Genomic DNA, 43266 nt, shown 5'->3' with positions numbered 1-43266 from the left:
CCGGGCCCCTCCGGGCGCTTCCCTTCGTTTTCTTTTTGTTCTTGCGTTTCCGACTCTATCAGACTCTTTCGTGTCCGATTCCCGGTCGAAGCGGGATGCTTTCGAGGTTCTTCGCTTTCGCGTTTTCCCTTTCCGGCGGTTCCAACTTTACCAGACTCTTTTTCGTTCCGTTTCCGGTCCGAATTCGATTTCCGGTGGCCTGTGGAGCGGCCTTTGCCTTTCGGCGGATCCGACTTTATCAGAGATTCTGAGTCGGAATTCCCGCCCCGTCGGGGTGTCCCCGGCGCACGAGTGCGCGCGGTGCTTCCCGGTCAGGCGGAGCCGTAAACGTACTGGAGCGGGGCGCCCCGATGCAAATCGAGGGGCCCCGCTCCCGTACGGGCTGGTCAGGCGGGTCAGACCTCGACGACGACCGGGAGGATCATCGGACGCCGACGGTAGGTGTCGGAGACCCACTTGCCGACGACCCGGCGGACCATCTGCTGGAGTTGGTGGGGCTCCATCACGCCGTCCTGGGCCGACTTGTCCAGGGCTTCCTGGATCTTCGGGGTGACGCCGGTGAACGCGTTGTCGTCGATGCCGGAGCCCCGGGCCTGGATGTGGGGGCCGCCCACGATCTTGCCGGAGGAGCTGTCGACCACGATGAAGACCGAGATGATGCCCTCGTCGCCGAGGATGCGGCGGTCCTTGAGGGAGGTCTCGGTGACATCGCCGACGGAGAGGCCGTCGACGTACACGTAACCGGCCTGGACCTTGCCGACGATCTTGGCCTTGCCGTCGATCAGGTCGACGACCACGCCGTCCTCGGCGATGACGATGTGGTCCTTGGGCACGCCCGTGAGGGCTCCCAGCTCGGCGTTGGCCCGCAGGTGGCGCCATTCGCCGTGGACCGGCATCAGGTTCTTCGGCTTGCAGATGTTGTAGAAGTACAGCAGCTCGCCGGCCGAGGCGTGGCCCGAGACGTGGACCTTGGCGTTGCCCTTGTGGACGACGTTGGCGCCCCAGCGGGTCAGGCCGTTGATCACGCGGTAGACCGCGTTCTCGTTGCCGGGGATGAGGGACGACGCCAGGATCACCGTGTCGCCGGGAACGATCCGGATCTGGTGGTCGCGGTTGGCCATCCGGGAGAGGGCCGCCATCGGCTCGCCCTGCGAGCCCGTGCAGACGAGCACGACCTCGTCGTCCGGGAGGTCGTCGAGGGTCTTGACGTCCACCACCAGGCCCGCGGGGACCTTGAGGTAGCCGAGGTCACGGGCGATGCCCATGTTGCGGACCATCGAGCGGCCGACGAAGGCGACCCTGCGGCCGTACTCGTGGGCGGCGTCCAGGATCTGCTGGATGCGGTGCACATGGCTGGCAAAGCTCGCCACGATGATGCGCTTCTGGGCGTTGGCGAAGACCGTGCGCAGAACGTTGGAGATGTCCCGCTCGGGCGGTACGAAGCCGGGGACCTCGGCGTTCGTGGAGTCCGAGAGGAGGAGGTCGATGCCCTCCTCGCTGAGCCGCGCGAACGCGTGCAGGTCGGTGAGGCGGCCGTCCAGCGGGAGCTGGTCCATCTTGAAGTCACCGGTGGCCACGGCCATGCCCGCGGGGGTGCGGATGGCGACCGCGAGGGCGTCCGGGATCGAGTGGTTGACCGCGATGAACTCGCAGTCGAAGACGCCGATGCGCTCGCGCTGCCCTTCCTGCACCTCAAGGGTGTAGGGGCGGATGCGGTGCTCCTGGAGCTTCGCCTCGATGAGGGCGAGCGTCAGCTTGGAGCCGATGAGGGGGATGTCCGGCTTCAGGCGCAGCAGGTAGGGGACGCCGCCGATGTGGTCCTCGTGGCCGTGCGTGAGGACGATGCCCTCGATGTCGTCCAGGCGGTCCCGGATCGTGGTGAAGTCCGGCAGGATCAGGTCGATGCCGGGCTGCTCCTCCTCGGGGAAGAGGACGCCGCAGTCGACGATGAGCAGGCGGCCGCCGTACTCGAAGACCGTCATGTTGCGGCCGATCTCGCCCAGGCCGCCGAGCGGGGTGACCCGCAGGGCGCCCTTCGGGAGCTTCGGGGGGGTACCGAGTTCAGGGTGCGGATGGCTCAAAAGACTCTCCTTAACCACACGCGCCACGTACCGCTGAGGCACGTGGCGCGCATGTCATTCGTGCACTTGCTGTTGTCTTGGGGTCGTGCTCTTCGCGAGGTGCCTCGCTCGTTCTCTTCATTCAGTTGTGAAGTCCGTGGTTACAGCTGTACCCCGCCGGCGGCCAGGTCGATCTTGAGCTGGGCCGTCTCCTGGGCGGTGAGTTCCACCAGGGGCAGGCGCAGCGGGCCCGCCGGGAGGCCCTGGAGGGTCAGCGCCGCCTTGGTGGTGATCACGCCCTGGGTGCGGAACATGCCGGTGAAGACCGGGAGCAGCTTCTGGTGGATCTCGGTGGCCTTCTGGACGTCGCCGCCCAGGTGCGCCTCGACCAGGGCCCGCAGCTCCGGGGTGACCACGTGGCCGACGACGGAGACGAAGCCGACCGCGCCGACCGAGAGGAGCGGGAGGTTGAGCATGTCGTCGCCGGAGTACCAGGCGAGGCCGGACTGGGCGATGGCCCAGCTGGCACGGCCCAGGTCTCCCTTGGCGTCCTTGTTGGCGACGATCCGCGGGTGGTCGGCCAGCCGTACGAGGGTCTCGGTGTCGATCGGTACCCCGCTGCGGCCGGGGATGTCGTACAGCATCACGGGCAGGCCCGTGGAGTCGGCGATGGCCGTGAAGTGGCGCAGGAGGCCTTCCTGCGGCGGCTTGTTGTAGTACGGCGTGACGGCGAGGAGCCCGTGGGCGCCGGTGCGCTCGGCGGTGCGGGCGAGGTCGACGCTGTGCCGGGTGTCGTTGGTGCCGATGCCGGCGACGACGTGCGCCCGGTCTCCTACCGCTTCGAGCACCGCCCGTACGAGCTGGTCCTTCTCCGCGTCACTGGTGGTCGGGGACTCACCGGTGGTGCCGTTGACGATCAGTCCGTCATTGCCTGCGTCCACCAGATGGGCGGCGAGCCGCTGTGCGCCGTCGAGGTCGAGAGCGCCGTCCGCCGTGAAGGGCGTGACCATAGCGGTGAGGACCCGCCCGAAGGGGGTCTGCGGAGTGGAGATCGGAGCCATGGGTAACACGCTACTCGCTGCTCAGCGCGTGGTCCCCCCTCGGGGGGACGGGGAAGAGGAGCCCGGCACTGCCTGCTCGGGGGTTCAAGCAGTGCCGGGTCCGTTTGATCAGCCTAGATGAACTTCTCGAAACGCCGCAATACGGACACCGCCTACGGGGCGACCCGTCCATTTTTGTTGAAGGCCGCATGAGTGAGCGGCATGAGCCGCGCCCAGTGGGCTTCCATCTGCTCGCCGACCATCTCGATCTCGCGCTGCGGGAAGGACGGGACCTTCGCCAGCTCGTGCTGGGTGCGCAGGCCGAGGAAGTGCATCAGGGAGCGCGCGTTGCACGTGGCGTACATCGTCGAGAAGAGGCCGACCGGGAGGACCGCGCGGGCCACCTCGCGGGCCACTCCTGCGGCCAGCATCTCCTGGTAGGCCGCGTAGGAGGCCCGGTAGGACTCCTCCATGGCTCGGGTCGTCAGGTCGTACTGCTCCTCGGTGCCCGCGACGAACTCGTACTTGCCGGGGCGGCCCTGCTGGACCAGCTTGCGGGAGGTGTCGGGGACGTAGAAGACCGGCTCCAGCTCCCGGTAGCGGCCCGATTCCTCGTTGTAGGACCAGCCCACGCGGTGCCGCATGAACTCGCGGAAGACGAAGATCGGGGCGCTGATGAAGAAGGTCATCGAGTTGTGCTCGAACGGACTTCCGTGCCGGTCCCGCATGAGGTAGTTGATCAGCCCCTTGGACCGCTCCGGGTCCTTGGTGACCTCTTCCAGCGACTGCTCTCCGGCGGTGGAGACCCGGGCGGCGAACAGCACGTCCGCGTCGCCCGCGGCGCTTTTCACCAGGTCAACGGTGACGTCGCTGCGGAAGTGGGGCTTTGCGGGTTCGGGGGTGTCGGTCACCGGCGGGGGTCCTTCCAGGGGCGGTGCTCGGGCGGCGACCACTTTACGGGCCGCTCGCTCGCCTCCACGCACCCGCTGCACGCATGCGAGCGACTCCGTCGGGCAGCCGTTCGTGGAGTCCTTGAAACGTTACGGCGATTCGGGGCACCGATCGGCCCTGTCGTACGTCTGACTCGTCAGCAGCACCCGCCACTGAGATCAAGGAGAGTTTCCTCATGTTCCGCCGGCGTGAATCCGTCCCGTTCTCGTTCGTCGCCGAGTCCGACCGATTCCGCAGTAACGTCACTCCCCCTCCCGCCCCCCGTGCCAGCGTTCCCGAGCTGCTCGGGCGTTCCCTCGTCGGGCTGACCGTGGTCGCCGGGCTCGTGGGCTCGCTGCTGCTGGGTCTTCCGGCGCTCGACTCCGGGCAGTCCGCTTCGCAGGGCAAGCAGTCCGAGGCCTCTCAGGGCCGCTGAGTACGTCCCGGGGCCGCCGGACTACTCGTACGGACCCCCTGGGGTGGTCTGTTCGGGGGCACCCTCGGTAGCCTCACCGGGCACAGCAATCGAGCGTGCTTGTGAGTGAGGATGAGTCGTGCCCCTGCCCTTTCTGACGGCCGACCGCGCATTCGATGCGAGCGCGGAGGACGTTGCGCTGCCGTTCGACGACCACGACAGCTGGCGGCGGCCCTACCGCCCCGGCCCGTGGCGGGTCGCGGCGGCGGCCGGTGTGTTGTTGCTGGCCTCGTTCGTTCTGCTCGCGGCCATGATCATCGGTGTGACCGGAGCGCCTTCCGGGGCCACCGCGTGTCTGCTGCTGGCCGGTGCGCTGATCGCCGCCGCGCTGCGGCTGCTGAGGGTCGGTGCGTGGGTCAGCCGGCACGGTGTGCGGCGTGTGGGGTTCTTCTGGACCACCACGGTGCCGTGGAGCGCCACCGCCTCCGTCCGTACGGTCCAGCAGCCGGTGAAGTGGCTGGGGCTGCCCCGTACGGTGCAGGGGCAGGCGCTGATCGTGGCCCGGCGGAGCGGTGAGACGCTGGCACCGCTGGTCTCCGACCACAACGCGGACTTCCTCGGGCGCGAAGAGGCGTTCGATCGGGCCACGGATGCGGTGGAGGCCTGGGCGGACGAGTATCGGCACGGGTGAGCCGTGCCGCGTGTACGTGGATGAGCCCGGGGCCGTTGGTCGGTCCCGGGCTCATCTGCGTACAGGCGGAAAAGACGTCCTCAAACGCCGGACGGGCGGGAAGCCCGCAGCGCGATCGCTCTCTGCATGGCCTTGCGGGCTCTCGGGGTGTCCCTCGCGTCCTGGTAGGCCACCGCAAGGCGGAACCAGGTGCGCCAGTCGTCCGGGGCGTCCTCCGTCTCCTCGCGGCGCTTGGTGAAGGCCGCGTCGGCGGAATCCCGGTCGATGCGGCCGGACGGGGTGCGCAGCAGGTCGTCGACCGGCAGGCCGCCCTCCGCGTCCAGCTCGGCGGCGAGCGCGTTGGCGCGCCGGACGAACTGGGTGTTCTTCCAGAGGAACCAGACGCCGATCACCGGCAGGATCAGCACGGCAACACCGAACGTGACCGTGAGCAGCGTGCCGTGGCGGATGAGCATCAGACCGCGGCTGCCGACCAGGACGAAGTAGAAGACCAGGACGGCGGCCGTGACGAAGTAGGTGATCTTTGCGCGCATGGTGGGCTCAGTCAGTTCAGGTCGAGGAAGTGTTCCAGGCCGAAGGTGAGGCCGGGAGTGGTCACCACGCGGCGGGCGCCGAGCAGGATGCCCGGCATGAAGCTGCTGTGGTGGAGGGAGTCGTGGCGGATGGTGAGGGTCTCGCCCTCGCCGCCGAGCAGCACTTCCTGGTGGGCCAGCAGTCCGCGCAGCCGGATCGCGTGGACCGGGACGCCGTCGACGTCCGCGCCGCGCGCGCCGTCCAGGGCGGTGGTGGTGGCGTCCGGCTGGGGGGCGCTGCCCGCCTTGGCGCGGGCCGCCGCGATGAGCTGGGCGGTGCGGGTGGCGGTGCCGGAGGGGGCGTCGACCTTGTTGGGGTGGTGGAGCTCGACGACCTCGACGGACTCGAAGTAGCGGGCGGCCTGCTCCGCGAACTTCATGGTCAGGACCGCGCCGATGGAGAAGTTCGGGGCGATGAGGACGCCGGTGGCCGGGGAGTTCTCCAGCCAGCCGGTCAGCTGCGCAAGCCGTTCGTCGGTCCAGCCCGTGGTGCCGACGACGGCGTGGATGCCGTGCCCGACACAGAAGTCGAGGTTGTCCATCACCGATGCGGGGGTGGTCAGCTCGACGGCGACCTGGGCGCCCGCGTCGGTGAGGGTCTCCAGCTTGTCGCCCCGGCCCAGGGCCGCCACCAGCTCCAGGTCGTCGGCGGCCTCGACCGCTCGTACGGCCTCGGAGCCGATCCGGCCCTGAGCACCGAGAACGGCTACGCGCAGCTTGCTCATCTTTGCTTCCTTAAGGGGTGCGAGCGCTTAGGGGTTAGGAGACCGCTTCGTGGAGGCGGTCCGCCTGCTTGTCCTTGAGCGGGCCGATGACCGAGAGCGAGGGGCGGTGGGTGAGGAGTTCGCCCGCCACCTCCCGTACGTCGTCGGGGGTGACCTCCGCGATACGGGCGAGCATGTCGTCGACCGACATCTGCTCGCCCCAGCACAGCTCGCTCTTGCCGATACGGTTCATCAGCGCGCCGGTGTCCTCCAGGCCGAGGACGGTGGAGCCGGAGAGCTGGCCGATGGCGCGGGTGATCTCGTCGTCGTCCAGGCCGTGGGTGGCGACCCGGTCCAGCTCGTCGCGGCAGAGCTTGAGGACGTCGTGGACCTGGCTGGGGCGGCAGCCCGCGTAGACGCCGAAGAGGCCGCAGTCGGCGAAGCCCGAGGTGTACGAGTACACGCTGTAGGCCAGGCCGCGCTTCTCCCGGACCTCCTGGAAGAGGCGCGAGCTCATACCGCCGCCGAGGGCCGTGTTCAGGACCCCGAGGGCCCAGCGACGCTCGTCGGTGCGGGCGAGGCCGGGCATGCCGAGGACCACATGGGCCTGCTCGGTCCTGCGGTTCAGCAGCTCGACCTTGCCCGCGGTGCGCAGGGTTCGGGAGCCCTGGCGGGGCGCCATGGGCACCGCGTCCGTACGGGAGAGGGCTCCGGCCCTTTCGAAGGCGCGGCGGACCTGGCGTACGACCGTGGCGTGGTCGACGTTGCCCGCGGCGGCGACGACCAGGTGCGTGGGGTCGTAGTGCTTCTTGTAGAAGCGGGCGATCTGGCCCCGGTTCAGCGCGTTGATCGTGTCGACGGTGCCGAGGACCGGGCGGCCGAGGGGGGTGTCGCCGAGCATGGTGTGCGCGAACAGGTCGTGCACACAGTCGCCCGGGTCGTCCTCGGTCATCGCGATCTCTTCGAGGATGACGCCGCGCTCGGCGTCGACGTCCTCGGGGGCGATCAGCGAGCCGGTCAGCATGTCGCAGACCACGTCGATGGCGAGCGGCAGGTCGGTGTCCAGGACCCGCGCGTAGTAGCAGGTGTACTCCTTCGCCGTGAAGGCGTTCATCTCGCCGCCGACCGCGTCGATCGCGGAGGAGATGTCGAGGGCGGTGCGCTTGGCGGTGCCCTTGAAGAGGAGGTGTTCGAGGTAGTGGGTCGCGCCGTTCAGGGTGGGCGTCTCGTCGCGGGAACCGACGTTGGCCCAGATGCCGAAGGTGGCGGACCGGACGGAGGGCAGGGTCTCGGTGACGATCCGCAGACCGCCGGGGAGGACGGTGCGGCGGACGGTGCCGATGCCGTTGGTGCCCTGGAGAAGCGTTTGGGTACGGGCGACGGCCCGCCCCTCCGAAGAGGGGCGGGCCGTCGTCGCGGAACTACGGGACGTCACTTGTCGGTGTCGTCCTTCTTCTCGTCGGCCTCTTCGCCCTCGATGACCGGGATCAGGGAGAGCTTGCCGCGGGAGTCGATCTCGGCGATCTCGACCTGGACCTTGGCGCCGACGGCGAGCACGTCCTCGACGTTCTCCACGCGCTTGCCACCGGCGAGCTTGCGGATCTGCGAGATGTGCAGCAGGCCGTCCTTGCCCGGCATGAGCGAGACGAACGCGCCGAAGGTGGTCGTCTTGACGACCGTACCCAGGTAGCGCTCGCCGACCTCCGGCATGGTCGGGTTGGCGATCGCGTTGATCGTGGCGCGGGCGGCCTCGGCCTGCGAACCCTGCTGGGCACCGATGTAGATGGTGCCGTCGTCCTCGATCGTGATGTCGGCGCCGGTGTCCTCCTGGATCTGGTTGATCATCTTGCCCTTGGGGCCGATGACCTCACCGATCTTGTCCACGGGGATCTTGACGGTGATGATCCGCGGGGCGTTCGGGGACATCTCGTCCGGGACGTCGATGGCCTCGTTCATGACGTCCAGGATGTGCAGACGCGCGTCACGGGCCTGCTTCAGCGCGGCGGCCAGGACCGAGGCGGGGATGCCGTCGAGCTTGGTGTCGAGCTGGAGCGCGGTCACGAACTGCTTCGTACCGGCGACCTTGAAGTCCATGTCGCCGAAGGCGTCCTCCGCACCGAGGATGTCGGTGAGGGCGACGTAGTGGGTCTTGCCGTCGATCTCCTGCGAGATCAGGCCCATGGCGATACCGGCGACGGCGGCCTTGAGGGGCACACCGGCGTTCAGCAGGGACATGGTGGAGGCGCAGACCGAGCCCATGGACGTCGAGCCGTTGGAGCCCAGCGCCTCGGAGACCTGGCGGATCGCGTAGGGGAACTCCTCGCGCGAGGGGAGCACCGGCACGATGGCGCGCTCGGCGAGCGCTCCGTGGCCGATCTCGCGGCGCTTGGGCGAGCCCACGCGGCCGGTCTCGCCGACGGAGTACGGCGGGAAGTTGTAGTTGTGCATGTAGCGCTTGCGGGTCACCGGGGAGAGGGTGTCCAGCTGCTGCTCCATCCGGAGCATGTTGAGGGTGGTGACGCCCAGGATCTGGGTCTCACCGCGCTCGAACAGCGCCGAGCCGTGCACGCGCGGGATGGCCTCGACCTCGGCGGCCAGCGTACGGATGTCCGTGACGCCGCGGCCGTCGATGCGGACCTTGTCCTTGATGACGCGCTCGCGGACCAGGTGCTTGGTCAGCGAGCGGTACGCGGCGGAGATCTCCTTCTCGCGGCCCTCGAAGGCCGGGAGGAGCTTCTCGGCGGCGATCTCCTTGACACGGTCGAGCTCGGCCTCGCGGTCCTGCTTGCCGGCGATGGTGAGCGCCTGCGTCAGCTCGGGGGTGACGGCCTTGGCGAGCGCCTCGAAGACGTCGTCCTGGTAGTCCAGGAAGACCGGGAACTCGCCGACCGGCTTGGCGGCCTTGGAGGCGAGGTCGGACTGGGCCTTGCAGAGCGCCTTGATGAAGGGCTTCGCGGCGTCCAGACCGGCGGCGACGATCTCCTCGGTGGGCGCCTCGGCGCCGTCCGCGACGAGCTGGATGGTCTTCTCGGTGGCCTCGGCCTCGACCATCATGATCGCGACGTCGCCGTCCTCCAGGACGCGACCGGCGACGACCATGTCGAAGACGGCGTCCTCAAGCTCGGTGTGCGTCGGGAATGCGACCCACTGGCCCTTGATCAGGGCGACGCGGGTGGCGCCGATCGGGCCGGAGAAGGGCAGGCCCGCCAGGATGGTGGAGCAGGAGGCGGCGTTGATCGCGACCACGTCGTACAGGTGGTCGGGGTTGAGCGCCATGATCGTCTCGACGATCTGGATCTCGTTGCGCAGGCCCTTCTTGAAGGAGGGGCGCAGCGGGCGGTCGATCAGGCGGCAGGTGAGGATCGCGTCCTCGGAGGGCCGGCCCTCACGGCGGAAGAAGGAGCCGGGGATCTTGCCGGCCGCGTACTGCCGCTCCTCGACGTCCACCGTGAGGGGGAAGAAGTCCAGGTTTTCCTTGGGCCGCTTGGAAGCGGTGGTGGCCGACAGCACCATGGTGTCGTCGTCCAGGTACGCGACGGCGGAGCCGGCGGCCTGCTTGGCCAGGCGGCCCGTCTCGAAGCGGATGGTGCGGGTGCCGAAGGTTCCGTTGTCGATAACGGCCTCGGCGTAGTGGGTCTCGTTCTCCACTAGTGATTTCTCCATACTCGTCGTCTTTCGTCCTGCCGCCCGTATGGCGGAGGACGGTGCGGGAGAAGCGCACCGTGTGTGCGGGCCGGTCTTCGATCGAAGCTCCCGGGCATGTTCCCGGGGGCCACTACCGAGGACCGGCGGCGGCGTCGCTGCGCCTCTCCCTCGTAACGGTGTCCAGATTACTGAGCTTGACACCGGTCGTGCACGTACAGCAAAGGGAACACCGGTCGTACGCCTACGGCAAAGGGAGCGGTCCCCTCAGACTCGGGAACCGCTCCCTCTCCACGGCGTGCTTACTTGGCGCCGCCGGCCGCACCGCGGCGGATGCCGAGGCGGTCGACCAGCGCACGGAAGCGCTGGATGTCCTTCTTGGCCAGGTACTGCAGGAGGCGGCGACGCTGGCCGACCAGGATCAGCAGACCACGACGGGAGTGGTGGTCGTGCTTGTGCGTCTTGAGGTGCTCCGTCAGGTCCGAGATCCGGCGGGAGAGCATGGCGACCTGGACCTCGGGGGATCCGGTGTCACCCTCCTTCTGGGCGAACTCGGACATGATCTGCTTCTTCGTAGCGGCGTCGAGCGGCACGCGTACTCCTCTTGATGTTCGAAGCGCCCACGAGTGCCCCTGGTCTTGATCTCAGGGGAGCTTCCGTGACTCGGAGGCGAAGGTCCGATGAGCGCAGTCCCCAGGATGATCCGGAGAGGCGTACACAAACGGCCACTGGTCAGAGTACCAGCCATTCGGGTCACACCCGACGGGCCTCTCCGGGGGGCGACTGGTGACGGCGCTCGCCGGGGGTCAGCTGGTGAGGGCCCGGATCGAGCGGTAGACGTCGAAGACCGCGAGGCAGAGCGGCAGCAGGGTGAGCAGGACCATCGTCTCGGCGATCTCCAGGAAGCGGCCCCAGAACGGGGTGACGCCCTTGCGCGGCACGATCAGGCCGATGGCGGTGATCAGGGCGGCGACGCCCGCGACGGCGGCGGCGAGCCATACCGTACGGACATCGAGGTCGGCCCCGTTGCCCCGCAGCGCGTCGCGCACCAGGGTGAGCGGCGGGTTGAGCGAGAGACCGAGGCCCAGGAGTACGAGGGAGCCGAGGCCGGCCGCGAGGGTGCAGCCGACCTGGGCGGTGTAGCGGAAGAGGTGGGCGCGCATCAGCAGGGCGACCCCGGTGGCCAGGGCGAGCAGCTGGCCCCAGACGTCGTCCGAGAAGCCCAGCACCGCGGCGGCGGCCACGGCCACCAGTGCGCAGCCGCCGACCAGGCCGAGGAGCAGCTCGTGGCCGCGCCGCGCCTGGGCGGCGATCCGTACGGCGTCGACCGGGCCCTGGGGGGCCTGCTCGGAGGTGCCGTAGTCGCCGACCGTGGAGCGGGGCGGTTCGAAGCCGATGGGGAGGCGGGCGAAGCGGGTGGAGAGGCCGGGCAGGAAGGCCAGGGCGCCCACGGCGAACGGGGCGGAGACGGCGGCGGCCTCGGTGGGCTTCAGATCCGCGCTGATCGCGATGAAGGTGACCACGAGGCCGGTGGCGCTCGCGAAGACGAACGCGACGAACGGTCCGTCGCCGCCGGGTGCGGTGATCATGAGGATGACCGACACGACCAGTACGGCGGCGCAGGCGAGCAGGAACTGCAGCCGTCCCACGCCCTGGCCCGCGCTGAGCGAGAGGAGCCCGGAACCGGCCACGGCGGCGTTCACCATGGCTCCGGTTCCCAGCGCGATGGCCGAGCCCCGGTCGTCGTAGACGCGGGCGCGGACACAGGCGACGGCGAGCAGGAGTACGGCGGTGACGGCGGCCAGGATGCCCGGCAGCCCGTGCATGTCGTGGCGGGGGTCGGCGGTCCACAGCACGAAGCCGAGCAGGATCAGCAGGACGGAGCCGCCGAAGAGGCCGGCGCCGCGCATGAGGGAGTCGCCCCAGAGGGTGCGGTCCTTGGCCACGGCGGTGGCGACGGCGTCGGAGACGTCGTCGAAGACGGCGGGCGGCAGGGACTCGGCGAAGGGCCGAAGGGAGAGCAGCTCGCCGTCGAGGATGCGGTGCCCGGCGAGCGTACGGGCGCTGTCCAGGACGGTGCCGTCGCGGCGTACGAGGTGGTAGCCGACGGGGGCGCCGGGGGCGGGGCTCTGGCCGGAGAGCCGGAGGATCTCGGGGTACAGGTCGGCGACGGGCACGTCCTCGGGCAGCGCCACGTCGACCCGGCTGTCGGGGGCGACGACCGTGACCCGGCAGAAGCCCGTGCCGTTGCCGGATGCAACTCCGTGACTCGGCCGGCCGCTCGCGCCGGCCGCCGTCTGGGCCGTCATTGTCACCTGCTGCTCCCCCTGTGTTTGTTCTGGCTGCTCTGGTTGTTCCGGCTGCTCTGGTTGTTCCGGAGTCCGGCGTTGCCCCGAGGGGGTGGCCTGTTCGTTCTGACTCCGGCGTTGTCCTGAAGGGCCTGCCGCCGTTCCGGAGGCGGTGTGTGCCGTTCTGGAACGTCTGCCGGAAACACCCCTCAGGACCGCGAATTTCGCCCCGCGTCCCGAATGACCTTCTTCTTGCGGCAGTTAGCGGATGCGTATACGCATCGCGACACCCTACCGCCATGCGGCCCCCGCCCCGCCAGTAGGATCCATCCCGCGGATGGAGCCCGTCGCCACGGGGGCGCCGATAGGAACACTTCCGTCCGGCAAGGGAATTGGTGAGCTGTGAGCCAGATCGTCGTCAAGCGCCCACCGCGGGCCCTGCCCTCCGAAGTGCCGGTCGAACAGGTGCAGTTGCAACCTCCGCCGGAGCTGCCCCGGGGCCAGCAGGAGGGCGCGCTGATGCAGCTCCTGCCGATGCTGGGCATGGGCGGTTCGGTCGTCTTCTTCTTCATGACGCCGAACCCGATCATGCGGATCATGGGCGTGATCATGATCGCCTCGACGGTCGCCATGGCCATCGCGATGCTGGTGCGCTTCCGGCGGGGCACGCAGGGCCAGCTCGCGGACATGCGGCGGGACTATCTGAAGTACCTGACGCAGACCCGGCGCACGGTGGTGAAGACGGCCCGCAAGCAGCGCGACGCCCAGTTCTATCTGCACCCCTCGCCCGAGCAGCTGTGGGCGCTCGTCGCCGAGGGCAGCCGGGTGTGGGAGCGGCGGGCCGGTGACGCCGACTTCGCGCAGGTGCGGATCGGTCTGGGCAGCCAGGAGCTCGCCACGCCGCTCGTCGCGCCCGAGACGGCTCCGATCGACGAGCTGGAGCCGCTGACCGCCGGGGCCATGCAGCAGTTCCTGACGACGCACTCCACGCTGGACGGCCTGCCCATGGCCGTGTCGCTGCGGGCGTTCTACCACCTGACGATCAGCGGCCACGAGGAGTCCGCGCGCGCCTCGGCGCGGGCGGTCGTCGGCTCGCTGGCCTCGCTGCACTCCCCCGAGGACCTGGTGATCGGGATCGCGGCGGGGCGGGAGGCGGCCCCGCAGTGGGAGTGGGCGAAGTGGCTCCCCCACGTACAGGACACGGGTTCGGTCGACGGGGCCGGCAGCCGGCGGCTGATCACCACCGGCGTCCTGGAGCTCGAACAGCAGCTGGCGGCCCGGCTCGACGGCCGCCCCCGTTTCCAGCCGGGCGGCCAGCCGCTGCTGGAGCAGCCGCACATCGTCGTCGTCCTGGACGGGGATTCCGTACCGCCGATGTCGGTGCTCGCCTCGGCCGAGGGGCTGCAGGGCGTGACGGTCATCGAGGTCGTACCGGGCGAGGTGCAGGGGGCGCGTGGCGGGCTCTCCATCGTGGTGGAGCCGCAGTCGCTGCAGCTGGAGTCGGGGCAGGGGCTCGTCTACGACGGGGTGCCCGACCTGCTGAGTCCCGAGGCCGCCGAGGCGCTGGCCCGTCAGCTGGCCCCGCTGCACATGGCGACGGGCGGGGACGACGACGAGCCGCTGCTGGCCAACCTGGAGTTCACCGATCTGCTGAACCTGGGGGACGCGGCCTCCATCGAGGTCAGCCGGACCTGGCGCCCCCGCTCCCAGGCGGAGCGGCTGCGGGTGCCGATCGGGGTCGGTGAGGGCGGGGCGCCCGTGATGCTGGACCTCAAGGAGGCGGCGCAGGAGGGGATGGGCCCGCACGGTCTGTGTGTGGGGGCGACCGGTTCCGGGAAGTCGGAGCTGCTGCGCACGCTGGTGCTCGGTCTCGCGGTCACGCACACCTCGGAGACCCTGAACTTCGTCCTCGCGGACTTCAAGGGCGGTGCGACCTTCGCCGGTATGGCGCAGATGCCGCATGTGGCCGCGGTGATCACCAACCTCGCGGACGATCTGACGCTGGTCGACCGCATGGGCGACTCCATCAGCGGTGAGCTCAACCGCCGTCAGGAGATGCTGCGCGACGCGGGCAACTACGCCAACATCCACGACTACGAGAAGGCGCGCGCGGCGGGTGCGCCGCTGCAGCCGATCCCTTCACTCGTCCTGGTGATCGACGAGTTCAGCGAGCTGCTGACGGCGAAGCCGGACTTCATCGACATGTTCGTGCAGATCGGGCGGATCGGCCGTTCGCTGGGCGTGCATCTGCTGCTGGCCTCGCAGCGCCTGGAGGAGGGGCGGCTGCGCGGTCTGGAGACGTACCTCTCGTACCGCATCGGTCTGCGGACCTTCTCGGCGGCCGAGTCCCGGGCGGCGCTGGGAGTGCCGGACGCGTACCACCTGCCGAACGTGCCCGGTTCGGGGCTGCTCAAGTTCGGTACGGAGGAGATGGTGCGGTTCAAGGCCGCGTACGTCTCCGGGGTGTACCGGGAGGGGGGCCGGCAGGCGGCCTCGGCCGGGGGCCCGCTGCCGGTGGACCGGCGGCCTGTTCCGTTCACCGCGGCTCCGGTGCCGGTGCGGTATGTGCAGCCGAGCCCGCAGGCCGGGGCCGGGGTGCCGGAGCCGCGTGCGGCGGAGGACGACGCGCTGGCGGACACGGTGCTGGATGTGATCGTGCGCCGGCTGGAGGGGCGCGGGGCCTCCGCGCACCAGGTGTGGCTGCCGCCGCTGGACAACCCGCCGTCGCTGGACGAGATCCTGCCGGGGCTCTCGCCCGTACCGGGGCGGGGGCTGACGCAGCCCGGGTTCGAGGGTGCGGGGCGTCTGGTCGTCCCCCTCGGCGTGATCGACAAGCCGTTCGAGCAGCGCCGTGACACCCTCTACCGGGACTTCTCCGGGGCGGCGGGCCATATGCAGATCACGGGTGGCCCGCAGTCCGGCAAGTCGACCCTGCTGCGCACGCTGATCGCGGGCTTCGCGCTCACCCACACTCCGCAGGAAGTCCAGATCTACGGGCTCGACTTCGGCGGCGGCGGCATGTCGGCCGTCGCGGGCCTCCCGCACGTCGGCGGGATCGCCTCACGGCTCGACCCGGAGAAGGTACGGCGTACGGTCGCCGAGGTGCACGGCATCATGTCCCGGCGCGAGGAGTACTTCCGCAGCGCCGGCATCGACTCGATCGCCACCTACCGGCGGATGCGGGCGCGCGGCGAGATCTCGGTGACGGACCAGCCGTGGGGCGACGTCTTCCTGATCATCGACGGCTGGGGCAACTTCCGTACGGATTACGAGGCGTTGGAGGCCGCCGCGATGGACATCGCGGCACGGGGCCTCGGCTACGGCATCCACCTGATCGTCACCGCTTCCCGGTCCATGGAGGTCAGGGCCAACCTGAAGGACAACCTCATGAACCGCCTGGAGCTGCGGCTCGGCGACGTCATGGACTCCGAGCTGGACCGCAAGGTCGCGGCCAACGTGCCCGCCGGGGTACCGGGGCGCGGGCTGACGCCGGAGAAGCTGCACTTCATGGCGGCGGTGCCACGGATCGACGGCATCAACTCCGACAGCGACCTGTCCGAGGCGACGGCCGCCATGAACCAGGAGGTCTCCCGGCACTGGACGGCGGCGCCCGCCCCCGCCGTACGCCTGCTGCCGCGCTCCCTGCCCGCGACCGAACTTCCGCCGGGCTACGCCGTTCCGGAGCGCGGGGTCGCCTTCGCCATCGACGAGAACAACCTCGCGCCGGTCTTCGTGGACTTCGAGCAGGACCCGTTCTTCCTGATCTTCGGCGAGGGCGAGTCCGGCAAGTCCAACCTGCTGCGGCTGCTCATCAAGCAGCTCACCGAGCGGTACGACGGTGACTCCTGCAAGCTCTTCGTGGTCGACAACCGGCGCTCGCTGCTGGACGTGACCCCGGCGTCGCACCTGGCGGAGTACATCCCCATGTCGAACAACATGGAACACCACATGGTCGCGCTGCACGACCTGATGAAGCGCCGCACCCCGTCCGCCGACGTCACGGCCCAGGAGCTGCGGGACCGCAGCTGGTGGAGCGGCCCGACGGTCTACGTGATCATCGACGACTTCGACCTGGTCTCCACGTCGAGCGGCAACCCGCTGTCGTCCCTCACGGAGCTGCTCCCGTTCGCCCGTGACGTGGGCGTCCGCTTCATCATCGCCCGCAACACGGCGGGGGCCAGCCGGGCCCTGTACGAGTCGTTCCTCCAGCGCATGACCGAGCTGGGCGCCCAGGGCGTGCTGCTGTCGGGCGACCCGATGGAGGGCGACATCCTCGGCGGCGTACGCCCGCGCCCGATGCCGCCGGGGCGCGGCATCTTCGTCACGCGGCGGCGGGGGAACCCGCTGGTGCAGACGGGGGTGGTGGACGGGGGGCGGTAGGGAGGCGTGGGGGGACGCCGGAAGCGGGAATCGTAGGGCGGACAGCGGGCAGGGGTCGAACGGCCCCTGCCCGCTTGACCAGAGGGGGGCAGGCCCATGGCATGGGACGAGTGGGAACAACTGAAGGCAGCCGCGGCGGAGAAGCACAGCACCCGATTACAGCTGAACGGGATCCCACCCGAGGACACTCCCGGGACCGGGGACCTGAAGGTCAACCAGACCGATCTGGCGGCGGTCGGCAACAGCGCCTTCAAGCTGTACGAAAGGCTCTGGGACAAGGGACGTGTCGCCCTGCCCGGCAGCGACCGGGCGGCAACCGACCTCAGAGGTCAGGGATTCGAGCTCGGATCGGCGCTTCGGCATGTCTCGAAGCGCTGGAGCAAGCAGCTCAGGAGCCTGACGGACGCTTGTGCGCACATCTCGAACCATCTTGATTTCACCAAGAACGCGCACCAGGGCGACGAGTACGACATCAAGCACCAGTTGAGCAGCATCACCATGCTCGACAAGGGGTTCGACGACGACTACGCCCCCAAGGGCAAGCGGAACGAGGCGGACAACTGATGAACTTCGAAACGCTGCGCTTCGCCCGGTTCGGTCTGCTCGACCAGGCCATCACCGACTGGTCGACGTTGGTGTCCCACCTCGGGGAGTTGAAGAGGGACGCCAATGACGGGTTACGGAAGCAGGCGAACAAGGCGGACTGGGCAGGCGTCAACGCCACGGTCACCAAGGGATTCATCGGCAAGACCGCCCACGAGTTCTCCGACGCCCACAAGCAGGCCACGTCCTTACGCAACATCCTCAAGGACACACGGGACGAACTGCGCACCTTCCACACCAAGCTCGACGACATACTCGAACGGGCCCGCAAGCAGGACCTCACAGTCACCGCCACCGGAGGCGGTGGCTTCATGGTTTCCGCGGCCGTACGCCCTCCCTACGTCGCCACGGAAGACCATTTCGTCCAGAACAACCGCCACCAGGACGTCACGGCGATCCGCGACGAGATCCAGGCGGTTCTGGAGAAGGCCACCGATGTCGATCACACCGCCTCGGTGGCGCTCAAGGCCCTCGTGGACCAGGCGGACATCGGCTTCACCGGAGCGATGTACAAGGACCGGGACTCGGCAGCCAGGGCCATCGCGAAGGGGGACCGGCTGGCCGCGCTGGCGAAGAAGGACCCGGACGACATCTCGGTCAAGGAGTTCGATGAGCTGAACGCGGGGCTCAAGGAGTTCTCGGGTGACGAACTCTTCGCCGCCCGCTTCGCGGAGAAGCTCGGGGCCCGGGGAACGCTGGAGTTCTGGGCCGGCCTGAACGCCCCCCTCAGCTCCGACCTCCTCCGGGCGCGCGCCACCGATCTGGACGACCTCCAGGAGAACCTGAGCCTGACCCTGGCCACAGCCAGCCAGAGCGACACCCGGGGCATGAAGGACTGGAAGAGCGAGATGGTGGACCTGGGAAGCCGTCCCGTCTCGGGTTCCTCCGGGCCGCTGGGCTTCCAGGTGATGAGCAACCTCATGCGCTGGGGGAACTACGACGACAAGTTCCTCCAGGACTACGGCAGCGCACTGATCAGGACCGAAAAGGAACTCACGGACAACGGGCGCGACAAGGCGTGGCGGCAGGAGGGGATGGACGGCCTCCTGAACCGCACCGGTACGGACGCGGGGCGTGACCCGTTCACCGGCTTCATGAAGGCCTTGGCCAACAGCCCTGACGCGGCAACCGCGTTCTTCGGCGAGACCTTCGTGACGAAGGACGAGGACCACGAATTCGTGGAGGACGCGGACGGAAACGGCCGTAACGAGCGGCGTGAACTCAGCAACTTCGAGTACCTCTTCGAAGAGCGGGACTGGCCGAAGGAGCTGAACAGCAAGGGCGACGACAGCGTCACCGGCCCGAACGCCATGGCGTTGGCCCTGGAAGCGGCCACGACCGGCCACCCGGCGGGCGAAGCCCCCACCATCGACACACCGCCCCACAGCGCACAGCAGGCCAAGCTCATGGAGGCCCTTGTCGCCTCGATCTCGGACGACCCCGAGCGCCTGACCAAGCGTGGCTACATGTCCGACAGCATCGGGCAGATCACCTCCGAGTACCTGCCGGACATCAACAGGGCCACGGCCGATGCCGACGAAGGGAGCAAGAGCATCCCGAAGCTCTTCCCGATCGCAGGCACACCCGCCGACCTCTCACATACGGACGTGACGCGCCTGCTGATCTCCCTGGGACAGAACCCGGAGGGCTACAGCGCGGTGGAAGTGGCCCAGAAGTGGTACCTGGGCAAGCTCATGGAGTACCACCTGGACCCAACTCTCCCTGACGACCAGAAGTACCCGCACCCGGCGGAGGACACCGTCAAGGAGATCGCACGCCGCTCCGGCGAGGTCGGCGGGAGCCTGGCCATCGGGCGCCAGGAAGGGGTGCTGGGGGAGGCGAACGAGGCCGACGGCGACTTCGAGCACGCCGTGAACCAGAAGAAGGGCCTGATCTCGGGAACCGTCGGGACAGCCGTCGGCGTCGGCACCAGCTTCATTGCCAGCCCTGCCGTCGGCGCCGGGGTGGGGGGAGCTGTGGGGGTGGCGAGCAATGCGGTGCTGGAACAGCTTTTCAAGGATTCCGAGCCGGAGAAGCTGTCAGCGGCGGGGAAGTCCGTTGGAGATCTCTGGGAAGACAGCACGAGAAAGAACATACAACTGGCCAGGATCGCAGCAGAAGAAGCAGCGAAAGAATACAACTCACCGCATCCCGAAAGATTCGAGGAGTGGGCACGCGAAGGAACCAGAGACGGATTCAACGACGCATCTACATCAGCCCGTCAAATGGCGGACGATCTGGAGACAGAGATTCCCGGAAAGTAGAAAAGACCAGAGGAGGGAACAGGAGTGCGCACCCTGAATCTCAAAATTCCCGACAGAGAAAAAGGAGAGACGGATCCCTTCATGCGAGTGCCGAGCAAAGGATATCTCGCCGAGCAAAGGTTAATCCGTCACACCATCCTTCCGCTATGCGGAGTTATGATTCTGGGGTTTTTCGGGTCTGCTTGCTCAAGCACCGAAAAATCGTTCACGACGCCAAAATCGCTCTGCGGAACACCCATTTCACCTAAGCTCCTGACCCCCTTGCTCGGGCCAGGGAAGAAGCTCTCCATGACCTCAACCAACGATACAAAGGGGTTCAAGACCTGCCGCATAAACGTCGACGGAAAGGCGGCCTTGTCGATCAGCTCCCAGTGGGAGAACAAAGAGAAGTCCCTGCGCGATGTAGCCGCATACGCCTACAACAACGTGGACCCGGGCGATCAAGTTTCGGGCGACGGGATGTACATATACTCGGACACCGGGGCCATCGGTCACGTCGTCTGCACCGAACCCCCGACAGCCAGCGAACGGGTTTTCGCTTTCATCAGGGTCTCGGATGCGGGAAAGCCCGACGAATCGGCTCTGGCCAAACTGATCCGAACCTACTCAGAATCGATCAAGGATTCCGAGCACTGCAAGAACGAAAAGGACTGGGTTCCCGAGCCAGACAGAACATGGCAGTGATCACCCCTCCCCGATTTCTGTCAGCATGGCGGAAGTTCACCGAAGACGGTATGACGCATTCGAGCCTGAGGAAAATGTTTCGGACCCCAGGCACTGGAGTGGGAGGGTATCAATCCGATGGTCGTGTTCACCTTCGTACTGGCTGGCCTGGTGGTTGCCATGGGATGCATCAAGGCGGACCGGGTTCGCTCCTGGCGCCGCGCCCTGAATCCGTCAGCGCCCGAACTTCCTGACGCCGCGTTCACCGTCGGCCGCATCGTCCTCTTCGGGATGGCAGGGCTCTGCCTCTACTCGGCGTTCCAGTTCATGGCCGTTACCGCCAATGCGGAATGGAGCGATGAGGAGCTGGCCAGCGCGGTCAGCCAGTCCGTGGCGGAGATGAACGGCATGTCCGGTTTCGGAAATCTCGACGGCAGCGAAGATGACTTCGACGACGAGAATTCCAGAATGATCAAGGACGAGCTCATCGAGAACGGAGGCGGTGGTGCTCCGCAGTCCGGTGTGGCAGCCACGCCCTCAGAGGCGAACAAGCCTTCCAGGGCCAGCTACACGGTGACTGCCTACGGGGCCTCAGCGGCCTTCTGCGTGCAGGTTGAACGCGTCAGGGACAAGGATGACGCCCAGGTCATACCTGGTGGACTCGGCCGCGAGGGGTCAGGGGGCCTTCCCAGGCACACGTACACGGTGAAGCATCATAAGGGTGAGTGCTGAGCCCCACTTCCGTCGGCACGGTTCCGTCCCACGGCGCTCTGCCCAGGCCCCACCACTCTCTTGGGGCGTCGGGACGCACTCAGGGTGGACACCTCCCGCGCGTGTCCACCCTGATGTGCTGTTGCTTGCAGCCTGCTTCCTCGGCTGTCGGCTTCCGACAGGACCGGCCAGACCGGCCAGACCGGCCGCCGGATCAGCCGGGTCGGCTAGAGGAAGTTCGCAGCGGCCCGCTTGTCGCCGCTGCGGTAGGCGACACCCGCTTCGCGCACGGCGCTGGAGATCTGGAAGAGGTTCTGCTTGATGGCCGTCGCGTCCGCGTCCCACCTCTTCTGTGCCGCGCGGTAGGCCGACTTGGCTTCGCCCTCCCACAGTTCCGAGACCGATTCGATCATGCCCTTGATCTCGGTGAGGTCCTGGTCGAGCCGCTTCGCCTGAGCTTCGATCGCAGAAGCAGCCAGTTCGAGGCTGGAATAAGTGACGACCGTCGTACCGTCGTTGGCAGGCATGTGGTCCTCCTTCTCTGTCGAGTTACGGAATGCCGGTCAGAATTTGTTCAGGTTCGACACGCGGGCCGTGGCCTCGGCGTCGCCCGAGTAGCCCTCGACGACGTCGACGCCCATGAGGGCCGCCTTGATCTCGTCCTCGGTGTTGCCCGAGATGGTCCGGGCGGCCTTGATGGCCTCCTGGAAGCGCAGCAGCTCCTTGCCGATGCTGACAATGCGCCGGTTGATCTCTGCCTGCTTGACGTTGTACTGCCCGGCCCCGATGCCCTGCCAGGCGCCTTCCAGGCTGTCGATCGTGGCGTTGAGCTGACTGAGCTGGCCCTTCACGGAGTCGAACCTCTCGGTGAGGGCGTTCTCCAGGCCGATTAGGGCTGATTCTGAGACCTTCTGGTCTGCTGCCATGGCTTTCCTTTCCGTTCAGTTGATTCTGCGGAACCGACGTGGCTCGCCGGCTGGTCTGGGTGAGGAACGTGCGGTCAGGCCGCGCCGCGTCTGCGGACGACGGCGAAGACCACTCCTCCGAGGACGGCCACGGCTGCGATACCGCCGAGGATCAGGCCCGTCGGTGCACCGTCGCCCGACGCCTTGGCGACATCGCCCGTAGCGACGGTTTCATCGGTCTCGTCGCCCTTTTGGTCCTCGCTGCGGGCGGGCTGCGGGGAGGCGGGGGCGGAGGGAGTTGAGGGGGAGGGCGGGGGCGAAGTCGGGGCCGCGTCCGTCCGCTTCTTGGTGAGCGGGCTGATGTCGGGGTCTCCCGGGTCGCCCTTGCCCTTCAGAAGATTCATCGAGGGGCGGATCAAGCCGTGGCCGAGGAAGGCGCTGCGGTCGCCCTTCTTCCAGTCCCGCCCAGCCGTGTCGAAGAGCACGTTGAGTACCTGGTTCGCGGTCCAGTCAGGGTTGGCAGACCAGACGAGAGCTGCGGAGGCGGAGGCGATGGCGGTGGCGGAGCTAGTTCCGCCAGCTCCGTTGCAGTACTTCCGGAAAGAATTATCACACCACAGCGGAATTTCTTGTCCGGGAGCAGCAATATCCACCGTCCCTGAGCTCTGCGAGTATTCCGCAACCTGGCCATTCTCATCCGCAGACGCGACACCCACCACCTGGTCGTATGCCGCCGGATACTCCCTCTTGTTACTCCCGTCTCCATCATTTCCAGCCGCAGCGAAGAACAACTTTCCCTTACTTTCAGCATACTTGACCGCCGCACGCTGACCGCTTGAAGAATACGGGCTCGAGAAGGACATACTGATGATCTTTGCGTCACTGTCGGCGGCAGCTCTAATGGCGTCTTCGGCATCCCTGGCATTAACGGAATGCTTGTTCTGGAACTCCGTATTACTGATACGCATAGGGATGATCTTCACACCTGGAGCGAGCCCCTTGAGGCCTCCACCGGCTCCCGTGCCAGCAATGAGCTCCGCCATATTCGTGCCGTGCCCGTTGTAGTCGTCGTTCTCATCGCCGGCGACACCAGTGGCGTCGAATCCCTTGAGGACCTGCCCTTTCAAGGAAGGAGTATTCGGGTTGACGCCCGTGTCGATGACAGCAACTTTGATGCCTTCGCCCTTTGCGACTTTCCACATTTCCTCAGCCTGCATCGCGCTGAGGTACCACTGCTCTGACTGCACGTCCGCCGCTGCGGCAGGCTGCGCCCCAGCCGCAAAGAGCACGCTCCACGAAGCAGCCACTGTCAGTGCGCCGAGCGCACGCCAGCGCACACGCTTCTGGGGCCGACCCATTCCTGCTGTCATCCCGACTTCCGAACCTTCCCTGGGGCTTCTACTCGACCACCGGCGGCACAGGTCCGCGCCGTCGGACCGCCCACGTCTCTTCGTCTTCCGTCAGGTAGTCCGGACGAGTCGACCCGGTGCTCTCCTCGTCCTTCCGGTCAGATTTCCGTCGACCGGCAGGACCACGGACGAGGCCTGCACCACCAGAAGTGAAGCCCTTGGAACCGGCTCCCGATGCTCCTCGGGGGGCACCGAGCACTCCGTTGGCGGCCGAAGCGACAGCACCGCGCTGCGCCGGGCGCCCAGCAGATGCCCCTGTCTGCGACGCCCCCGGGCCACCGATCACTGTTCCTGGGGAACCCCCTCGAGCCCCACCAACCCCGGACGACGGTCCGGAAACAGCCCGCTGCGGCGTTCCGCCCACAATTCCGTTGCCCTGACCCGTACGAGAGCTGCCCGGTGCGGCTGTGCCGCCCTGGGCAGCCACGGGGCGGCCGCCCGTTACTCCGGACTGGCCTGCCACGGGCGGCTGCGTACCGCCGATGGAACGCCCGGTTGCCGAGGGGCCGCCACCACTCATCGGGCTCGGCCGCCCGACAGGCGCGCCGACGGCACCCCTGGCGGTGGCACTTCCACCCGGCGAGGACGTCCTGCCCAGACCTCCACCACCGTTGCCCACAGGCCTGGGTGCACCCGATGTTCCCGGGAACCGCGGCGAACCGGCCGGGACCGGGCTTCCGAAGCTGGGAGCCATGGACGGTTGGGGGCCTCCGACCGTTCCCGGCCCACTCGTATTCGGCTGGGTGGGGGTGATACCGGTGAGCGCAGTGGGAGCGGTAGGAGTCGCGACACTATTGATCTCCGTCGCGATGCTCCTGTCCAGCACAGGTGCCGGGCCTAGAACCTCGGATGAGGGGCGTCCGCCGGAGGCGCCCACAGTGTCAGGCCCTCCCGTGGCCGCACGCACCGACTGGCCTGGAGCCGCAACGCCTCCCAGGCCAACTGCAGCCGTGGATGAGCTTTCGGGACGGGGCCCCACCTTTTCCCCCGTCGGCAAGGGCATGTCGATGCCAAGCCCTTTGTCGAACCTCGGCGGCTCCTGCGCCGCCAGCCTCTCCTCCGAGACCGCGTAGAACGACGCCAGCCGGTTGATCTGGTTGATGGCCTCTTGGCGGTTCTTCTCCACCTTGACCGCGGCGTCGTACTCCGGGTTGCCCTCAACTCTGTTCAGGAGGTCGACCTCGTCCGGCTTCTTGCGTACCGGACGAGAGTCACGCGGCGGCATGGCGGAGCGTACCGACGCCAGACCGGTGCCTGCGACCGTGATCTGCGTGCCGGCTGCGTCCGCGAAGTCTCCGAGCTTCATGGCGTGGGTGACCAGTCCCTCGCCCCACTTGCGGAACGCGTCGCCGGACTCACCCTGCCAGTCGACCTCGGCGAGGTGCTCCTTCAGCTCCCCCGCCGCCTTCCGGATGGCGTTCCTGGCATCCCAGAGCGACTCGCCCGCGCTTTCCAGATCCGCGGGGTTGGAGTTCTCCACCAGGTCGATCATGGTGTTGAGCTGGTGTCCCTCGAAGGAGGTACGGCCTCCGGGAGAAAGCTTACCCAGCGCTCCGAAAATTCCGAAGTCTCCGGGAAAGGTGATCTTTCTGGCCCCATGAGCCACGTCGCTGAGGTGCACCTGGGCATTGACGCGCTGCTCGTCCTGCTCCCGCTGTTCCGCAGGAGTCAGTTCAGGCTGCTTCTCGTCGCTCATTCCGCTCCCCACCCGCGGTCGACCCGGCCTTCGCGGTTGTCTGCCTCGGGCTTGCCGCCCTTCTCGCGTTCCCGGTCCATCCGCGTCTGGATCTCGTGAAAGCGTCGCCGGGTGTCGTCATCCACGTTGTCGAAGCCCACCGCCGCCGCATGCACGCCCAGGCTCAGGTACTCGATCTGCTCGCCCAGCGACCTGGAGAGCGAGACCAGGGCCTTGTGGACGCGGTTGTACTGCGTATAGAGGCCGTCCGCCTCGGCGAAGCAGGCGTTCGAGCCGCTCAGGGACGTGCGCGACACCGTCTGGGCCGCCACCTTCGTCCTGCTGGCCGGTGAACCCTCGAAGTCCGCGAGCAGCTTGTCCACGCTCTTCTTGAAGGTCTCCAGCGCTCCTACGCCACGCCTGAGGTCTTCCGTCACGGCCACCACCGCCTGGGATCGGTCCCCATGCCGTCCTCCCCGTTCTGCATCCCCGTTTGCTCGGATCGTTCTGCGTTGCTATCGCACTGACGCGATCCGAGCCCATCTCATCGCTGCAACTCTAGTCACTGTGTGGCGCCGGGCCAATTGGCTTCCCGGCCACGTGACTTGTCTCATGCGTCAGCCGCCGCCCGCCAGCCGCCTGGTGCGACGCCTCATGTCCCGTACGGCTACTGACGCCCCGGCGATCGCGGCCACCAGGACACCGCCGCCCACGACGACGTACGTCGCCAGGCGGGCGTTGCGTTCGTCGGCCGTTTCGCCCAGGTGGAGTTGGGCCGGGGTCGGGGCTTCGCCTTTGCTCATGCCCTCGTTCGCGACCGGGCGCTCGATGGGCTTCTCGTCCTCGGTCAGCGCGCGGACCGGGTCGATGACGCCCCAGCCCACATGGCGGTCGTGGCCTGCCACGGAGCGCTCCGCCGTCTGCTGGATCTGGGCGACGATCTGCTGCCGCGTCCAGTCGGGGTGCTTGGCCCTGATGAGCGCGGCGACCCCGGCGACGTACGGGGCGGAGAAGCTGGTGCCGTTGTCGGCGCAGTGGCCGCCGTCGGGGACGGTGGAGATCATGTCCACGCCGGGGGCGGCGATGCCGACGAAGTCGCCGGTCTGGGAGAAGTACGCGCGTTCGTTGTTCCGGTCGGAGGAGGCGACGGCGAGGACCCCCTCGTACGAGGCGGGGTAGGTCTTCTTCACGTTGCCGTCCCCGCCGTCGTTGCCCGCCGAGGCGACGACCACGACGTCGTTGGCCAGGGCGTGGTCGACCGCCCGTCGCAGCTTCTCGGACGGCGCGACCGCGTCGGCGGTGTCCTGGGAGATGTTGATGACGCGGGCCTTCGCCTTGTCGACCGCGTGGTGGATCGCGGTGGCCAGGGACTCCGCCGTGCCGTTGCCGTCGGCGTCGTTCTGCTGGATCGGGATGATCGTCGCGTCCGGGGCGAGGCCGGTGAAGCCCGTGCCCTTCGCCGGGCGCGCGGCGATGATCCCGGCGACCTTGGTGCCGTGGCCCACCTCGTCCGTGGTGCCGTTCTCCTTGCCGCGCTTCACCTTCCGGCCGTCCTCGGTCTTGAGGTCCTTCGGCAGCAGGTTGATGCCCGCCTTGGCGTCCACGGCGGGGGTCAGCTGGGGGTTCTTCACGTCGACGCCGGTGTCGATGACGGCCACCCGTACCCCCTTCCCGGTGGACTGCTTCCACAGCTCGTCCATCAGGACGCGCTGCAACGACCAGGGGCGGCCGGGGTACTTCTTCGAGGGGAACGTGCACTGGGTGGAGTCGGCCGCGGCGGCCGTGGGGGCCGGGAGGGTGACGAGGAGGACCCCGGCCGCCGCCGCGGCCGTCAGGAGGCGGCGGGTCGATGTCATCCTCACGAGGCGGCGGGTCGATGTCATCCTCACGAGGCGGCGGGTCGGCGAAGTCGTGTTCGAGAGGCGCCGGGTCGGCGAAGTCGTGGCCGCAGGCATGGTCGTCGTGGGGGGCGTCATGCTCCCTCGGCTCCTCACGAGCCCTGCGGCTGGCGCGCCGCGCCCGTGGAGAGGCGCGGTCCCGTCGGCAGGAAGGAGGACCAGACGGCCGGGACCGGGATCGGGTCGATGTCCTTGTAGCCGAGGCGGGTCTGGGCCTGCTGGGCCTCCTGCTGCCGGTCCTGGCGCTCCTTCTCCGAGCCGGACTCGCCGATGCCCGAGTCGTCCTGCCCGCTGTCGCTGTTGGACTGCATCGCGTAGCGCAGTCCGGTGTCGGTGACCAGGAAGAGGAAGCCGGCGTCGGTCTTGGATGCCTGGAACTGGCGGAAGAACAGACCCGATCCGGGGGTGACGTAGGCGCTGGAGGAGCCGGTGGGGAGCGTCGCCGGGAAGCCCGTACCGGCCCAGGTGGAGAGGGTGGTGGAGCCGTTGTCGGCGTCGACGTCGCGCAGGACGTTGCACACGGTGTTCCGGCTTTCCTTCTTGACGTCCGGGGAGTTGACGGGCTTCGGCTCGTGGACGGGCCAGTCCAGTTCCGCGCCGAACGCCCGGCCCGGCGAGAACGAGGCGGCGCTCACGGGCTTCACCCGGCCGGCCTGGCCGAGCGTCTGGAGGTCCCGGCTGCTGAGCAGGAGCTTGGCGATGAAGTCCGATACGGGGGCGACCCTGTCGGGCAGGACGACGTAACTCTGGGTCCTGGTTCCGGCTGTGGCGGCCAGGACCATGCCGACCCGGCTCGCGTCGGTGTCCAGGGTGCCCGGTACGTTCGCGGGGTCGCCCGGCTTTCCTTCCAGGGACGGGAAGTTGATCCGGTCCCCCTGGTGCAGCGTCTTCAGCCAGTCGGCGGAGACCCGCTGGGGCGTGCGGTTCTGGTCGACCAGGGTGCGCAGCAGCAGTTCGTCCTCGGGGACCGGGTAGGCCTTGCCCGTGGCGCCCACGAGGTAGCGGGTCCGGTCGGGCCCCTGGACGTACATCATCTCGCCGCCGCGCAGCTTCCCCTTGCCCTCGGTCTTCCCCTGCTCGCGCTCGGCGAAGAGGAAGGCCGCCTTCTGGATGGCCCGGCGGCCCTCACCGGGCTGTTCGCAGACGGCCCAGCGCTTGGCGGATCCGGCGTCCTTGGGGTCGGGCAGCCGGTCGGGGGCGTACGGGATGCCGAGGGTGGCGCCGTGCGGGATCTTGCCGTTGTCCAGGACCGATTCGTCGACGTTGACGACCTTGCCCTTGCCCTGGGCGAGCAGGAGCTTGGCCGAGGACATGTTCAGGACGGGGTGGAGCTGCTTCTTGCCGTCGGTCGTCAGCACCACATAACGGGTGGTGGACTCACTGGCGATGATGACGTTCTCGTGGGGCTTGTCCCACTCCTGGGGGGCCACCGGTTTGAACATGCCCCAGGCGCCGAATCCGGCGAGGATGACGACACCGATGATCGCTCCCGGCAAAACCGCGCGCAGGGGGCGCGGTGCGCCTTCCTCGGAGCCGCTCGGGTGGGGTTGCAGGAACTGTGCGATCAACCTCCGCTTCGCAAAGGTGTAGGCGTTGAGTTCATCCCGCCGTGATGCCATGTGTCCCCTGCCCCCTTCTCCCCAGTGCGTCGACCAGGGTGCCACACGCACCGTCAGCCCCTGGTGTCGCACCGGGCCCCTACTATGCCCCCAGGGGCTCGGCCCCCACTGCTCAGGTAGGGTGACCACCCGGTCAACACCCGTGCGGAAAACGGTGAATACGGGACACGAGGGGGCAACGCGGCTATGGGTGCAGCTACGCGCGAGCGTACCGGGCGGTCCGGCCGCCGAACCCCCGGGCCTTCCCGTCGGCAACGCAGCAACGAGCCGGCCGCGACCGCCCCCGCCACCACGTCGAACGCCCCCTCGCCGGGCGCCCCCGCGGCCACCACCCTGCGCGCGCTCGCGGGGACGGGCCGGGGCCGGCCCCTGCTGCGGCAGCTCGTGATCGTCGAGGCCGCGCTCGCGGTGGCCGTGGTGGGTGCTGCGCTCGGCGGTGCGTGGCTGGTGCCCGCCGGGGTGCTGGTGGTCCTGCTGGTGCTGCTCGCGGTCGTACGCCGTCGGGGCCGGGCGCTCCAGGACTGGCTGGCCACGGCCCTCACGCTCAAGGCCCGGCGCCGCACCGCCGCCGCACCGGCCGCCGACGTGGAGCCGATGCTGGCCCCGGTCGCGGAGAACGTGCCGGGCTTCGGCCCCCATATCCATGTGGACCGCGACCACCGCACGGTGGGCATGCTCGGGGACGGCACCTTCCTCACCGCCGCGGTACGGGTGGAGGCGAGCGGCGAGGCCCTGCGGCCCGCGTCCGGCGCCCGTTCGCTCCCGCTGTCGCTGCTCGGCGATGCCCTCCAGGTCGACGACATCGTCCTGGAATCGGCGCAGTTGGTGCAGCAGGTACGGGCCGCCCCCGCTCCGCATCTGCCGCAGCAGTCGGTGGCCCGCCTCAGTTACGCGCCCCTCCAGGATCAGACCGGGGCCCCCGCGCTCCGGATGACCTGGGTGGCGGTGAAGCTGGACCCCGAGCTGTGCCGGGAGGCCATCGAGGCGCGCGGCGGCGGGATCGAGGGGGCCCAGCGCTGCCTGGTGCGGGTCGCGGACCATGTGGCGAGCCGGATCACGGGGGCCGGGTTCCGGGCCGTGGTGCTGGACCAGGAGGAGCTGAACTCGGCCGTCGCCACCTCCGCCTGCGCCAACCCCCTGCTGTCGGGCCGCGCGGGACGCCCGGACGCCGCACCGCAGCGGCGCACGATGGAGACCTCGCGGGTCTGGCGGTGCGACGACCGGTGGCACACCACGTACGCGGTGGACCGCTGGCCCGAGTTGGGCCGGGGGGCGACGCCGCTCCCGCAGCTGGTCGCGCTGCTGACGTCGGTCCCCGCGTACGCGACGACGTTCAGCCTGACCGTGCGGCGCGGTTCGCGGCAGGGGGCGACGAGTGTGACCGGCCATGTCCGGGTGACCGGCGGGTCCGACACCGAACTGGTCGGCGTACGAAGGACGTTGGAGCAGGCCGCCCGGCACGCCAAGGTGGGGCTGGCGCGGCTGGACCGCGAACAGCTGCCGGGTGTGCTGGCGACGCTCCCGCTGGGAGGGGCCCAGTGACGATCGCATCGAGGAGGAACCGGGCCGTGGGGCGAGGCGTGACGGAGCGCACCGGGGCCAGGCGCGGGCTGCTCGGCCCCCGCCACGCGGGCCACTCGGTCGCCACCGACGACCTGGGCGCCCTGTCGCTCCCGGTCGGCGACGACGGCGTGATCATCGGCAACGACGCGGAGGGGCGCCCGCAGTTGATCGGGTTCCACCGCCCGGTCCCGTACGACGTCACACTGATCGGCGGGCTGTGGACCGCGCAGGTCCTGGCGCTGCGCGCCGCGGGCACGGGCGCTCGGGTGGCGGTCGAGACCGGCCGCGTCCAGGCCTGGACCACGCTGGCGCAGGCGGCGGGCGCCGGGCTGGAGTGCGTCTCCCTGTACGACGTGGGACGCGTCCCGCCGACGGGTGCGACGGTCGGCAGCCCCGTGGTGGTCGTGCGGGACTGCGGTATGCGGCCGCCGCGCGGCCGGGTGATCTCCTCCCCCTGGCAGTCCGTGCTGACCCTGCTCCCCTATCTGAGCCCCGTGGCACCCCGGCTGATGCGCTCCTCCGCGCTCGTGGGCATCCAGCGGGTCTCGCCCGACGAGGCGGAGCAGATCGGCCGGATCCTGGGGCTCGCCCGGGCCGAGACCGAGGCGCTGCCGACCCTGGCGGACGGCGTGACGCTCTGGGTGGCGGGCCGTGAGCACCACTGGGTGATGACGAGCGCGACGGACGCGGAGACCGGTCTGCTGGGGACAGCTCGCCGGATGGACTGATCCTCTCCCGTTCGTACGACATGGCCCCCTCTCATTGGGGACCATGGACCAGGCAACGACACAGTTCGATCGAAAGGGACGCCGGCATGGGCACCCAGCAGGAAAAGGACGAGCTCTACGCTCTCGACATCTCCGATGTGAAGTGGCTGAGCGCGCCCGGGACCGAGGACGTCGAGGAGCGCGTCGAGATCGCGCATCTGCCGGGGGGCGCGGTGGCCATGCGCTCCTCCCTGGACCCGGACACCGTCCTGCGGTACACGGAGGCGGAGTGGCGGGCGTTCGTCCTCGGCGCCCGCGATGGTGAGTTCGACCTCAAGTAGGCGCCGTACGCGGTACGAGGGTGGCTGCCCGGTCGGGCCGCCACCCTTCTCCGTGTCCGTGGATGACCCGAATTGACCGCATCGCCCTTCCGCTTCTGCCGTACTCGGTTCGCCGAGGAGCGGTACGTGACCCGGGGGTGTCCTTTGCCGTGCGATACGGCCTGCCTGAGTTCGCCCCATGGCGATTAGGGTGGGTGGGGGCGCGGCAGAAGAACCTGCGAGCGGGTTGTGCGCGTCGCAAGGGGGAGAGCCGGGCGGACCGGGCCCATAAGAACGACCGGGCCCATGGGAACGACCGCCCCCACCCACCACGGCACAAGGGTGCTCGACCACACCAGGAGGCATAGTGAACAGCGATCGGGACGAGATCCGCGGCGGATGGGACACGCCCGTCGACGAGTCGTCCGACGCGGATCCCGCCGAGATGACGGGTGAGTTCACCATCGACTACACCCCTCCCGCCTGGTACACGCAGAACGCGGCGGGCGACTCGTCGGGGGGAGCGGGCTCCCAGCTGGCGCCGCCTCCGCCGCCGCACGGGGCCCCCGTCTCCGTACCGGGGCAGCCGTCCGCGGGCGGCTTCGACCCGAACTGGGCCCCGACGCCGTCGTCTGCGACGCCCGCCGAGCCCGAGGCGCCGGTCGGGCCGGTCGTTCCCGGTGCTCCGGCTGCCCCCGCCCCCGTTCCCGCCTCCGCCTCCGCCGAGGGGGACTCGGGGACGTTCGGGGGTGGCGATGTGGAGAGCGGCGCCACGATGCGCTTCTCCCCTGCCGCCCTCAAGCGGGAGATCGCCGAGCGCGAGGCGGAGGCTTCGGGTGCGGAGCCGGGCTCGGACGCTTCCGGTGCGGACTCGGGTTCCGGCCGGTCCGGTACGGAGTCGGGTTCGGGCGTCTCCCGTACGGAGTCGGGGGCCACGGCCGCCGACGACGGTACGGGCACAGGTTCCGCCACCGCCGCCGAGGAGAGCGCAGAGAACGGCTCGGGCGCGGACGCGGGTGACGCGGCGGACTCCGGGAAGCCGGGTGACGCGGACACCTCCGAGAAGGTGCCCGCCGCCGACGGCGACACGGACAGCGAACCGGCCACCGGCACCGGGGCGGGCACCGAGACCCCCGCCGTCCCGCAGAACGCCGCTTCCCACGATGCTCCGGCAGCCCCTGCCGCACCGCCCGCCGCGCCCGGCCCGCAGACCTCAGCGGCACCGGTGCCGTGGTCCGCGCCCGCCGAGGGCAGCGCGCTTCCGCCGTTGCCGCCCGCCTTCCAGCCGGCCGCTCCGCAGCCCACCGCACCGCAGCCCGCAGGCCAGTGGCCCGCCCCGGTGCCGCCCAACGAGGCCCCCGGCGGCTACGGCTTCCCGCAGACGGCCCAGCAGCCACAGGGGCCCCAGCCGCCCCACGCACCGCAACAGCAGCACCAGCAGTTCCCCGGCCAAGGCGCACAGGGCGTACAAGGCACGCCGGGCGCACCCCTGCCGCCGCAGGCCCACCCCCAAGCCCCCCAGGGCGCGGGCGGTTATGGCTTCCCGCCGCAGCAACTGCCCCCGCAGGGCGCGCAAGGGGGGTACGGCTTCCCGCAGGCGCACCCGCCGTACGACCCGAACGCACCCCACCAGCAGCCCACCCCCAACCTCCCCGCCCCGGCCGCTCCCCAGCCCCCGGAGCCGTACCAGCAGCCAGGTCAGCACCAGGGGCAGCCCCAGCCGCCCCACCTCCCCGCCCAGCAGCAGCCGGGCCGGCCGGGCGCACCCGTACAGCAGGGCCAGCCGAACCCCCAGGCCCACCCCGGCCAGCAGCACCAGGGCCACCCCGTCGACCCCCGCACCGGCGGCGCCTGGCCCACCCCGGTCACCCACGACCAGCGCGAGCGTTCCGTGCCGGGCGCGCCCCTCGGGTACACGGCGGCCGTCGAGCTCTCCTCCGACCGGCTCGTCCGGGGCAAGCAGAAGGCGAAGAGCAGCCGCAACCCCTCCGCCGCCTCCCGGTTCAAGCTGGGCGGGAAGAAGGAGGAGGCCGAGCGCCAGCGCAAGCTGGACCTGATCCGTACGCCGGTCCTCTCCTGCTACCGGATCGCCGTCATCAGCCTCAAGGGCGGCGTCGGCAAGACCACGACCACGACCGCGCTGGGCTCGACCCTGGCCACCGAGCGGCAGGACAAGATCCTCGCCATCGACGCCAACCCGGACGCGGGCACGCTCGGGCGCCGGGTGCGGCGCGAGACCGGGGCCACGATCCGCGATCTGGTCCAGGCGATCCCGTACCTCAACTCGTACATGGACATCCGCCGGTTCACCTCGCAGGCCCCCTCCGGTCTGGAGATCATCGCCAACGATGTGGACCCGGCGGTCTCCACCGCGTTCAACGACGAGGACTACCGGCGCGCGATCGACGTGCTCGGCAAGCAGTACCCGATCATCCTCACCGACTCGGGCACCGGCCTCCTCTACAGCGCGATGCGCGGGGTGCTGGACCTCGCCGACCAGCTGATCATCATCTCCACGCCCTCGGTCGACGGTGCCTCCAGCGCCTCCACCACGCTGGACTGGCTCTCGGCGCACGGGTACGCGGACCTGGTGCAGCGTTCGCTCACCGTCATCTCGGGGGTCCGTGAGACCGGCAAGATGATCAAGGTCGACGACATCGTGCAGCACTTCGAGACGCGCTGCCGGGGTGTCGTGGTCGTCCCGTTCGACGAGCACCTGGCGGCGGGCGCCGAGGTCGACCTCGACATGATGAGGCCCAAGACCCGGGAGGCGTACTTCAACCTCTCGGCCCTCGTCGCGGAGGACTTCGCGCGCGCCCAGCAGCAGCAGGGGCTGTGGACGGCGGACGGCCAGAACCCGCCCCCGCAGTACGCCCCGCCGATGCCGGGCCAGCAGGGCTACCCGACCCAGGGCCAGCCGATGCCGGGCCGGCCCGGCCAGCAAGGCCAGCCGGGTCAGCAGCCCCACGCCCCGCAACAGCCCCACGCCCCCCAGCAACAACAGCCCTACCCGCCCCAGCAACCGGGCCCCGGCGGGCAGCAGCCGTACGCGCCGCAGCAGCCCGCCCCCGGCCAGCCCTACCAGCCGCCGCAGCAGCAGTCGGCCCCTCATCAGCCGGGTCAGCAGCCCTACCCCGGACAGCAGGGGCAGCCGCCGTACGGGGGATATCAAGCGGCCGGACAGCCGGGCGTTCCGCAGCAGCCCTATCCCCCGCAGCCGGCACCGGGCGGTCAGCAGAACGGGTGGCAGCAGTCGCTCCCCCCGCAGGCCCAGCCGGGCGGACCACACGCCCATTCGGGTGAACCGCAGGCCCAGCCGGTCGGCCCGCAGGCCCAGCCGGTCGGCCCGCAGACCCAGCCCGGCGGACCGCAGACCCAGCCCGGCGGACCGGCTCCGGCCGCGCCGCCGCAGGGCCTGCCCGGCGGTCCGGACAGCCCGGCGGCCCAGCCCGAGCTCCAGGGCCCGGTGCCGCCCGCGGGCTGGCAGCAGACACCTCCGCAGCCGCCGCAGGCTCCTCACCAGTAAGGCGTTAGAGGTGTAGACCAATGAGGGCCCGTACCGCTCGCGCGGTACGGGCCCTTCCGGCTGATTCCGCAGCCCACACGCTGTTTGACGGACCGTTGACGAGCCCCGCGACCGCTGATAGACCTTCGCTTCACCAGCTGGCGAACCAGAGATCAACCCGCCTTCTCAAGCGAGTGATGACGCGAGGTCCCCGTCCATGGTCACAAGAGTTCCCTCCCGCACCCCCCGGCCCGGCAGGCGTCTGCGTACCCTGCTCGCCTCGGGCGCGGCCGCCCTGGCGCTCACCGCCGGCTCCGTCGTCCCGGGAAACCCGCTCGCGCCCGCGCCCTCCGAGGCCCGCGCCGACGACGGGAGGACGACGCTCACGGTCGCCGTCGCGCAGAGCGTCGACTCGCTGAGCCCGTTCCTCGCACAGCGGCTGCTGAGCACGAGCATCCACCGGCTCATGTACGACTACCTGACCAACTACGACCCCGAGGACAACAAGGCGATCCCGGGGCTCGCCACCAAGTGGGAGCCGTCCGAGGACAAGCTGACGTGGACGTACACGATCCGGCCGGACTCGAAGTGGTCGGACGGGCAGCAGGCCACCGCCGAGGACGCGGCGTGGACGTTCAACAAGATGATGACCGACGAGGGGGCCGCCACCTCCAACGGCAGCTTCGTCGGCAACTTCGAGGAGGTGACGGCTCCGAGCAAGGACAAGCTGGTCGTCAAGCTCAAGGAGCCACAGGCCACGATGGCCGCGCTGGACGTGCCGATCGTGCCCAGGCACATCTGGGAGAAGGTCGGTGACTTCACCAAGTTCAACAACGACAAGGACTTCCCCATCGTGGGGAACGGTCCGTTCATCCTGACGGACTACAAGGTCGACAGCTATGTGAAGCTCAGGGCCAACAAGGACTTCTGGCGCGGTTCGCCCAAGTTCGACGAGCTGGTCTTCCGCTACTACAAGGACCAGGACGCGGCCGTCGCCGCCCTGCGCAAGGGCGAGGTCTCCTTCGTCGCGGGCAGCCCCAGCCTGACCCCGGCCCAGTCCGCCTCGCTGAAGACCGCCCCGGACATCAAGGTCAACGACGCCCCGGGCCGGCGCTTCTTCGCGCTCGCCGTCAACCCCGGGGCCCGTACCAAGGACGGGACGAAGTTCGGCGACGGCCACCCCTCACTGCTGGACCAGCGGGTGCGGCACGCGCTGTTCAAGGCCGTCGACCGCAAGACGATCATCGACAAGGTGTTCCAGGGCCACGCCGTCGAGGGCGAGGGGTACATCCCGCCGCGCTTCTCCGACTACTTCTGGAAGCCGTCGGCCGAGCAGAAGCTCTCCTACGACCCGGCGGCGGCCGCCGCCCTGCTGGACGAGGCCGGGTACAAGAAGAACAGCGCGGGCAAGCGCGTCGGCGAGGACGGCAAGCCGCTCGACTACCGCATCCTCTGCCACGCCACCGACCCCAACGACAAGGCGATCGGCAAGTACCTCCAGGAGTGGTGGGGCGATCTGGGCATCGGGCTGAAGGTCGACTGCCTCGACAACGTCTCCGACCCCTGGTACGCGGGTGAGTACGACCTCGCCTTCGACGGCTGGTCCGTCAACCCCGACCCCGACTTCGTCCTCTCCATCCACACCTGTGCCGCGCTTCCGACCAAGGCGAAGGAGTCGGCCACGACCGACAACTTCATCTGCGACAAGCAGTTCGACGAGCTCTACAAGAAGCAACTGGCCGAGTACGACACCGCCAAGCGGGCGGATCTCGTACGGCAACTGGAGTCGCGGCTGTACGACACCGGGTACATGAACGTCATGGCGTACCCGAATGCCGTCGAGGCCTACCGCACCGACCACATCGAGTCCATCACCACCATGCCGTCGGCCGCGGGCAACATCTACGGCCAGGACGGCTACTGGAGCTGGTGGTCGGCGGTCCCGGCCGCCGGAGCCCCCACTTCCGGTTCCTCCGGCTCCGGTGGCTCCTCCACCGGGGTGTTCGTCGGGGTCGGGATCGCCGTCGTCGTCCTCGCCGGTGGCGGACTGCTGTTCGCCATGCGTCGCCGCTCCACCGCGGAAGACCGTGAATAGTCCATGAGCTCAGAAAGCACTCCCGCGCTGCTGAAGGGCGCGGCGGGCGTGGAGAGCACCGCATCCGGCGGCCCGGCTCCGGCCGGGCCGCCGGCCCGCTCCCCGCGTTCGCGCGGTACGGCCGCCTACCTCCGCTATGCGGCGGGCAAGCTGGCCGGGGCTGCCGTCTCCCTCTTCGCCGTCCTCGTCACCAGCTTCTTCCTCTTCCGGCTGATCCCGGGTGATCCGGTCAAGCAGATGACCGGCGGCCGTCAGGTGTCGGCCGAACAGATCGCGTCGATGCGCCGCGAGTTCGGGCTCGATCTGCCGCTCTGGCAGCAGTTCACCCAGTACTGCGGCAAGGCCCTGACCGGTGACTTCGGTACGTCGTACCAGTTCCGGGCGCCCGTCATGGACAAGATCTCCGAGGCGCTGCCCGCCACCCTGCTGCTGACCGGCACCGCCTTCGTCATCTACACCCTGCTCGGCATCTGGCTCGGCGCCCGCTCCGCCTGGCGCAACGGCAGCGCCGGGGACCGCACCAGCACCGCGTTCGCGCTGACGCTGTACTCGGTGCCCTCGTTCTGGCTCGGCCTGCTCCTCATCATCACCCTGTCGGTGGGCATCGGCCCGATCCCGGGGCTCTTCCCGACCGGCGGCATGGAGTCCGGCTCCACCACTGGTTTCGACCGCGTACTCGACATCGCCCACCACATGGTGCTGCCCGTCATCACACTGGTCGCGGTGGAGTACGCGCGCACCCTGCTGGTGATGCGCTCCTCACTACTGGACGAGATGGGCAGCGACTACCTGACCACGGCCCGCGCCAAGGGGCTGCGGGACGATCTCGTACGCCGGAAGCACGCCGTGCCGAACGCGATGCTGCCGACGGTGACGCTGCTCTTCGTGAACCTCGGTACGACGGTGGCGGGGGCGATCCTGGTGGAGACGGTGTTCTCCTGGCCGGGGCTCGGCGGCCTCTTCTACCAAGCGCTGAGCGTGCCCGACCTGCCGCTGGTGCAGGCGCTGTTCTTCGTGTTCGCCTCCGCGGTGATCCTGATGAACACGCTCGCCGATGTGATCTATCCGCTGCTCGATCCCCGGGTGGGCCGATGACTGTCACGACCGACAAAGGCGAAACCGCACGGACGGACAGCCCGCGCGCCCTCGCCCGGGCCCGGCGGCGGCAGGCCGCCCTCCGCTTCTGGCGGCAGTACCGCACCCACCGCGCCGGGCTCGTCGGCCTCGCCGGGCTCGTGGTCATCGCCCTGCTGGCGCTGGCCGCCCCGCTCCTGGTGGGGGCCGACTCCAAGAGCGTGACCAACGCCCCCGGCGGCCCGATGGAGGCGCCGAGCGGTGCATTCCCGCTCGGGACGGACCAGTTCGGGCGCAGCCTGCTGGCCCTGATGCTCTGGGGAACGCGGGTGTCGCTGACGGTCGGCCTGCTGGCCGCCTTCCTCTCCGTGGCGATCGGGACCCTCATCGGGATCACGGCGGGCCACTTCAAGGGCTGGTACGCCACCGTCGTCATGCGCATCACCGACTGGTTCCTGGTGATGCCGACGCTCGTCCTGGCCATCGCCCTGGCCACGGTCCTCTCCCGGTCGATCTGGACGACGATCCTGGCGATCGGCGTGACGACCTGGCCGACCACCGCCCGGCTGGTCCGGGCGCAGACGCTGTCCGTCGAGTCCCGCCCGTACATCGAACGCTCCCGGGCGCTCGGCGGCGGACACCGGCACATCATGTCCCGCCACGTCCTGCCCAATGTGATGCCGCTGGTGCTCGCCCAGACCACGCTGGTGATCTCCACCGCCATCCTCACCGAAGCCACCCTCGCCTTCCTCGGGCTCAGCGATCCGACGGTCGTCTCCTGGGGCGGTCTGCTCCAGGACGCCCGGGAGGCGGGGGCGGTCAGCTCCGGCAACTGGTGGTACCTCGCCCCGCCCGGACTCGCCATCGCCGTGGTGGCCCTCGCCTTCACGCTCTGCGGCCGTGCCATCGAGTCCGTGCTCAACCCCAAGCTGGGGGTGTCCCGTTGACGGCCACGACCACGAGCACGCCGCCGAACCCCGATCCTTCCGCCTCCCCCGGTCTGTCGAAACCCGTCGGTGATCCGCCGCTCCTGGAGGTGCGGAACCTGACCGTCACGTACGGCAGTGGGGCCGATGCCGTCCCCGCCGTACGGGGGGTCGATCTGCGGGTGGAGGCCGGGCAGAAGCTCGGCATCGCCGGGGAGTCCGGCTGCGGAAAGTCGACCCTGGCGCTCGCGCTGCTACGGCTCCTGCCCGCGTCGGCCGGGCTCACCGGGGAGATCCTGCTCGACGGCGAGGACATCCTCACCATGAAGTGGGGGCGGCTGCGGGCGGTCCGCTGGGCGGGGGCGTCGATCGTCTTCCAGGGCGCGATGCACTCGCTGAACGCGGTGCACCGGGTCGGGGACCAGATCGCGGAGCCGATCCTGCTGCACAACACCAGGACCACTCCGGCCGCCGCCCGCCTGCGCGCGGGCGAGCTGCTGGAACAGGTGGGGCTGCCCGCCGCCCGGGCGCAGGCGTATCCGCACGAGCTGTCCGGGGGACAGCGTCAGCGCGTGATGATCGCGATGGCGCTCGCCTGCGATCCGCGCCTGATCGTGGCGGACGAGCCGACGACGGCCCTGGACGTGATGGTCCAGGCCCAGATCCTCCGGCTGATCGAGCAACTGGTGGCCGACCAGGACGTGGGGCTCATCATGATCAGCCACGACCTCGCGGTGCTGGCGGACACCTGTGACCGGCTCTCGGTGATGTACGCGGGCCGGGTCGTCGAGGAGGGCCCGGCCCGGCAGGTGTACGCGGAGGCCCGCCACCCGTACGGCCGGGCGCTCTCCGCGGCCTTCCCGAAGATCGGGGATCTCTCCTCCCGGCGCGCCCCGCGCGGCCTGCCGGGCGACCCGCCGGACCCGGCGGCGCTGCCGGGCGGCTGTACGTTCCATCCGCGCTGCCCGGTGGCGCTGGACTCCTGCGCCACGGAGGACCAGGAGCTGCGGGCGGCCGGGGGCGAGCGGCGGGCGGCCTGTGTGCTGGTGGACGCGGACGGCCCGCACCCCACGGAGACCAGGAGCACCCCATGAGCACCACCCCTCTCGTCAGCACCACGCCTCTCCTCAGCGCCGAGGCCCTGAGGATCGCCTTCCCCGGTCGGCGCGGGGCCGCCACCGCCCGTGCGGTCGACGGCGTCGATCTCGACATCGGCCCCGGCGAGATCGTGGCGCTGGTCGGTGAGTCGGGGTGCGGCAAGACGACGCTGGCCCGCTCGCTGCTCGGCCTGGTCCCGCCCACCGCCGGGCAGGTCACCTTCGCCGGAGCCCCGCTGGACTACGCGGGCCGGGCGCTGAAGGCGTACCGGAAACGCGTACAGCTGGTGCTCCAGGACCCCAGCGGCTCCCTCAACCCCCGGCACACGGTGTACGACGCGGTGGCGGAGGGGCTGCGCATCCACGGGTACGGGGGCGACGAGCGGGCGGCCGTCTCGGAAGCCCTCTCCCGGGCCGGGCTGCGACCACCGGAGCGCTTCTTCCTGCGCTACCCGCACGAGCTGTCGGGCGGCCAGCGCCAGCGCGTCGTGATCGCCGGGGCGCTGGTGCTGGAGCCGGAGCTGATCGTGGCCGACGAGCCGGTGGCCTCGCTGGACGCCTCGGTACGGGGCGAGATCCTGGCCCTCCTGCTGCGCCTCCGGGACGAGCTGGGGCTCTCGGCGCTGGTGGTCACCCATGACCTCGGGCTGGCCTGGAACATCGCGGACCGGGTGGCGGTGATGTACCTCGGCCGGATCGTCGAGACGGGCCCGGTCGAGCAACTGCTCACGGCCCCTCAGCACCCGTACACACAAGCCCTGTTGTCCGTCCTCCCGGAGGCGGAGGGCGAACCGGTCGTCCTGACCGGCGAACCCCCGGACCCCTCGAAGGTCCCCTCCGGCTGCCGCTTCCACGTCCGCTGCCAGGTACTGGCCTCCGGCGAGGCGGAGCGGGCGGGGGTGGCGGACGCGTGCCGCGGGGTGGATCTGCCGGTGCTGAACGGCGGGGCGGAGAGCCAGGTGGCGTGCCACTGGGCGGCGGCGTGCGGCGAGGGGGCCTGAGAGCACCTCCCTCCACTCAACCGCAAAGAGTTCTTCGCGAATAAGTGTTTGCGAAGAACTCTTTGCGGTCTAAGGTGTGCCACATGACAGATGAGCAGGAGAGGCCGGACGACGGCCCGGCGGTCGCAGGGGACTCGGTCGTCCTGGATGCCAAGGGGCTGCGTGCCCTCGCGCATCCGGTGCGCGTGCAGCTGGTCGGGCTGCTGCGGAAGTACGGCCCGTCGACGGCCACCCGGCTCGCGGAGCGGCTGGGTGTGAACTCCGGCACGGCCAGTTACCACCTGCGGCAGCTCGGCGCGGCCGGGTTCGTCGAGGAGGACACCGAACGCGGCAACGCGCGCGAGCGGTGGTGGCGTTCGGTGCACCGGACGTTCTGGTTCAGCGACCCGGAGCTGGCCGAGCAGGAGCCCGAGGCCGCACTGGCCTACCGGCAGTCCGTCGCCGCCATCTACAGCCTGCGCACGCAGCGGACCCTGAACGAGCTTCAGACGATGCCCCGCGCCTGGCGGAACACCTTCGACATGAGCGACTGGGCCCTGCGGCTGACGCCCGAGGAAGCCACCGCCCTGGAGCGGGAGTTGACGGAAGTCATCACGCGCTACCGGCGGGACGACCCGGAGGCGGCGGCAAGTGCCCCCGAGGGAGCCGAACGGGTCGCGGTGATCACGCAGATCCTGCCGGAACTGGATGTGCCTGCCGCGCCGTCGCCCCCTTCCGGCTCCCAGGGAGCGGAAGGAGGCCCGACGCCGTGACCCACGACGTCTCGGAGGCGGGCGGCATACCCGGCAAGCGGTCCTTACGGCCGCTGGCAGGGGTGCTCACGGCCATGGCCGTGTCGCTGACCGGTACGCGGATCTCCGCCGTGGCACTGCCCTGGTTCGTCCTCGTCACGACCGGCAGCGCCACCCAGACCGGGCTGGTCGCCTTCTGCCAGATGACGCCCTATGTGGTGGTCAAGGCGTTCAGCGGGCCGCTGGTGGACCGGACCGGCCCCCGGGCCGTCTCCTGGACCACCGATCTGGCCAGCGCGACCGCCGCCGCCGCGATTCCCCTGCTCCACGCCCTGGACCTGCTCTCCTTTCCCCTTCTGCTGGTTCTGGTCGCGCTGATCGGCGCGGCCCGGGGCCCCGGCGACCTGGCCAAGGAGGTGATGGTCCCGGAGGCGGCCGAGCGCGGCCGGGTGCCGTTGGAGCGGGCCACCGGTCTGTCCGGCGCGATCGAGCGGCTCGCCTCCACCGTCGGCCTGGCGGTCGGCGGATCCCTGGTGGCGCTCCTCGGCCCCCTGACCGCACTCGCCGTCAACGCGGGCTGCTTCGTCCTCGGATCGGTGATCATCAGGCTCGCGCTGCCTCGCGGCACGGGGCACACGGCCGAGGACGCACCTTCGACGGACGGGAGGACGGAACCGGGTTACTGGCGTCGGTTCGGCGAGGGCTTCACCTTCCTGCGCCGCGAGCCGTTGCTGCTCACCGTCATCGTCATGGTCGGCATCACCAACCTGCTGGACGCGGCGATCACCTCGGTGCTCGTCCCCGTCTGGGCCAAGGAGTCCGGCAACGGACCGGCCGCGATCGGCCTGATGGGCGGCGTGATGGGGGCCGCGGGGGTCGGCGGAAGCCTGATCGCCGCGGCGGTCGCGCACCGGCTGCGGCGGCGGGTCGTGGTGCTCGTCGGGTTCCTGCTGGCCGGGGCGCCGAGGTTTCTGGTCCTCGCCTTCGACGCCCCGCTGGGGGCGGTCCTGGCCGTCTTCGCCCTCAGCGGGTTCGGGGCCGGGTTCGTCAACCCCGTGCTGGGGGCCGTCCTCGTCGAGCGGGTGCCGCGCCGGATGCTGGGCCGGGTCAACGCGCTCGGTGACTCGTTGGCCTGGTCCGGTATCCCGCTCGGCGGGCTGATCGCCGGAGCGGCGGTGACCGCCGTCGGGCTCGTGCCGGTGCTGCTCGTCTGCGGTGCCGCGTACTTCCTCACCACGAATCTGGCCGGTCTGCGCCCGGAGTGGCGCGGGATGGACCGCCCGGGGCCGTCGCGTGGTGGTGGATCGCCCCCGTCAGTTCGCCCAGCGGCCGCCCCGTCCCGCCCCAGCGGTGCTGGATGATCTCGGCGGCGATGGAGACCGCCGTCTCCTCCGGCGTACGGGCTCCGAGGTCGAGGCCCACGGGTGAGGCGAGGCGGGTCAGATGGGCCTCGTCCACTCCGGCCGTACGGAGCCGGGTGAGGCGGTCGTGGTGGGTGCGGCGGCTGCCCATGACGCCGATGTACGCGGCGGGGGTGCGCAACGCGGCGACCAGTAGCGGTACGTCGAACTTCGGGTCGTGGGTGAGGACGCAGATGACCGTACGGGCGTCGACCTCGGTCGCCTCCAGGTAGTCGTGCGGCCAGGCGCGGACGACCTCGTCGGCGGTGGGGAACCGCTCCCGGGTGGCGAAGGCGGCGCGGGCGTCGCAGACGGTGACCCGGTAGCCGAGGAAGGAGCCGATGCGGGCGGTGGCGGCCGCGTGGTCGATGGCGCCGA

At 69.6% G+C, this 43266-nt stretch carries 34 protein-coding genes and 1 pseudogene (1 of these 35 cut by a window edge); 18 read left to right on the top strand and 17 right to left on the bottom strand.

Annotation, left to right across the window (positions count from 1 at the left end; all coding sequences use genetic code 11):
• Positions 1 to 395: 395 nt before the first annotated feature.
• The 3 genes from ACFW9Z_RS14420 to thyX form a co-directional block, all read right to left on the bottom strand.
• Positions 396 to 2081 (bottom strand): ribonuclease J, encoded by a 1686-nt coding sequence (locus tag ACFW9Z_RS14420; protein ID WP_384639433.1) that lies wholly within the window; start codon positions 2079 to 2081, stop codon positions 396 to 398.
• Between the two features lie 140 nt (positions 2082 to 2221).
• Positions 2222 to 3121 (bottom strand): 4-hydroxy-tetrahydrodipicolinate synthase, encoded by a 900-nt coding sequence (gene dapA, locus ACFW9Z_RS14415; protein ID WP_384639430.1) that lies wholly within the window; start codon positions 3119 to 3121, stop codon positions 2222 to 2224.
• 152 nt (positions 3122 to 3273) lie between these two features.
• Positions 3274 to 4011, bottom strand: a complete 738-nt coding sequence (gene thyX, locus ACFW9Z_RS14410) for an FAD-dependent thymidylate synthase (protein WP_384639427.1) — start codon at positions 4009 to 4011, stop codon at positions 3274 to 3276.
• A 215-nt stretch (positions 4012 to 4226) separates the two neighbouring features.
• Here thyX and ACFW9Z_RS14405 point away from each other — a divergent pair, with 215 nt between their 5' ends.
• Positions 4227 to 4466, top strand: coding sequence for a hypothetical protein (locus ACFW9Z_RS14405; protein ID WP_384639424.1), 240 nt, complete (start codon positions 4227 to 4229; stop codon positions 4464 to 4466).
• A gap of 118 nt (positions 4467 to 4584) precedes the next feature.
• Positions 4585 to 5136 (top strand): hypothetical protein, encoded by a 552-nt coding sequence (locus tag ACFW9Z_RS14400; RefSeq protein ID WP_384639421.1) that lies wholly within the window; start codon positions 4585 to 4587, stop codon positions 5134 to 5136.
• A gap of 80 nt (positions 5137 to 5216) precedes the next feature.
• Here the strand turns inward: ACFW9Z_RS14400 and ACFW9Z_RS14395 are convergent, their stop codons facing one another.
• From ACFW9Z_RS14395 to eccD, 6 genes are all read right to left on the bottom strand, one after another.
• The gene (locus ACFW9Z_RS14395; protein ID WP_384639418.1) at positions 5217 to 5669 is read right to left on the bottom strand and encodes a hypothetical protein; all 453 of its coding nucleotides are present in this window, start codon (positions 5667 to 5669) and stop codon (positions 5217 to 5219) included.
• An 11-nt stretch (positions 5670 to 5680) separates the two neighbouring features.
• Positions 5681 to 6433 carry a 4-hydroxy-tetrahydrodipicolinate reductase gene (gene dapB, locus ACFW9Z_RS14390; protein WP_384639414.1) on the bottom strand — a complete coding sequence of 251 codons (753 nt, stop codon included), beginning with the start codon at positions 6431 to 6433 and terminating at the stop codon, positions 5681 to 5683.
• 34 nt (positions 6434 to 6467) lie between these two features.
• Entirely contained in the window at positions 6468 to 7847 is a 1380-nt protein-coding gene (locus ACFW9Z_RS14385; protein ID WP_384639411.1) for a M16 family metallopeptidase, read from the bottom strand.
• Entirely contained in the window at positions 7844 to 10060 is a 2217-nt protein-coding gene (locus tag ACFW9Z_RS14380) for a polyribonucleotide nucleotidyltransferase (protein WP_384639481.1), read from the bottom strand. The genes ACFW9Z_RS14385 and ACFW9Z_RS14380 overlap by 4 nt, the downstream gene beginning before the upstream one ends.
• Positions 10061 to 10356: 296 nt before the next feature.
• Positions 10357 to 10647: a 30S ribosomal protein S15 gene (gene rpsO, locus ACFW9Z_RS14375; protein WP_003965855.1), complete on the bottom strand. Its 291-nt coding sequence runs from the start codon at positions 10645 to 10647 to the stop codon at positions 10357 to 10359.
• A gap of 213 nt (positions 10648 to 10860) precedes the next feature.
• Entirely contained in the window at positions 10861 to 12363 is a 1503-nt protein-coding gene (gene eccD / locus ACFW9Z_RS14370; RefSeq protein WP_384639478.1) for a type VII secretion integral membrane protein EccD, read from the bottom strand.
• Between the two features lie 381 nt (positions 12364 to 12744).
• On the opposite strand from eccD, the gene eccCa reads away from it, so the two are divergent.
• The 5 genes from eccCa (at position 12745) to ACFW9Z_RS14345 (ending at position 20984) form a co-directional block, all read left to right on the top strand.
• The gene (gene eccCa / locus ACFW9Z_RS14365) at positions 12745 to 16722 is read left to right on the top strand and encodes a type VII secretion protein EccCa (protein ID WP_384639408.1); all 3978 of its coding nucleotides are present in this window, start codon (positions 12745 to 12747) and stop codon (positions 16720 to 16722) included.
• Between the two features lie 96 nt (positions 16723 to 16818).
• Positions 16819 to 17286 carry a hypothetical protein gene (locus ACFW9Z_RS14360; protein WP_384639405.1) on the top strand — a complete coding sequence of 156 codons (468 nt, stop codon included), beginning with the start codon at positions 16819 to 16821 and terminating at the stop codon, positions 17284 to 17286.
• Complete coding sequence (locus tag ACFW9Z_RS14355) at positions 17286 to 19589, top strand: hypothetical protein (RefSeq protein WP_384639403.1); 2304 nt, start codon at positions 17286 to 17288, stop codon at positions 19587 to 19589. The genes ACFW9Z_RS14360 and ACFW9Z_RS14355 overlap by 1 nt, the downstream gene beginning before the upstream one ends.
• Positions 19590 to 19613: 24 nt before the next feature.
• On the top strand, positions 19614 to 20273 hold the full coding sequence (locus ACFW9Z_RS14350) for a hypothetical protein (protein ID WP_384639400.1): 660 nt from the start codon (positions 19614 to 19616) through the stop codon (positions 20271 to 20273).
• A gap of 117 nt (positions 20274 to 20390) precedes the next feature.
• Positions 20391 to 20984 (top strand): hypothetical protein, encoded by a 594-nt coding sequence (locus ACFW9Z_RS14345; protein ID WP_384639397.1) that lies wholly within the window; start codon positions 20391 to 20393, stop codon positions 20982 to 20984.
• A 206-nt stretch (positions 20985 to 21190) separates the two neighbouring features.
• Here ACFW9Z_RS14345 and ACFW9Z_RS14340 read toward each other — a convergent pair whose 3' ends face one another.
• The 7 genes from ACFW9Z_RS14340 to eccB form a co-directional block, all read right to left on the bottom strand.
• Positions 21191 to 21490, bottom strand: a complete 300-nt coding sequence (locus tag ACFW9Z_RS14340; protein ID WP_384639394.1) for a WXG100 family type VII secretion target — start codon at positions 21488 to 21490, stop codon at positions 21191 to 21193.
• Between the two features lie 36 nt (positions 21491 to 21526).
• Positions 21527 to 21889, bottom strand: coding sequence for a WXG100 family type VII secretion target (locus tag ACFW9Z_RS14335; RefSeq protein ID WP_384639391.1), 363 nt, complete (start codon positions 21887 to 21889; stop codon positions 21527 to 21529).
• Positions 21890 to 21963: 74 nt separating this feature from the next.
• Complete coding sequence (locus ACFW9Z_RS14330; RefSeq protein ID WP_384639388.1) at positions 21964 to 23238, bottom strand: S8 family serine peptidase; 1275 nt, start codon at positions 23236 to 23238, stop codon at positions 21964 to 21966.
• Positions 23239 to 23266: 28 nt separating this feature from the next.
• Positions 23267 to 24973, bottom strand: a complete 1707-nt coding sequence (locus tag ACFW9Z_RS14325; protein ID WP_384639385.1) for a hypothetical protein — start codon at positions 24971 to 24973, stop codon at positions 23267 to 23269.
• On the bottom strand, positions 24970 to 25389 hold the full coding sequence (locus tag ACFW9Z_RS14320) for a hypothetical protein (protein WP_384639382.1): 420 nt from the start codon (positions 25387 to 25389) through the stop codon (positions 24970 to 24972). Before ACFW9Z_RS14320 ends, ACFW9Z_RS14325 begins: the two co-directional genes overlap by 4 nt.
• Before the next feature lie 180 nt (positions 25390 to 25569).
• Entirely contained in the window at positions 25570 to 26808 is a 1239-nt protein-coding gene (mycP, locus tag ACFW9Z_RS14315; protein WP_384639379.1) for a type VII secretion-associated serine protease mycosin, read from the bottom strand.
• Between the two features lie 134 nt (positions 26809 to 26942).
• Complete coding sequence (gene eccB / locus ACFW9Z_RS14310; protein ID WP_384639376.1) at positions 26943 to 28469, bottom strand: type VII secretion protein EccB; 1527 nt, start codon at positions 28467 to 28469, stop codon at positions 26943 to 26945.
• A gap of 186 nt (positions 28470 to 28655) precedes the next feature.
• On the opposite strand from eccB, the gene eccE reads away from it, so the two are divergent.
• The 11 genes and pseudogenes from eccE to ACFW9Z_RS14255 form a co-directional block, all read left to right on the top strand.
• Positions 28656 to 30011, top strand: coding sequence for a type VII secretion protein EccE (gene eccE / locus ACFW9Z_RS14305; protein WP_384639373.1), 1356 nt, complete (start codon positions 28656 to 28658; stop codon positions 30009 to 30011).
• Positions 30012 to 30049: 38 nt separating this feature from the next.
• Positions 30050 to 30760: a hypothetical protein gene (locus ACFW9Z_RS14300; protein WP_384639370.1), complete on the top strand. Its 711-nt coding sequence runs from the start codon at positions 30050 to 30052 to the stop codon at positions 30758 to 30760.
• Positions 30761 to 30846: 86 nt separating this feature from the next.
• Positions 30847 to 31080, top strand: coding sequence for a DUF397 domain-containing protein (locus ACFW9Z_RS14295; RefSeq protein WP_384639367.1), 234 nt, complete (start codon positions 30847 to 30849; stop codon positions 31078 to 31080).
• A 346-nt stretch (positions 31081 to 31426) separates the two neighbouring features.
• On the top strand, positions 31427 to 34585 hold the full coding sequence (locus ACFW9Z_RS14290; RefSeq protein WP_384639365.1) for an SCO5717 family growth-regulating ATPase: 3159 nt from the start codon (positions 31427 to 31429) through the stop codon (positions 34583 to 34585).
• Between the two features lie 196 nt (positions 34586 to 34781).
• Positions 34782 to 36659 carry an ABC transporter substrate-binding protein gene (locus ACFW9Z_RS14285; protein WP_384639363.1) on the top strand — a complete coding sequence of 626 codons (1878 nt, stop codon included), beginning with the start codon at positions 34782 to 34784 and terminating at the stop codon, positions 36657 to 36659.
• A 3-nt stretch (positions 36660 to 36662) separates the two neighbouring features.
• Complete coding sequence (locus tag ACFW9Z_RS14280) at positions 36663 to 37754, top strand: ABC transporter permease (protein ID WP_384639360.1); 1092 nt, start codon at positions 36663 to 36665, stop codon at positions 37752 to 37754.
• The gene (locus ACFW9Z_RS14275) at positions 37751 to 38680 is read left to right on the top strand and encodes an ABC transporter permease (RefSeq protein ID WP_384639357.1); all 930 of its coding nucleotides are present in this window, start codon (positions 37751 to 37753) and stop codon (positions 38678 to 38680) included. Before ACFW9Z_RS14280 ends, ACFW9Z_RS14275 begins: the two co-directional genes overlap by 4 nt.
• Entirely contained in the window at positions 38677 to 39753 is a 1077-nt protein-coding gene (locus tag ACFW9Z_RS14270; protein WP_384639355.1) for an ABC transporter ATP-binding protein, read from the top strand. The genes ACFW9Z_RS14275 and ACFW9Z_RS14270 overlap by 4 nt, the downstream gene beginning before the upstream one ends.
• Positions 39750 to 40757 (top strand): oligopeptide/dipeptide ABC transporter ATP-binding protein, encoded by a 1008-nt coding sequence (locus tag ACFW9Z_RS14265; RefSeq protein ID WP_384639353.1) that lies wholly within the window; start codon positions 39750 to 39752, stop codon positions 40755 to 40757. The genes ACFW9Z_RS14270 and ACFW9Z_RS14265 overlap by 4 nt, the downstream gene beginning before the upstream one ends.
• Positions 40758 to 40840: 83 nt before the next feature.
• A complete protein-coding gene (locus ACFW9Z_RS14260) occupies positions 40841 to 41509 on the top strand; it encodes an ArsR/SmtB family transcription factor (RefSeq protein ID WP_384639351.1) in 669 nt (222 codons plus the stop codon).
• A gap of 74 nt (positions 41510 to 41583) precedes the next feature.
• Positions 41584 to 42819 (top strand): annotated as a pseudogene (locus ACFW9Z_RS14255) (MFS transporter); the annotation flags it as partial.
• On the opposite strand, the gene ACFW9Z_RS14250 reads toward ACFW9Z_RS14255, so the two are convergent.
• On the bottom strand, positions 42719 to 43266 hold the 3' portion of the coding sequence (locus ACFW9Z_RS14250; RefSeq protein ID WP_384639348.1) for an XdhC family protein. It continues 685 nt past the right edge of the window; the window shows 548 of its 1233 coding nt (coding positions 686-1233); its start codon lies beyond the right edge, outside the window; it ends in the stop codon at positions 42719 to 42721. The pseudogene ACFW9Z_RS14255 and the gene ACFW9Z_RS14250 overlap by 101 nt on opposite strands.

The organism is Streptomyces sp. NPDC059452 (assembly GCF_042750035.1).
In the GTDB taxonomy this organism is placed as follows: Bacteria; Actinomycetota; Actinomycetes; order Streptomycetales; family Streptomycetaceae; genus Streptomyces.
This window is presented reverse-complemented; position numbering and strand designations above follow the sequence as displayed.

Excerpts from the sequence above, each read along its gene's own strand:
- dapA (WP_384639430.1), bottom strand. The coding sequence starts at position 3,121 with ATGGCTCCGATCTCCACTCCGCAGACCCCCTTCGGGCGGGTCCTCACC.
- ACFW9Z_RS14405 (WP_384639424.1), top strand. The coding sequence starts at position 4,227 with ATGTTCCGCCGGCGTGAATCCGTCCCGTTCTCGTTCGTCGCCGAGTCC.
- ACFW9Z_RS14395 (WP_384639418.1), bottom strand. The coding sequence starts at position 5,669 with ATGCGCGCAAAGATCACCTACTTCGTCACGGCCGCCGTCCTGGTCTTC.
- dapB (WP_384639414.1), bottom strand. The coding sequence starts at position 6,433 with ATGAGCAAGCTGCGCGTAGCCGTTCTCGGTGCTCAGGGCCGGATCGGC.
- eccD (WP_384639478.1), bottom strand. The coding sequence starts at position 12,363 with ATGACGGCCCAGACGGCGGCCGGCGCGAGCGGCCGGCCGAGTCACGGA.
- ACFW9Z_RS14360 (WP_384639405.1), top strand. The coding sequence starts at position 16,819 with ATGGCATGGGACGAGTGGGAACAACTGAAGGCAGCCGCGGCGGAGAAG.
- ACFW9Z_RS14355 (WP_384639403.1), top strand. The coding sequence starts at position 17,286 with ATGAACTTCGAAACGCTGCGCTTCGCCCGGTTCGGTCTGCTCGACCAG.
- ACFW9Z_RS14345 (WP_384639397.1), top strand. The coding sequence starts at position 20,391 with ATGGTCGTGTTCACCTTCGTACTGGCTGGCCTGGTGGTTGCCATGGGA.
- ACFW9Z_RS14340 (WP_384639394.1), bottom strand. The coding sequence starts at position 21,490 with ATGCCTGCCAACGACGGTACGACGGTCGTCACTTATTCCAGCCTCGAA.
- ACFW9Z_RS14335 (WP_384639391.1), bottom strand. The coding sequence starts at position 21,889 with ATGGCAGCAGACCAGAAGGTCTCAGAATCAGCCCTAATCGGCCTGGAG.
- ACFW9Z_RS14330 (WP_384639388.1), bottom strand. The coding sequence starts at position 23,238 with ATGACAGCAGGAATGGGTCGGCCCCAGAAGCGTGTGCGCTGGCGTGCG.
- ACFW9Z_RS14325 (WP_384639385.1), bottom strand. The coding sequence starts at position 24,973 with ATGAGCGACGAGAAGCAGCCTGAACTGACTCCTGCGGAACAGCGGGAG.
- mycP (WP_384639379.1), bottom strand. The coding sequence starts at position 26,808 with ATGACATCGACCCGCCGCCTCCTGACGGCCGCGGCGGCGGCCGGGGTC.
- eccB (WP_384639376.1), bottom strand. The coding sequence starts at position 28,469 with ATGGCATCACGGCGGGATGAACTCAACGCCTACACCTTTGCGAAGCGG.
- eccE (WP_384639373.1), top strand. The coding sequence starts at position 28,656 with ATGGGTGCAGCTACGCGCGAGCGTACCGGGCGGTCCGGCCGCCGAACC.
- ACFW9Z_RS14295 (WP_384639367.1), top strand. The coding sequence starts at position 30,847 with ATGGGCACCCAGCAGGAAAAGGACGAGCTCTACGCTCTCGACATCTCC.
- ACFW9Z_RS14285 (WP_384639363.1), top strand. The coding sequence starts at position 34,782 with ATGGTCACAAGAGTTCCCTCCCGCACCCCCCGGCCCGGCAGGCGTCTG.
- ACFW9Z_RS14280 (WP_384639360.1), top strand. The coding sequence starts at position 36,663 with ATGAGCTCAGAAAGCACTCCCGCGCTGCTGAAGGGCGCGGCGGGCGTG.
- ACFW9Z_RS14275 (WP_384639357.1), top strand. The coding sequence starts at position 37,751 with ATGACTGTCACGACCGACAAAGGCGAAACCGCACGGACGGACAGCCCG.
- ACFW9Z_RS14265 (WP_384639353.1), top strand. The coding sequence starts at position 39,750 with ATGAGCACCACCCCTCTCGTCAGCACCACGCCTCTCCTCAGCGCCGAG.
- ACFW9Z_RS14260 (WP_384639351.1), top strand. The coding sequence starts at position 40,841 with ATGACAGATGAGCAGGAGAGGCCGGACGACGGCCCGGCGGTCGCAGGG.